Here is a 57,671-nt window from a genome sequence, read left to right as displayed (position 1 = left end):
TCCTACACATGCGATAAATAGCCAAGCCCCTATGTGGGAGAGCGCTTTAGCCGGTGTAGGAGCGTGCTTCAGCCGCGAAGCTTTTGGCCGTATTTGTACCCCCATTCCCGGCTAAAGCCGGTCCTACACATGTGATAAATAGCCAAGCCCCTCAGTGGGAGAGCGCCTTAGCCGTTGTAGGAGCGTGCTTCAGCCGCGAGTTTTTTGTTATCGATGTGCCTTATTTTTTTCTAGGCCTAAGCCGGTTCTACACGGTATCGAAATAGACCATAGCCGTTTTTGTAGGAGCGTGCTTTAGCCGCGAAGCTTGCATAACCAAGTGTGCCGTTCCCGGCTGAAGCCGGTCTTACAATATCAGCGACGATTTAACGCCATCTTTGCTGATCCGCATCTTTTGAATGTGTCCCATGGCGAACTGACCCATATTCTCACACACCTTATAGAGTGAGGAGGGGAGCAGCCAGAGCAGATAGGCGGCGGTTAAGGTGACACAGGTTCTGCCTGTCTCATCGATCATTATTGACGGCGATACACTTAGCGCCTTGTTAATCAGCTTTATTGCTGCCTTACCCTGTCCGTTTCGAATAGATTGACGAGCCAGATATCTAAGTTGATAGGCCCTGGCACTCTGCTCGTTTTTCTTGAGCAATTTAGGGGCGAAGAGTCTGGCTTTGTCGATCATCTGCTCCCATGAGGCGAGCTGCTTCATGATGTTAGAGGAGAGTCCCTCTTGGTTAAGACGGTAGAAGGTTAGTGGTGCCGGGATCCCCTCCATCTTCCAGTTGGTCGTCGCGACTATGCGTAACCAGCATTCGATATCTTCAGATTGACGAAATTTTTCATCGAAGTAACAGCTATAGTTTTCTGTGTGATCCAGGGGCTGGAAACGAATGTCGTTGAGTGTTTCCCGGCGGATCACAGGCGCTGAGCCGTTGCCAACTGGGTTTCTGCACAGTAAATGCGCTGCTGTGATCCCTTTCAATTGTGGCATCTGAAAGAAGTGGATCGGCTTGCCCTTATGATTCATAAAGCTTGAGCGAGAGAAGCTAATTCCCACTTGTGGTGATTTGTTCAGGTGTTCGACATGCATCATCAACTTATCTGCATGCCACATATCATCGGAGTCGATGAAGGCGACGTATCGCCCGATGGCATGACGAATTCCTGTGTTACGTGCCGCAGCGAGCCCTTTGTTGGTGATGTGATTGACGACACGGATCCTGTGGTCGAGTATGGTGCGACTGATCTCAAGGCTTTTATCTGTTGAGCAATCATTGACGAGAATGAGTTCAAAATCTGTGAAGGTTTGAGCTAACACAGAGTTAATTGCTTGTTTAACAAAATGCTGAACATTATAGATAGGCATGACTACAGATACTTTAGGCGTCATGGTGAACCTCCTGGCTAAAGCCCTTGAGTTGGTCTTGTTTAGCTCCTTTACGAGAGCTCAGAATGAAGTGATGGATATAGAGATTAAATGTCGGCATTGCAATCAGGTGGATCACTAAGATCCCCAGGGCTACAGCCGTTAAGCCCCACTGGCTACATATGCTGATAGTGATAGCCAATAGCAGAGTAAAACCTAGGTTAAATGAGAGGTTCAATTTATTCTCACCTATGCTGATGAGCAGTTGGCTTGTTGCCTCTCCGATAGGTCTGACGAGCCCGCTTAAGCAAAGTAAAATAAATACAGGAAGTGCGCCTGCCTCTATCCAATGGCTTCCGTAGACGAAAGGAAGATAGATGGGGGCGAGTATCGATTGCAGCGCGATAACGGGAATCGTGATCTTCAGGATAAGCTTAAGTGAATGGGCATAGCGTTTCTGTAGCTCAGCTTCATTTTTATCCCGTGCTTGACCGCTTCTCTTATTACTTTTGTTATTGCAAAGGTGCGAATACAGCGCCGTACCATAACTTTGTATGATCCCTAAACTGATCCCCAGACTGGTATTGAAGGCGAAGAAGTATATTCCTAATGCCTCGATACCAAGGAAGTAACCGACGAGCAGATAATCGATATTTTGTCTCAGTGCGATGCTCAAATCGCTTAATCCGACCTGAGAGCCGAAGCGCAGCATCCGTGTGATACTCCATGCTAAGCGGGATTTAGTGGGGGCTGGTTTGGCAAGTGATTCGGTTTGAAAGAGCGGATTGTGATACCTGTGTATGGCAATCCAGACAAAAATAACCAACACCTTAGGCAGGATAATGGCCCAAATTCCAAGCCCCGATAGCGCAAGGATAGCGGTAAGAATGCCATCTGTGATGGTTTGCCACAAAATTGCGCGACCAACGCGTCGCATGTTGTTGGCTCTGAGATTTATAGCGGCGTAGAGCATCCCGAAGGGGAGTAAAAGATAGCTTGTTGCCATGAGTATCATAGGCGCGATGAGTGTCGAATCTTGGTTAAAGAAGGCGAGGGGCCAACTGAGTAAGCTCATGGCAACGAAGGCGGTTATAGCGGCAATCCAATTTGTTCTGTTCGCATTGGGGAGTGAAGCGAATAACGAATCATCGTCCATCTTTATCAATGCGGCAGAAGTGATTCGTCTTGTCGGGGTACAGATAAGCTCGAAACAGGCGAGAATAATAGCGACTTGCCCGAAGACCTCTGGCGTCAGCAGGCGCGCTAAAATGATGCTGGAAGCTAATCTTACTATGCGCCCAAGCACCTGAGCCGAACCCAGCCAGAAAAGACTTTTTGAGAAAGTACTTTTAGCTGGTTGTTCAACATCTGTAGCTAGCTTGGACGCATTATTCATTAAAGAAACCTTTTGTGGCGTAAGAATGAATGATTAAAAACGTGTTTATGGTGTTTTTTTAATATCTTCTTAGATCTTCTTAAGGTAGGTATTACAGATTTCATGCCAACTAATAGCTAGGTTTTAGTATGCTGATTTTATTATTTATTTTTCTTTTCTGTTTCGTGTAGAGGTGAGAGTTAAGCTTGCTTGTTTCTGTTCTGCGATTGATTTGTTGCATGCTGGAGTGAGGTATTTGCAAAATGCGAATTGAAAATGGCCCTTTGTAGGAGCGTGCTTTAGCCGCGACGCTTCTGGCTGTGTTTGTACCATCCTTCCCGGCTAAAGCCGGTCCTACACAATATCGAAATAGGCCATCGCTTCTTTGTAGGAGTGTGCTTCAGCCAGGAATCTTTCAGTAACGGGGTGAGCAGTTCCCGGCTGAAGCCGGTCTTACATCAAAGCCAGTCTTACCCGGTACCGTGATAGGCCGTAACCTCTTTTGTAGGAGTGTGCTTTAGCCACGAATCTTTAATATTGGGGAGGAGTGAGCCGTTCCCGGCTGAAGCCGGTCTTACATTAAAGCAGCCCTACACAATACGCCCACTCTTATGCGCTATGCCTACCACGATTAGTCCCGGCCAGAACAGGTAGGCGAGGATCTCCAGGTTTTCCCCAAAGGTGTACAGAAACAGCTGTAGCAAGACAGCCACCGCGGATGCCGCTATGGGGGATCTTAAAATTGAACCTATCAAGGTGATAAAACTGACAAGTAAAGGTAAAGCGAGTGAGATAGCGCCAACCAAGCCTTTCACGAACAGGAGCCCGTACCAGGTGTGATGTGAGCCTATTGGCATATATTCCACCAAGTGCGGCCCTCGCTCCACTATGCCATGCCCCCATACCAAGGCTTCGTTGGCCCACCGCTCCAGTGCGATATTGGCCAGATGATTACGTACTCTGGTGGAGCCGGCTCTGGCGGCCTTGATGGCCGTGATACTCATCTCTACCTTTTCGATCGCCTGTGTACCAAATATGCCGGCTAAGAGGGTAACCGGCGTGGCGACAAAATAGAGCCAAGGCGCTCTGTGGTGGCGAATAAAGGCAAAGTATCCGAGTAGAGTGAAGTAACAAACTAAGGCTAACCGAGATTGTGAGATCAGAACCAGCAGCAGACTGCCCAGGATCCCGTAGGTTTTAAAGCGCTTATCTTTTTCCTGTATGGCGAAGTTTAAGAACAGGTTCCCCATCATGCCCAGTGCTGGTGCCCAGGGGGTAAACAGTCGCCACCTCGGTGTACCGCTGCCAGGGTCGATCTCATACAGACTGACACTGAAAAACTCCGGACCGGGTCCACCTATGATACTCAGTGGTGAGACATACAAGGTGCCGGGTAATCCAACCAACCAGGCGATGATGCAAAAAGGAAACAGGATGAAGGTATGCTTACATACAATACAGGTGGCGCGATAGATGATTTCAGGTCGGATATTTAGTGAACCAATTAATGGGAAGATCGCGAGTAGCGCCCAGCCCTTTGCCCAGCCTATGCTCGACTTTATCAGTTTAGGCAGGCCTAATTCATGTTCAAAGTGAGCGATGACTAAGGCTATCAGCATGATAAACATGCCAACTATCCAGCATAATTGAGCTGTTGTGATGATGAAGTCTTGTCTGTCAAAAATAAAACGTTTGAGCATGCGAAGAAGCAAGATCCAACCTATGACTGGGGCGACAAGATACATGGCACCAAGTAGCCAAAACAGGTAGGTGTAGGTAATGCTATACCAGATGAGCTTTTCATCACTGTTTTCTGGTTTGAGAGTCTCTCTGCTCATTTGAAATACCCTTTTTTAGAACCTAGAACCTAGAACCTGGAATCTTCAAGCATTCGCGGCTAAAGCCGCCCCTACAATGAAAAGCGGCCCCCGGGCTGAATATGTTCAAGTCGTTAAGATCTTCTGCAGTATCGGCTTTCTGATCCACATGATGCTTAATCCGGCTAATGAAAAAATTGATGCGACTGTCCCACCGAGCAAGGTCAAAACTGTTGTCATCTTGTTGGCTTTTAATGGCAAGCTTGGTGGAGCAAGTAGTTGAACCAGAGGGTAGGCTGAGTAGATATCGGCTTTTCCGACATCCATTTTTGCCAGTGCCGAGGTAAATACGGCCGTGGCGACCTGATGTTCCCGATGCAGGTCTTCAAGTTTTGCGGCGTCATCATTGCTGTCCTCCAGGCGTGTGTCCCAGGCGTTTATCTGTTCTGTAAGGGAGCTGATCTCGTGGCTTAGCCCTTCGGCCTCTGTCGTTAGAGAGAGCAGTTGCTTCATTAATTGCGCCCTGCCATCGATATCATCGGCAGACAGCATCAACATTAAGGTGTCGTCCTGATAACCTAAGAGAATTTTGCATCGTTTTCTTAATGCGCTGAAAAGGGCTTGTTGTTGCTGAGTCTGGGTCATTATCTGCGGGTGCTTCTTACCGTAACGACCTGAAAATTCGGCGAGATCCGTGGTCGATTCGGTGTAAATGACCAGTAGCTGTTGGTACAACTGGTCATTTTTCAGCTTAAGCAGATCGGCAGCCTGTCTGGCGTTAAGGGATAGGTGCAGTTCCAGCATCTTCTGGCTTGCTATCACGCCCTGTAACTTGGATACCATATTGACCTTGTTATGTCTGAGTCTCTCAATTGTGAGCGCAAGCTCCTTAAATTGATCCAGTGATACCAGTCCTATCTGAGATTGAAAGTTGAGTATCTTTGCCTGGCTTTGACTCACCTTAGTGGCAAAGCCATCGATACCCATCTTGATCCCGTTCTCTCTTTGATTTATCTCATCTTCTCTGAGTTGCGACAGCAGTGCCTGTAAGCTGTGATAGTGTGCCCACGCCTTGTTTTGTGCCTCTTGTGCCGTCGTGCTGCTGATATTGAACTGCATCAATCCCGTCTGATTTGGCAGCTTTAACTTGGGCTTTCCCATAGCCTGAGGTGTAAGCTGGACGGTTTTGGCGGCGGCATCGATTAAGATTTGACTCATAGATAGTGCCTTATAGTTCTCTCTGGGATCGATGGCCGAGCTTAAGTAGGGAGAGCTACTTGTGCTGGTGGCCTGGCCGATACTGTCTAAGCTGACTAACGCGCCTGCTCCCGCGCCCGGCAAAATAAGTGTCCACTTACTGACAAAACGTGTGGGAGTATTCACTAGCGCTAGGATCACCAGCGTCCAGATGAGGGCGAGTGCCGCTAACGCTGTTTTTATATACACCCAGCGACGCGCATTAACGGGCAAACTGCTGCCTTTAATCGCAGCTCTTTTTAACCAGAGAAGCTGGCTTGGGTGATGTTTATTTTCCATCTTCTTCATCCTTGGGAGCGCTACATCAAGAGTTAAAGTAAGCCGAGCAAGGTTGCGGGCAGTAATATTTCGGTGACGGTTTTGGCAATCTCCCGAATATTGGTGACGCCGGAGTCGTAACAGGCGATACCATCACCGGGCAGTAAGATAGGATTCATGTTGGGCTTCCACGAATGAACCATTAAGTTATCCAGTGAACGCTCAACCACATCTATCTGCTTGGTAATAGGATTCTTGGTGATCAAGACTATGTGCCGACTTGCGTTGGTGCTTTGCGCCCCTCCGATGCAGTTTGCACCTATTGCGCCGCTGAGCAATCGAGTACCGTAGGGAAAGCGGGTGGCTTCTGTATCCACTGCCGATTGTGAGTTGCTGCTGGCGGGCTGAGTCAGGTTAGAGATAAATACCCTAATTCCCGGGGCCGTAATTTGCGAGGGCCTGGCCAGCTCATCATTAAACTGATTCAGCTGAGGAACATGAATGTGATCACCTGCCATTAGCATCAGATATGGAGTAGATGAGCCATCGATGACTCCCGATAGGTCGAGCGTTAGCGTCTGTTCGCCACGAGTGACGGCTATGGCGCTGATATCTGCATCCGGGCTAATCCCACCCGATGACCTTAGGGCGGCAGCGATACTTCGTCCGGAGGCCTGATCTCCCGTATGACCGCCATTATCATCTGTGATCTCTGTATCTGATTTATGGTTGATAAAGTGAGTGCCGGGTTCAAATACCGCACCGGAGACACTAACTTCAATCGGTGCCCATTTTCGGGGAGTGATGCTTATCCTGATAGCGCCGGCAAGCATTAACTGCTCATCGATCAGCAGTTGTCTGATACTGACTTTCAGTGATTCAATCTTTAATCCCCGAGCCTTGATGGCTGGAATAAAGGGGAGGTAGATAAAACCATCGGCATTGACTTCGACTTCACTGCTAAACTCCTCACCGTTTAATATTTCGATATTGAGCCTGTCACCACTGGACAATTTAGGGACATTGAATTGAGTGATTAACTCAGTTGGCAGAGCCGTGTTCTCATGCTCTAAGGCATCTGAATGGGAAGAGATATCTTCCGCATTGCCTAGACTTTCCGAGTCTGCTTGCCATCTTTTTCTCACGTAAGGCGTTGAACTATCGTAATAGTGACAGGGCTCAGCCTCTAGCTTCGCCTTATTTTCTGGAGAACGTTTTTCAGCTGCACTCGCTTTCACTGCACTGCTTTTATTAACATCGTTTTTCTGATGACATAAATTCTTTTCTTGAGTCAAGGTCGGTGTTACACAGCCTGAAAGAGTCAAGCAAAGGCTAATCATTATCGGTAACAAACTTGCCTGTATGGGCTGATAAAAAGAATAAGTCATTAAGGTCACTCCTTGTAACAACTTTAATTTTTCAAAATCATTAAGTTAAGGGCTAATCGGTTCAGTCTTTAAGTCTATAAAGTTTCGAGTCGGTTGCATCACAACTCACAGATATGTTCAATTGCGGCCGTTTGATCTTCATAGATGGTAAATATCTGATGCAGTCGCGTGAGCTCGATTAATGCCCGTACTCCGGCAGATGGAGAGAGGAGAATGATCTCTCCGGCTTTTTTCTGTGTGAGTTTCAGTGCAGAGACTAAGATGGACAACCCACTGGAGTCGATATATTCAACCTGATGCAGATCCAATATGAGTTTATTGCTACCCGCTTCAATCTGACGCGTAATAGCAGCCCTGAGGGTGGGAGTCTGTGACATCACCATCTCTTTCGGGAGTGTAATTAAACAGGCATTATCGAGCGCTAATGGTGAAAATTTCATATTGAGCTCCTTAGGGAATTGCTGATATTTATCGTGTTAACTCTTTACCTGCATATAAGATTGCACAACTCAGGCCAACATTTAAGGTGCTGATTTTAAATGCTTAATACAGGGTTTTGCTAAGTTTGATAGTGAAGCTTTAAGGTGGAGATGAAAATTGCGAAGCAGAATGCAAAGGTTAGATTCTCCGTAGGAGCGTGCTTTAGCTGCGAAGTTATTAATAATGGGGGAGCAGTTCCCGGATGGCTGGCAGCGGGTTATGTTCTTCCGTAGGAGCGTGCTTTAGCCGCGAAGCATTAATAATGGGGAGAACGGTTCCCGGCTGAAGCCGGTCTTACATCAAAGCTTACATCAAAGCCCACTCTACATGGCTGACTGCGGGTTATGTTCTTCCGTAGGAGCGTGCTTTAGCCGCGAAGCTTTAATAATGGGGGGAACGGTTCCCGGCTGAAGCCGGTCTTACATCAAAGCTTACATCAAAGCTTACATCAAAGCTTACATCAAAGCCCACTCTATATGGCTGACTACGGGTTATGTTCTTCCGTAGGAGCGTGCTTTAGCCGCTGTAGGAGTGTGCTTCAGCCACGAATCTTTCAGTAACGGGGGAAGCGGTTCCCGGCTGAAGCCGGTCCCACACTAAGAGCCTAACTCCTCAACAAACTTAGCCTCAGGTGTGTGCCGGCCACGGATGCCTGAAACCTTACCTGATCCATCCAGTTTTGAATGATCCACAATCCCCGACCTGAGATAGAGAAGGGAGATGGGCATTCGATTTGATCGCCAATTGGTATGTAGGGGGCATTGTCTAATAGATCTATGGTTATGCGGTCAGGGTTACAATGCATGATGATGACGATGTCTTCGCATTGGTTGTCTGTATGTTCGAGGACATTTGATAATGCTTCGAGTACACAGGTGATAACCTTAAATCTCTGCTGTATTTGAACACTGTTTTGCTGCAGAAATTGCTCCAACTCTTGGCAAAGTAGATTACTGTTCCAGACACTTTGAGATAGATTTAATTGAATACTGTTCATATATCCTCCGGGTACCCATTTAACGTCATGTTTTATCTGTTTTTCTACAAAACTCGTTGATTTTCAGACTGTTTACTTTCTAACAATTCACTTTCAATCAATTCACTTTCAATCAATTCACTTTCAATCAATTCACTGTCAATAAGCGCTTCATACTTCAACGCCTGCCAGTCACCCATTGAAACGATTTCATCAGCGCTCCTATTATTTTCGTTAGGCAGAATATCTTTATTGCTGCCTTCCGTTGTGGTGGAGCATGATGTGGGTCGCTGGCTGTAATTATTTGAGGGAAAGCTATCCGGCGCAGATAAGATCATCATTGAGATGTCGTCTTGTGGTTCTTTTTGCTGCCAGAGGTCGATGGCGTGAGCCAGGTAATGAAGTAATGATTCCGGCTCAAGTTGATTTGCATTGGCGCAAGTGTTGATTAGCCTTTGTTGTCCAAACTCGCCAAAGCTAGGATGTCGGCATTCGTATAAGCCATCAGAATATAAAATTAAGTGTTGCTGCGAACTCACGAAGAAGGTGTCGTAATGGTATTGATATGTGTTGTCGATGCCCAAGGGGATGCCGGAATTTAGCTCCATCATCGCTGTCCCTTGTTCTTTAAGTAAAATTGGAAGCGGATGGCCGGCAACGGTTAACTTCACTCTACCGCTGATCGTATTAACAATCCCTAGAACTAGCGTGGCAAACCTGCCTGTATGCTCAGGATCTTCAAAGTCAGCATTGAGTTGAGAGACAATGAGCGCGGGATCCAGGCTCGCCCAGTCACAGCTGTTACTGCTTAACCTTTGAGCTAGGGTAAAGCTCTGCATTGAGGCTGCGATCCCATGGCCTGTCACATCCAAGAGGTAAAATCCCAGATGAGAATCGTCGATCTCCAGACATTGAAATATGTCACCGGCAAGTTCTTGTGCCGGCTGGAATTGAGTGGCGAGTCTCCACTCGTTTTGTAGTGTGCTTGAAGTTGGCAGCAGTGAGCCTTGCAGCTTTGCCGCACTATTTAGATCTTCCTGTATCTGTTGCAGGTAAGCATGTTCTTTTATCAGTGAAGCATTGAGTTCGCTATTTTTATTTTCCAGTTGATGCTGCATGTTAACTATACGGGCGCCAGCTAATACTCTGGCTTTGAGAATGCTTGGAATAAAAGGCTTAGTCAGGAAGTCATCTGCACCGGATTCAATGCCTGTCACAGTGTGCGAAGTTAGATTATTCCCTGTAAGCAGTAGCATATATGGGGGAAAGGGGAGTTTTTTGAAGTATTGACAGAGTTCCGGTCCACTCATTCCCGGCATCCTCCAATCACTAATGACAATGTCAGCCTTTTGCTGTCGGTAAGACTCGATTGCCTCCTCTGCGCTACTGCAGCTTGTGACTTTCAATCCCATTTTTTCTAATAAATGTGTGATAAAGCAGCGCTCACTGTGAGTATCTTCAACCACGAGAACCCTAAGGCCTGCCGTTTGCCGTTGAAATGACGTTACCGATCCTTCCATACCCCTTGCCATAATTTTCACTCATCAAATAGAGACCGTAGAAGATATAGGCAATAAATATGCCTCTAACGGCTATTTATTAATATGCCACTGTATTTAAAGGTAAAGCTTCGATTGGTTATATTTTGGCAAGCACTTTAAAGAGGAACATTTCTTGCCTCATTGCAAAATGCAAATCAGTCATTCATATTCTGTTAAAGGTGCTAAGGTGCAGTCGGTAATATTTTGTGCTGGCATAACCTTTGCTCTTGTATAGGAATGGGTACTGCTAAGGATATGCAAAATGAAAATTTCACGGGCGAGCGTCAAGGTTCTGTTTCTATCATGTGCGTTGAGTGTCACAGGAAGTGCTTTTGGTGAAAGTAATGAAAAAGCACGTGAAAATAACCAGTTAGATTCTCATCACACGATAACTAGAATAAAAACCAGTACGATAACCTTTGGTGTTGTTCCTCAGCAAGCCGCCAGTACGCTTGCTCGCTTGTGGTCTCCGGTACTCTCTGAGTTATCGCAAAATGCAAATTTTCAATTGCGTTTTGCAACGGCGCCGGATATTCCCACCTTCGAGAAAAGGCTCGCGTCAGGCGAGTATGATGTCGCTTATATGAACCCTTATCACTACACGGTATTTCATGAAGCCCCCGGTTACCAAGCCTTAGTCAAACAGAAGGGGAAGCAGATAAAGGGGATTATTGTGGTCAGACAGGACTCTTCGATTCAATCTCTGGATGAGCTCAAAGATAAGAAAATTGCATTTCCAGCACCAGCTGCATTTGCTGCCAGTGTCCTCCCAAGAGCAAATTTAAACCTGAAGGGGTTAGAGAATGAGGTTAAATACGTAGGTTCTCATGATTCTGTTTATCTTGCGGTAGCACAAGGGCTGGTGGATGCCGGAGGAGGAGTAAAAAGAACCTTCAAGACGATGGACAGGACGACGACAGACCAACTTCGGGTGTTATGGGAAACCCCGGGATATACCCCTCATGCTGTTGCCGTTCATCCAAGGGTTCCGACGAACATTGTTGAGGAACTTAGGCAAGGTTTTATCGAATTATCATCATCTTCTCAAGGTGCTGAAGTGTTAAATGTCTTGGGCTTTAAAAGTTTTGAGACCGCTAAAAACAGCGATTGGGATGATATACGGGCGCTTGGGTTAGGTACGTTTACAAAACCTTTAGAAATTCGTAGTGAAACGGCTCATAAGCCGTTAGTTAAAGGAGAGCAATAGTGTCTTTCAGATTAAAAACAGTACTCGGTATTGCGCTAATCGAGGGCATTTTACTGCTGCTATTGGTCTACACCAGTGTGGATTACTTAAGAAGTTCCAATGAGGCTGAGATCGAGAAACGAGCTGACTCTATGGTGACACTTTTTGCAGCAGCGACCAAAGATGCGGTGATCAGCACTGATGTCTCTACCTTGCAGGTGTTAGCCAATGAGTTACTCGAACATACTCAGGTTTTGTATGTGAATATCTATGATAAAAACTCGCTTCTGGTTCGGGTAGAAGAGAGTCCATCGGGGGAGCCATTTACTCAGGTATCGAGAGGTGCATCGAGTCGGGATCAAGGTTTATCCAGCGTCGATGATGGAGTATTAGATGTCGAAGCTAATATTATGGAGTCTGGCTATATATTCGGACGGGTAGAGCTGGGCGTGGGAGTGAATGAATTTGATCAATTCTTAGCGAGTGCGACGACCCGTTTTTTTTCCATTGCCGGGCTAGAGATGTTGTTGGTTGCCCTGTTCTCTTGGCTGTTAGGGCACTATTTGACTCGTAACCTCAGTGAGCTTAAAACGGCTTCCAAGCGTATATTAAGTGGCGAAACAGGCATACAGATCCCGGTTACTGCAACGGATGAGATAGGTCAAACTACTCGTGCATTTAACCGGATGATTGAGAAGGTAGAAAAAAACAGGAGTGAACTTGAAAGTGCTAACACACGTTTAGGGACGATTTTAGAGACGGCGGTAGATGGCTTTATCATCGTCGACACCTCTGGGGTCATCACTCAGGTTAACAGCGCGGTATGCCGTCTGTTTGAGTATGAGCTTGAAGAGCTGATTGGTGAAAATGTCTCGATTTTTATGCCTATTCATGAAAGACATATGCATGATGGTTTCATGTCCAGGTTTATTCAGTCTGGCCGTGATGCCAAAAAAGGGAGAGAGCTTACGGCGCAAAACAGGAGTGGTAAAACATTTCCTATCGAATTGTCGATTTCTAAGATGACCATCGAAAATGAAATTATGTTATTGGGGCTGGTAAAAGATCTCAGTGATATAAAGCGAAAAGAGGTGGCTGCGCTTCGCACCGAGACCATCTTGTTGGCAACGCTGGAAGCCAGTCAGGATGCGTTGATCACTATCGATATCACCGGAAGAATTCAAGAGTTTAACGACGCTGCCTGTAAGTTATTCTGTCATGACCGTGAGCAGGTTTTAGGTGAACTCCTCGAAGATCTTATTTTTGTCGATATTGACAAGAAAAGTTTTAAGCAAGGCATGGAGCTATTCAGGAAAACGGGTGAGGGGCCGGCCATAAAGAAAAGTATCGAGATGATGTCGATCAAGCGTGATGGCAGCCCACTTCCTGTTGAGATGAAGATGATCCCAGTACAGCTTGGAGATGAGATCTTACTTACAGCCTTCATGCACGATATTTCTAAGAGAATCGAATATGAAACTCAGCTAAAGCAAGCAAGAGATCAAGCCGAATCGGGCAGTAAGGCCAAGTCGCGATTTTTGGCAACCATGAGCCATGAGATCCGCTCTCCACTTAATGCGGTGTTGGGGAGCGTAGAGCTTATGCTGGACTCAAAGCTGAACAAGGAGCAACGTATCTATGCCCATACTGCTAAGGAGGCCGGGACTGCTCTACTCAGTACCATTAATGACATCTTAGACTTTTCGAAAATTGAAGCCGGTCAGATGGTGTTAGAGAGTATGAGTTTCTCACCCGCCAAACTCGTGGCCCAGGTGATGCGGATATTAGCGCCTAAGGCTCACGAGAAAGGCATTAATCTCGCCTGTTTTATCAATCGAAATGTGCCTGATTTTGTCAAAGGAGACGCACAACGTTTACGACAGGTGATACATAACCTTGTTGATAATGCGATAAAATTTTCAAGTGGAGGTTGTGTTTCAGTCGAGATGTGGATCCCCGATAGCCATCACGAAGAGGTGCAGCTGTACTGCGCCGTCACCGATGAAGGGATTGGGGTAAGCGTAGCGGCCCAAAAGAAACTGTTTAAAGAGTTCAGCCAGGTTCATGATCAGCATAATACTAACTATAAGGGAACCGGGCTTGGCTTAGCTATCTGCGCCGAGTTAATTGAGATGATGGGCGGACGAATTGAGTTGAGCAGCCGACTGGGACATGGAAGCTGCTTCAGGTTTGATGTGTTGTTAAAGCTTGAAGAGCGACAATTAAACCCTCTTTCTCACCTGCCGGTACATGCAAGAGTGTTATTAGTCCATCCCGATAAGACTTTTTCACACCTGGTGAGTAAGCAGTATAGCCAGTATGGAGTAAGTAGCGTTAATGTCAGTAGGGTTAGCGATATATTGAGCACCCAAGAGGTTAAGGGGCGATTTAATCTTATATTGATCGATGACACCGGCTTATCTGAGTTAAGTTTGAAGTTAACCCGCCTTCTAAAGCGAGACTTTCTGTTCGAAGGAGGGGCAATTGCAGTGCTAATGTCAGAGTTAAGGCCTGAAATGTCTGGCTTAGTGTCAGAGATTGGACTGGAGCAGGTGATAAATAAGCCATTGAGCCGTGAGATGATGCTAGGTTTATTAAATGGCGATGACATTAATCAAGAAGATAAGACGGAAACGGAAGTTTTGCTTCCGGAGTTGGCACCCAAGAACAGATTACTTCTTCTGGCCGAGGATAGCCCATCGAATCAAGTCGTTGCCGGTGCTATGCTGACTAAATCAGGTTTCGAAGTTGAATATGCAAACAATGGGATTGAGGCCGTGAATATGGCCGCGCAAAAAAATTATGGTTTGATATTGATGGACATGCGGATGCCGGAGATGGACGGTGTTGAAGCGACTAAGCATATTCTGTTACATCAACCGGATACCATTATATTAGCCATGACGGCCAATGTTCAGCCTGAGGATGTAGACAACTGCTTATCGGCAGGAATGAAAGACTTTGTGCCTAAGCCGGTTAATAAAATTGATCTAGTGCGAATTATCAATAAGTGGTTGCCGGAAGTTCGTAGTGTCGGAGGTGAGTCCCTTGACGCTCCGGCTAAAATTAGCCCGGAAAGTTGTGAAGCTGGAGGGCTCGAATTACACTTGAATAACGACACTTCCAGTGGGGTGGTAATGGATCTTAAAACAGAAAGTGATAAGCGTGATAAAAGCGCAAATTCCGATGAGCTAAGCTTTCAGACACTATTTGATGAATCTGTACTTGCTGAATTAACTGATGCTTTAGGGGTAGAGCCCTTGAGAGGGATGTTCAGTGTATATCTTCAAGAAACCCACGAAAGGCTGGATACACTTAAATCACTAATGCAGACGATGGATTTTACCGAAATAGACAATCAGGCCCATACCTTAAAAAGCAGTTCCGGCAGTTTTGGCGCCCAGGCCTTGTATGACGTTGCAAAAAGCCTTGAGCAAAGTGCCCGAGAGCAAGATAAAAAAGAAGTTGAGTCATATATGACTGAAGTTCAACAAGTAGGGCAACAAACTATTAAGGCCTTCAAAGCGCGCTTTGCGGCTTGAAATAGCAGGCAGGCTCAGAACCTGAACATTCGATTATTTATTTAAGGATAGCGTTAAATATGGAAATTAATCAGTCTTTTTCCGCTTTACTCGTTGAAGACAGCATGTCATTAGGCGCCCTATATACCGAATATCTACGTTCAGAGGGCGCTAAGGTCACCCATGTCAATCATGGAGAGGATGCGCTCACTGAGTTAGCACAATGGCAGCCCGATCTATTAGTGTTGGACATCAAGTTACCCGATATGTCGGGGATGGATATTTTGCAAAAAGTCCAAACCAGCTACCCTGGTATCACGGTTATCATGATAACGGCCCACGGCACGATAGACTTGGCCGTCGAGTCGATGAAGTCCGGGGCGTTCGATTTCTTGGTCAAACCTTTCGATGCTAAGCGGCTCTCTATTACGGTTCGAAATGCGCTAAAACAACGTCAGCTTGTTAATCTTGTAGAGAAGTATGAACAAAGCTTGCCTAAAGAAAATTATATGGGGTTTGTGGGTGAGTCACTCGCCATGCAGACCGTATATAAGACCATCGATTGTGTCGCTAACAGTAGGGCTTCAGTGTTTATCGTCGGGGAAAGCGGGACGGGTAAAGAGGTTTGCGCTCAAGCTATTCATCACGCTGGGAATCGAAGCGAGAAACCTTTCGTTGCTCTTAACTGTGCCTCAATTCCAAAAGATCTCATCGAAAGTGAAATATTTGGCCACACTAAAGGTGCGTTTACCGGTGCCGTGGCAAATAGGGAGGGAGCGGCGAGTCGCGCCCACAAAGGAACGTTGTTCCTCGATGAAATTTGTGAGATGGACCTTGAGTTACAAAGTAAGTTACTGCGCTTTATTCAGACCGGCGTCTTTCAAAAAGTAGGGGGGACGAAAGAGGAGAAGGTCGACGTGCGCTTCGTCAGTGCGACAAACAGAGTCCCTTGGGAGGAGGTAAAACATGGACGGTTCAGAGAGGATCTCTTCTACCGGCTTCATGTTATTCCTATCGAGCTCCCGCCTCTGCGAATGAGAGGGAAAGATGTACTTTTATTGGCCAATAAATTACTGAAGGAGTACAACCGTGAGGAGGGGAAACAGTTTAAAAGTTTCACTGCAGAGGCTAAGAGATTACTTCAAAGCTATGATTGGCCCGGGAATGTACGCCAATTACAAAATGTGATTAGACAGGTGGTCGTGCTTAACTCCTCCGATATTGTTGATGAGTCGATGTTACCTTCTCTATTCAACTCAGAGTCGGGTAACGGTCAGGCTCAACTTAAGCCCGTTATCTCTATCGAGAGTGCTAATCAGTCTTCGGCACTCAATAACCATGAGTCCCCTTCAATCGATGAGCTGGGCAGAAGCAATAAACTGCAATCAGCATCCTCAGGAGCAGATAAGCCTGAAGCCATCATTCCACTCTGGCTGTCAGAGAAACAGACCATTGAGGCGGCTATCGAGCAATGTGACGGCAATGTGCCCAAAGCCGCAGCACTGTTAGATATCAGCGCCTCGACGATTTATCGAAAGCGTCAGGGGTGGGATGAACTACAAGGCGTAGCTTCTGAAAACTAGGCTAAGTAGATAGAAAGGCGTAGAATCTCAGACTCTGATATTTTCTCTGTAAATACAAAAAGAAGAGTCATTATGAAGTATCTTGTAGACACTCACGCCCACACCATTGCCTCCACCCATGCCTATAGTACGGTTCATGATTACATTGCTGTGGCTAAAGAGAAAGGTATGCGGTTATTTGCTATAACCGATCATGGCCCGGATATGGCCGATGCTCCCCATTTTTGGCACTTCGTTAATTTAAGGGTGTTGCCCAGAATCGTAGATGGTGTTGGTATCCTAAGAGGCATCGAGGCAAATATTAAGAATGATGCGGGAGAGATTGACTACTTTGGTGATTACCTGCAAGAGTTAGATATCGTGTTGGCAGGTTTTCATGAACCCGTTTTTCCCCCATCAGATAAACAGACCCACACTAAGGCACTGATCAATACTATCGAGAGTGGTAATGTCGATATCATTACTCATCCGGGCAATCCGGCTTACCCTATCGATATTAAGGCTGTGGCGGCGGCTGCAGCCAGGTGTCATGTGGCACTCGAAATCAATAACTCCTCGTTTGAGATGTCCCGAAAAGGCAGTGAGGCTAACTGTGTAGCGATAGCGAAAGCCGTCCGCGATGCAGGAGGCTTGTTAGTGATGGGCTCAGACTCTCATGTAGCCTTCAGTTTAGGTGAGTTCTCACAAGCCTTAGCTATCATTGAGGAAGCGGAATTTCCTAAGGAACGTTTACTGAATAGAAGCCCGGAGGCACTGCTCGAATTTCTCTCTAAAAGAGGGCACAAAACGCTGGATGATTTTGCTGAGTTATAGTCAAGAAAGTCTCTAGGATTGAGGTCCTAGGTTTTTAAAGCGAAGAAGATGGCATTCGCGGCTGAAGCACGTTCCTACAACGAAGGTTGGCGAATAGTTTGATTGTGTAGGACCGGCTTTAGCCGGGAATGATGATAACCATACAGGTAAACGCTCGCGGCTGAAGCACGCTCCTACAGAGGGCTGGTGGATTTGTCTCTGGTGTAGGACCGGCTTTAGCCGGGAAAGATGATAAGAGCACACCTATAACACGAACTTTCGCTTTGCGGATGGCAATGCCTATTAGCTGCGCTCTATCAGGAAAATAAAAAGAGACTGGCATCGAGCTCAGTCTCTATTTTTTACCAGCGATGCTGGTGTCAGTTAACTCACGTAGTAAGTGTCGTCTTAGCTTATGCAGTCAGCAACGCTGGCGTCGATTAGCTCACGTGGTGAGCGTCTCAGTGCTTAGGTTCTTATTGAGATTAAAAACTTCTTTCCCAGCCGGCGTATACCGTGCCATCCCAATCGTTGCCACCTGATGTCTTATATTGACTATAGCCCAGAGTGCCACCCAGTTTTAAGGTTCCCTGATAGAAAGGACGGTGGTAGCTGGTGTCAAATTGATACATTTGCTCATACTCGCCATGTGACACCGGATTTCCGCCGGGAGCGGCTACATCGCTACCGTCAATGTTAAGTTTTAGCCATCTAAGTTTGTTGGTGATGTTCTGACCACCCCCAAGTTGAGTGATCCCACCGACAACCAACGTACGTGAGTCATTGTCATAGGTGCTGCCCAGACTCTTACCGTAGTAACGATAACCATCTTTGTAGAAGCCATGCTCATACATGCAGTTATATACCTTGTCATCAGTACCACATGAGGCTGTGGTATCGGCATATTCGATAAAGACACGGGTATTGATGTCACTCAACACAAAATCGATACCGCCCATATTGGATGCGTTAATGAGTTTGTGCTTTTCGGTATGGTAATCTTCATGAATACGCTCAAAGTAGATGCCGTAAGGGATCCCGAAAGCGGTATCTGACCAGCGGAAATCATAACCGGCTAACATGTTTTCCTGGCCGTTTTCGAGATCGCCTTCGACTCCACCGCCATTAAACAGTCCATCCCACCAGTCGCCTAAACTATTACCGTAGCCTTCGCCGCCCCACTGCATGGTCCATGAGAAACCGACCTCGAGTTTAGATATTGGGCGTAGGGTACCGCGTGCGCCCCAATGCTTGGCCTCGGGCACATAGCGGTCACTTTCCATCTGACTGAAGCTGGTGGTAAAGGTCCATGGACCGGCCCAGCTAAGCCAAGGTGTTTCGAAGGCTTCACTATTATTTCGGCTTAGGGTGATGCCCGGCATGGGACGGGCGTTGGTAGTCTGAATTAATCCTGTATCCCAGCCCGGTCCCCAATACTTTTGTTGTGCACCTGCGCTGACAATCCAGTTACCTAGCATGACGGCGGCAAAACTATTATCTAATCTTGTGCTATTACCATCGATAGGATCATAGTGGTAACTGGCTGAGACGCGTCCGCTAAACCAGTCTTTAGTGACTTCAGCATTGACTGTCGTTTCAGCCTTGTCGCGGTAGTCCTGGCCAAAACCAGTAAAGCGTGCAGTGTCTGTAGCGGCTGCGAGCTCTACTTTGCTGTTAAAGCTTTGATGATCATGCTTATAGGCGTCCATGACTCTGTTAAATGCCATCGCCTGATTCTTCGATAATTGGGCGATATCAGCTTTGTCCATGTCCTGCTTTAATCCGGCCCACATCAGCGGGTATGTTGTGATAGGTTGCACTATCACGCCCGTATCTGAAAGCAGCTGAATATCGGCTCTCAGCGCTAAGTCATCGGGCTCAACCCACCATGCAGCTTGCGCCGAGCTGCAACCTAATAGTAATAATCCGGATAGTATCTTGAATTTCATTGTGATCCCTTATGTCACTGTGATCCCTTATCTCATTGCCCGGCATAGTAAGTGATTTGAGCGGGCGGTAAAAGAGGGTGTGAGTAAATTAACCAAGCAGCATGGTTTTCGTCACTAAATGAATCTGTAGGTATCAGGATTGTGGCTAAGGAGTTGTATTTTAGTAGTGCTGGTGTGTCGGCTTGTTATCCTTACAATGAGTCGATGAAAGTACACATTTTTGGCGTAGCTAAAATTTACCATATCAACAATTAATATACCTCCAGATATACTCTTCCCCTTCGCTAGGGAGCTTGGAGCTGAGAAAAGTGTCGTTTTATCGGGATAGCTTTTAATAGAGAGTGTACTGACTTAATATTCCAGCATTGTGAACGGGTAACATATTTGATTGGGAGTTGAGTGTCGAAATACCATCAATTTTAAGCCTGATGGTAACAAGTTCTTTCTCGAACTGGAATATGTCACACTTTATGTATGAGAATTCATACTACTCTGTAGTGGGATTAATGAGTAAAGACCTTTAAAAATTATTAGAAATGAGTGGAGTAGAGCCGATGTTACGAATAGGCGTAGATCTTGGCGGAACTAAAATAGAAGTGGTTGCGTTAGAGAGTGGAGGTAAAGAGCTTTTTCGTAAGCGGATCCCGACTCCAAGAGAGTATAACGCCACGCTGGATGCCATTGAAAGTTTAGTGAATGAAGCCGAGTCGACATTAGGGCTGACAGGGAGTGTTGGTGTGGGGATCCCGGGTGTTGTTTCCCCCTTTTCCGGACTGGTTAAAAACGCAAACTCGACCTGGCTCAATGGTCATCCACTCGATATCGATCTCGGTGAGCGGTTAAAGCGAGAGGTCAGGGTTGCTAACGATGCAAATTGCTTTGCCGTGTCCGAAGCAATCGATGGTGCTGCGGCGGGAAAAGGTGTGGTATTTGGCGTGATCATAGGTACAGGTTGTGGCGCCGGTGTTGCCATTAATGGTAAGGCACATGGTGGCGGTAATGGCATAGGCGGTGAGTGGGGTCATAATCCGCTGCCATGGATGACGAAAGATGAATTCAACACGACCTCCTGTTTTTGCGGTAACCAAGACTGTATCGAAACCTTTATCTCAGGAACGGGCTTCGTAAGAGACTTTAAGGTAGCGGGCGGAGATGCGGTCAGCGTTATTGAAATTGTTGCATTATTGAAGAATGGTGACATGTTGGCAAAGGCTGCATTCGAGCGATATATGGACAGGCTGGCACGATCCTTGGCTCACGTGATTAATATCATCGATCCGGACGTCATCGTGCTGGGTGGCGGGGTATCTAATATCGAAGCCATCTATCCTAAACTTCCGGCACTGCTGACAAAATATGTGTTGGGTAATGAGTGTCGCACGCCGGTAGTGCAAAATAGGTATGGCAGTTCATCGGGTGTGCGTGGCGCGGCTTGGTTGTGGTGATCATTATTCCTGCAGGCTCTTAAGGTATGAGTATAAAGGGCCTAAGTAATGATGATTATTGGTCGTATGGTTGTGCTAGACTAGCCGGCGATAATCTTAAAATGGACTTTGGTTACGATGTTTTGGCTTAAAAAAATAGTTTCTCAGCTCTTTATGCCGGTGCCTCTAGTGGTGCTATTACTGTTATTTGCGCTCGTGATATTACGGAACAGGAAGTTAGTTCGCTCAATACTATCAATTGCTGTTTTGTTACTGGTATTTCTCAGTAGCACACCGGGTAGTAATTTATTGAGTTCTCAACTGGAGAGTCAATACCCGGTTAATAGTGGTCCTATTGCCGATGGCTGTTTGGTCATGGTACTGGGTAGTGGTCATGATGAGTCGATATCGGGAACGGCCATTCAGCAGCTTTCATCTACGGCTCTTGCAAGATTAAGTGAAGGGATACGCCAGTTTAATCTCGGTAGAGACTGTAAATTGGTGTTTAGTGGCTGGAGCGGGGGAACCGGTTCTCGCGCCCATGCTGAGGTGATGGCTGATGCTGCAATTGAGCTGGGTATTCCCAAGAAGCGTATAATCACCTTTCCGCTGGCAAAGGACACCATCGAAGAGGCGCAATTTATGAAGTGGGAAGTTGGGACTGCACCCTTTAGACTCGTCACTTCTGCTAGTCATATGCCCAGATCTATGTCGACATTTGCAAATATCGGACTGAGTCCACAAGCGGCTCCGACAGATTTTATTACCAGACAAGGCTATTGGTGGCGATTGGATGCACATAACTTGTGGTCTTCTCAAAGAGCTATACATGAATATGTTGGTCAGCTTTGGTTTCAGATAAAGCATGAAAGAGATATTCTACTGCCCAATGAGAATGCTCAGATAGTTGATAGATAGAAGCTAAGATTTAGGATCTCCTTTGAATATAGAAGTAGTACAAATTCGCACGCATACTAAGAGAAACGCCTTAACCTTAACCTTTCTGGGAGTGTTTGGACTGGCTCTCGGCTTGGGAATGTTTCTGTCTGCGTCCGGACTATTTGCTCCCGGTATGCTCTGTTTTGCTCTCGGCGCGATATCTGCCGTACTCGGTATCTCTAAGCTGATTGAGCCCGAGGTAAGTGTTGAACTGAATCAAGAGGGGCTTCTTTACCATCATCGTAGAGGTAGTCTTTTTATCGCCTGGAATAATGTTCAGCGCTTCGATATTCCTAAAGGCGTAGATGGTATCGACATGATTGAATTACCCTTTATAGGCATAAAACTTAAACAGATCAATCCGGTTTTAGATGTTATTCCCGGGCGGCTCGCAACTGGTTTACTGACGGAGCAAAGGCCTTTACTCATGTCTGCTGTCACCTTAGATGAGAACCTGGAAGAGTTGGAGTCCTATATGAACTCTGAGTTTACTCCCTTAGTCGTAAACGAAGAGCGTTATCGAGGCGTGCTGGCTATGTTCGGTCATCGCTGTGAAATGCTCAGCAAAAATTTAGGCTACCATATCTATATTCCTTTCGATTGTTTAGACAGAACATCTGACGAGTTCATCAGCCTGCTGAGGAGTTATCTGTTGCAGGTTAGAGAGATAAGGGAATAGCTTGAGCTGAATGTTTTAGCTGCATGGTTCGGGTGACTGGTTTGGGCGGACTAGTTTGGAGTGAAATGATTGAACGTCCTTGTTCACAGGTTCTGTTCTCTGGACACCTTCTATAAAGTCAGAATAAAGCACCTGGTTAGCCAGCTTGCAACTTACCTTCAATCTCTGCCTGTTGTGTATCAAAGCTGTTGAGTAGTGCAACTTCCTCTTTAACCCGCATTCCGATAAATTGTCCGCCTTCGAAGATCTCCATTGATTCGCAAGCCAATTCACCTTCGACAGTGCCTGTACTGGTGATGTTGAGCTTGCCGCACTTCAGTTTTCCTTTGAAGTGTCCCGCAACCTTTAATTCATCGCAGTTGAGTTCACCATCCACATAACCATCAATTTCGATAGTTATCTTATCCGATGAGCTTATTTTTCCGAAGACCTCACCACCGATTAGCGCCTCTCCGGCGAAATGGCTTTCACCGGATAACTTGGTACCCGGAGCGACGAAGGTGAGCCCTGTTACTTTCTTTTTTCCGAACATATGTTTTTTTCCGAATAAAAATAGTCAGTCGCTGACTTCGAGATATTCAGATAGTAACCTTAAATTAACAATAAAAAAACCACTAATATTTGGCACTCCAATGTCATTATTTTGGCTCTGTTTTTGGCATGATTTTACTTAGGATTCCACATTTTTGTTATCGAGCAGGGTAATAGAATGGCTTGGACAGGGGGCGACACAGGCACCGCAACCGTTGCATATATCGGTATCTATCTGCGGTTGAGGAGCTTTACCTATAGCCGGGGTAAAGCTGATGGCCCGTGAGTCACAGGCATCTTTGCAACTCTGACACCAGATCCCCTGACGGGCAAGGCAGGTATCATTAATTGTGGCAGCTATTTGCCAAGGGGACTCGTCTGTAGCTGTAAACAGCGACTCGGGGCATGCCTCGACACATTTCTTGCAAAAGGTGCATTCATCGATAGTGAAATTGACTTCGGGAAACCCGCCATCACCTTTGATAATAATCTTGGTTTCACAGGCCTCAACGCATTTGTCGCAGCGGGTACAGATATCGGTGAAATCGATATCCTGTCTGCTCCATGGGGGCCTGATCACGTTTGACTTTCTTCGACTGAAAAGGCGGCGACGACTCTGGTTTATATTACTCATTTAGCTTGAATACCCATCAGGGTTCGTCGATTGCCATTTCCAGCTACTATTTGCCATATCTTCCAGCGTATGAGTCGCTTGCCAGCCTAACTCAGTTTTCGCTTTTTGAGGCGCAGCATAACAGGCGGCAATATCTCCGGGACGGCGCTCTACAATCTGATAGGGGATCGATTTCCCGCAAGCTTTCTCGAAGGCTTTAATCATATCGAGAACACTATACCCTTGACCCGTTCCTAAGTTATAGGTGACCAAACCTGGTTTTGTACTGAGTTTTTCAAGCGCTTTGAGATGGCCCATAGCGAGATCGACAACATGAATATAATCACGTACACCCGTGCCGTCATGAGTAGGGTAATCTCCACCAAACACACTCAATTTTTCTCTTTTCCCCACGGCTACTTGAGCAATAAAGGGCATCAGATTATTGGGGATATCGTTCGGATCTTCGCCGATAAGGCCACTAACATGGGCGCCTACCGGGTTAAAGTAACGCAAGCGTGCAATATTCCAACTGGGATCTGAGTGATTGAGATCGTGTAAGATCTGTTCAACCATGAGTTTAGACTGGCCATATGGGTTAGTTGCGCCCGTAGGGAAATCTTCAGTAATAGGCAGACTTGCGGGATCGCCATATACGGTAGCCGATGAGCTGAATACTAAATTTTTTATGTCGTGCTCGGCCATGACTTCACAGAGGACCAGAGTACCGGTGACATTATTTTCATAATATTTCAGAGGCTGGGCGACGGATTCACCGACGGCTTTAAGGCCTGCAAAATGGATAACCGAGTGGATCTGATGATCGCTGAATACTTTTTGAAGCAGGGCCTTGTTAAGTACATCTCCTTGATAGAAGGTCACCGACTTGCCGGTGATGCTCTCTACTCTCTGCAGAGCTTCAATACTCGAATTGACAAGGTTATCGACAATGACAACCTTCTGGCCAGCGTTTAAAAGCTCAACCACTGTATGGCTGCCGATATATCCAGCACCACCTGTGACTAATATGGTCATTAATTTATATCCTTGTCGAAGTCTTCAACCAGCTTTTTCAGGTAATTTTTAAAATCAGTTCCAATCTCTTTATGACGCAGGGCATGCTCGACATTGGCCTGCATATAACCTTGCTTATTACCGCAGTCGTGGCTTTTACCTTTCATGTAGTAGGCATTAACCGTCTTTCTTTCCATCATCATGGCGATGGCATCGGTTAACTGTATCTCATCGCCTGCTCCGGCGGGGGTTTTGGCTAATAGTGGCCAAATATCTGCTGGCAGTATATATCGGCCTACAACGGAAAGGTTCGACGGTGCTTCATCTATGCTGGGTTTTTCTACCAGCTGAGCCAAAGGCTTAGATTCTCCGGGTTGAAGCTCTTGCCCGTTAACATCGGCGATACCATATTGGTTAACCTGATCTTCCGGCACGCCTTCCACCATTATCTGCCCGGTATCAGTTTGCTCAAATAGTTTGACCATCTCTGCCAGATTGTCTCTATTGAGGTTGCAACTGGCTTCATCGACTATTACATCGGGCAGTAACACTGCAAACGGTGCCTCACCCACTACGGATTTGGCACATAAAATAGCGTGTCCTAAGCCTTTAGCCTGAGATTGACGTACGCTGATAACCGTCACCCCTTTGGGGCAGATGGATTGAACCTCTGAGAGAAGCTGACGCTTAACACGGCGCTCCAGCTGAGCTTCCAGTTCGAAACTCGTGTCGAAATGGTTTTCAATGGGGTTTTTACTGGCATGGGTAACTAATACTATCTCATTGATACCGGCCGCAATGGCTTCATTAACAACATATTGTATCAATGGTTTATCGACGACTGGCAGCATCTCTTTGGGAATCGCTTTAGTGGCCGGAAGCATCCTTGTTCCCAGTCCCGCGACGGGGATAACGGCTTTACGAATTCTATGTGGTTTCATTCTTTTCCCTTTCATACACTTAAAGCTCAATAGAGATATTTTAATAAATTGACACGGAAAAGCCATGTTAATAGTGAACTAACAGAGCAATCTAATAATAATTTTGTTTTTGTCAATAAATGGTGACGAACTAATCTATTGTTTTTTAATGTTATTGCGGTCTTTCGGAAACTGGTTGTAACTAATTTGTTACGCGGAAAGGGCTTGGGAGACCAGAAAATAAACTGTGATGGAGTTAACAAAAACCTCGGTTTGGTCAACTATGAATATGGGATCCATAAATGATTAGAACATACTATGAGCAAAATCACTGAGTATGTGGCCAGACTGCCTGATGCAAATGGCCACATTCATTATCCACAAATTGAGCATGATATTTGGCAAGAGTTGTATGCAAGGCAAGTGGGTAATTTGTCTAAATATGCCTGCTCTGAATATCAACAAGGCTTGAAAGATTTGGGCTTATCGGGTGATAAGATCCCACAGCTGACCGAAATTGATAAGGTGCTCTTAGATACAAGTGGCTGGAAAACCTCAGCAGTGCCGGCATTGATCTCTTTCGAGCGTTTCTTTGAGCTGTTGGCTAACAGGGAGTTCCCCGTTGCAACCTTCATACGCAGCAAAGAGGAGTTCGATTATCTGAGAGAGCCCGATATATTTCATGAAGTCTTTGGTCATTGCCCCTTGCTGACCAATGCCTCTTTTGCTCGATTCTCTCACGCTTATGGCAAGTTAGGGTTAGCGGCCAGTAAAGAGGATAGGGTTTTCCTGGCAAGGTTGTATTGGTTTACCGTAGAGTTTGGCCTGCTTCAAGCCAAAGATAGCTCACTGCAGATCTACGGTGGAGGCATTTTAAGCTCACCGGGCGAGACACAATATGCCATGGGTGATAAGCCGCTGATTAAGCCGTTTAATTTAGTGGATGTGCTGAGGACGCCTTATCGTATCGATATTATGCAGCCTGTCTATTACGCTATTGATAGCATAGCCTTCCTCGATGAAATCGTTAATATGGATATCATGGCTGGCGTGCGTGAGGCGAAGAAACTCGGATTATTTGAACCGCTTTTTGAACCTAAGTCGAAAGCGAGTTAGTACCTTTAATCGCTATCTTCAACAGATGTATTCAACTAGTACATTTAAGATTAACGAAAACAATAACTAAAACTAAAATTAAAACAAATGAGTAAAGGAATTAAGATGACTAAATTAGCAGATATGAAGTGTGAAGCCTGTCAGGCTGACGCCCCTAAGGTGACCGACAGTGAACTTGCCGAATTGATCCGTATGATACCCGATTGGGGTGTCGAAGTGCGTGATGGAATTATGCAGCTTGAACGGGTATATAAGTTTAAAAATTTCAAATTGGCGATGGAGTTTACCAATAAACTTGCCGATCTCGCCGAAGCCGACTTTCACCACCCGGGGATCCTAACCGAGTGGGGCAAAGTCACGGTGACATGGTGGTCTCATTCAGTTAAAGGACTTCACCGTAACGACTTCATTATGGCGGCCAAGACCGACCAGTTGTAAATTTGAAGCTTAGTCTATTATTATCAGCAGGTTACCTTTGGTTGGCCTGCTGATTTCTTCAACTAAAAACCATTCTACTGTAAACAAGACTTGCCACAATAATCATAACCTTCTAGGGTATAGGCGCCTGAGTCGCTCTCTTTTCTCATTGCCGTATTCATTCTCCGCATTGAGAATTTTGCACCAAGGATAAAAACAATACTCTTAATAAAGGGAAATATTACAGTATGCGTCTTGAAGTTTGTTGCTTGGACCGTGTTGGTCTGGCGAAAGATATTTTGATGGTCCTGGAAGGTTATGGCATTAACCTGATTGCTATCGATGCCAGTAATCAGGGGTTTCTTTATTTACAATTTGCTGAAGTTAATTTCGATACGCTCAGCGAATTGTTGCCCTTGATCAGAAAGGTTGAAGGTGTTCATGATGTCCGTACCGTCTCCTTTATGCCATCGGAGCAAGAGCACTACGCCTTGAAAACACTCTTAAAGACACTGCCTGACTCGGTGTTTTCTATCGATGTGAAAGGGCGCGTCCGTATCGTTAATGAATCGGCTCTTATGACCGTAGGCATGAGTGAGCACGAAATACTCGATGAGCCGCTCAATCATTGGGTTCAGGGCTTCAATTTTAGTCGTTGGTTGAGTGAAACCTTAGTGCTTGCTCAGGCGACGCGAGTCAACATAGGTCAAAATGAATACCTGGCCGAGATGCTACCAATTTATCTACCGGATGAGAGTGATAAATCCATTCTTGCCGGCGCCGTCGTATCTCTCAAATCCCCCGCCAGGGTCGGTAAGCAATTCAATGCTCTGCAGAGCCAAACTACTGGCTTTGAAAGCGTACTTGCCACCAGTGACAAGATGAAAGAAGTTCTGGTTCAGGCCAGACGTATGGCTCAACTCGATGCACCTTTGCTTATTACCGGTGAAACAGGGACGGGCAAAGAGTTGATGGCACGCGCATGTCATGATGCGAGTATGCGTAGAGAACACCCCTTTATTGCGATTAATTGCGCAGCATTACCGGACAGCGCCGCTGAGGAGGAGCTCTTTGGTTTTGTAAGCAACGGAGAGATAGTCAAGAGAGGCTTCTTCGAAGAAGGAAAAGGCGGCACGGTTTTTCTCGATGAGATTGCCGAGATGTCAAAATCTGCCCAGGTAAAATTACTGCGTCTATTGCAAGATGGCACTTTCAGACGCTTGGGAGAGGATAGAGAGGTCAGGGCCGATGTAAGGATCATCTGTTCGACTCAGAAAAATCTCGCCGAACTGTGTCAAACGGGAGAGTTCAGAGAAGATCTCTACTATCGGATCCATGTGTTGAGCTTTCATATGCCTTCGCTTCGAGAGCGCAAAGTTGACGTCATCCCCTTAACCGAAATGTTTCTAGAGCATTACAGTCAGCAATTATCGATTCCAATCAGACGTATTTCGGCTCAGTGTCGTGAGCATCTACTCAACTACGCATGGCCCGGTAATGTCAGGCAGCTTAAAAATGCTATCTTCCGGGCGGTATCTATGTGGGACGGGTCAGCTGAGCTATCGGTTGAGCAGTTGAAGCTTCCCTCCTACGCCGAAGGTTTCGGTTATTTCGATCATCAATTCGAAGGGAGCCTGGATCAAGCAATGAAGCAGTTCGAATCGAGTCTGCTGAGAAGGCTGTATCCGGCTTACCCAAGCACACGTCAGTTAGCCAAGAAGCTAGGTGTATCCCATACTGCGATTGCCAATAAATTAAGAGAATATAAGATCAGCAAGCAAAAATAGATGTAAAAGCTTGTTGCCACAATAATGCCGGGTTTTTCATCACTTGTGGTTTGAGAAGCCCAAGCTTGAGCCGCATAGATAGAGTGTAATTATTTGTTTACGTTTGAGTGCTTTATTGAGCTCGGCGTGATTCATGTCACACTATTCCTATCTGTCTATGCTTAATGTATTTCTATACCGATAGCACCAGCACAGAGATAACAATTATTGACTGGTGAGGTTTTGACAGGAGCAGGTATGAAGTTAGCCAGTTATAACAATGGTCGTCGTGACGGTCAGTTGATGTTAGTGAGTAAAGACCTATCTAAAGCGGTGGCCGTCCCCGCCATTGCCCATACTATGCAGCAGTTACTCGATGCGTGGGATCTGCTTCAGCCACAACTGCAAGAGCTATATGAAGCGTTAAATGATGGTTTGATAGACAGTGCGATCGATTTTGATGAGGCCCAGTGTTTGTCTCCTCTGCCGCGTGCCTATCAATGGGCCGATGGTAGTGCCTATGTTAATCACGTTGAATTGGTACGTAAGGCTCGAGGCGCACAGATGCCAGAGACATTCTGGACCGATCCTCTGGTTTATCAAGGTGGCTCAGATTGCTTTATTGCGCCTAAAGCAGATATTCCATTAGCCAGTGAAGAGTGGGGCATTGACTTTGAATCTGAAATTGCGGTGATAACAGATGATGTGCCGATGGGCGTTACAACGCAGAATGCCGAGAAGCACATAAAGCTGTTAATGCTGGTCAATGACGTGTCGCTTCGTAACCTAATACCCGGTGAGCTGGCGAAAGGTTTTGGTTTCTATCAAGCTAAACCATCAAGCAGTTTCTCTCCTGTCGCGGTGACACCGGAAGAGTTAGGTGCACGCTGGGAAGATTCTAAGGTACACCTGCCCTTGATTACTCATCTGAATGAGTCGCTCTTCGGCCGTCCTAATGCGGGGGTCGATATGACATTTAACTTCAGTCAATTAGTCTCTCATGTGGCTAAGACTCGCCCTCTGGGTGCCGGTGCCATCATAGGTTCGGGTACTATCTCGAATTATGACCGTAGTGCCGGTTCCAGCTGTTTAGCCGAGACGCGGATGCTGGAAACGATTGCCGAAGGCAAGCCGTCCACTTCATTTATGAAGTTTGGCGACCGCGTGCGTATTGAGATGTTGGATGATGACCAAAAGACTATTTTTGGCTCCATCGATCAGCAAGTTGTCGAATATAAAGGGTAATTCACATCCCGTATGAAAAAGGCCAATTCATTGAATTGGCCTTTTTTATAATAATAGATTTTTAAGGAGTCACCATGTTGAAGCTCTATGGATATTGGCGTTCGAGTGCGGCTTATCGGGTGAGAGTTGCCCTCAACTATAAAGGGCTCGACGCCGAGCTATTGTCTGTTCACTTAGTTAAGGATGGCGGCGAACAACATCAAGCCGAGTATGCAATCTTAAATCCTCAGGAGTTGGTGCCGGCGCTTATCGATAGTGACTCAAAGGGGGAGCTGCAGGGTGAGGAGCAGGAGGCTTTCGTGCTGTCTCAATCCCTTGCCATTATCGAATACCTTGATGAAAAGTACCCCGAAAATGCACTACTCCCTCAAGATCTCCATGACAGGGCGATTGTTCGCGCTATGGCGATGTCTATAGCCTGTGAAGTGCACCCGCTCAATAACCTCAAGGTACTGCAGTACCTGTCGAAAGATCTCGCCCTCGATGATGGAGCTAAGTCGGCTTGGTATCATCACTGGATAAATGAAGGCTTCAGTGCATTTGAAAAACAGTTGGTTAAATACTCGGGTCGTTACTGCTTCGGTGACAATATTACTCTGGCGGATCTGTGCTTGATCCCCCAAGTGTATAACGCCAACCGCTTTAACGTCGACCTGTCGCCATACCCTAATATTGTGCGCATTGTCGAGAACTGTAATCGACTCGATGCGTTTATCGATGCCGCTCCTGAGAATCAGGCCGACGCCGGCTAACGACTTATCAAGCTGGCTGGTCCGCTGGGGGGACGCATGTCCTCCCACCCATCTTATTTCATATTTTGTCTTTTCGCGGCAATGAGTGACGCAATAGGCTAGCCCGATACCTGCTTTTGTTGTTGTGGAATGTCCCCCATTGATTTGGCATACAAGAAACCCAACGACTCCTTGTTATAAGCTTGGCTCTTCTCCCCAAAGCGCTGAGACTTCTACTTCATATTTCTGATCCAATCACTCTGGTAACGACTCGGCCCGCTGCATCAGAGCACCAGAGGCAGTCTATTTTATAAATAAAAAAACAAACCTTTAATTTAAACTGTTTCGGATAGACCTTTAGTTTGGATTAATTCTTTAACAATCCAGAGTTGAAGAATTAATTTCAGTATGTTGAGTTTTGTTTTGGTTATTTGGCTGTTCATTGTTTCTCTGTGCGTTGGTGTTGCAATTCTTTTCTTTGTTGATCTTGTAGAATAATATTGCCTGTCTGGTTTATTTGAGTGGTCACTTTGTTCAAGATTATAAATTATGTATTCAGTTTAACTTTTTAGTTTATTGGTTTTAACCTTTGAGTTTGTTGGTTTTATTGTATTGAATAACGTGCGCGTCGAGTGGTCGTGGCGGCAGTTCATGACCTTCTTTGTAAGCTGCTGTTTATATTGGTAAAGCCTGTCTTTCCTGGTTTAAACTTTAATTCTGAAGATTTTTATTTGTTTGTGAGTTAATTATTCTTTAATTTCTCGTTTTTGTGTAATTAAATGGTTTTGGTTTTTTGTTCTGCATGTTTTTTATATTTAACTTTCTTTGTTTTTACATTTAATTTGCATTTTTAACTGATGTGGATCACGTTTATGTTTGGTTTTCATTGTTTCCTTTTAAATTGATTAATATATTCGCTATCGAAGTTTTACTGGTATTTATACTAGTTTATAAGTTTTGTTTGATATCTGCGGTTAATAAATAAAAATATCATAAGGTCGGGATGATGATGCGAATTCGTGTAAGCAATATAGTTTATGGGATAGCAACCTTGGTGCTGTTCTCTTTTTCAATACAGGCGGTCCCTTGGGAGCAATTACCTGCAGAGCAGCTAACAAAGAAGCTGGAGACTAAATTTTCTAAAGGGAAATACTCTAAAAAAGGTGCCGATTCCTGTCTCATGTGCCATAAGAAAAATAACACTGTGATGGCGCTATTCGATGGCGTACACGGACAAGATAGCCCGGCAAACTCGCCGATGGCTGGCCTGCAATGTGAAGCCTGTCATGGCCCTCAGGGGAAACACAACAAAGGCGGAAAAGAGCCGATGATTGCTTTCGGTAAAGAGAGCAAACTCGATGCTGCCAGCCAAAACAGTACTTGCCTTGGTTGTCATAACGACCCGAAACAGATGGCATGGCACAGCAGTAGTCACAACCTTGATGAAGTGGCCTGCGTCGATTGTCATCAAATCCATACTGCCAAAGACCCTGTGATGGACAAACTGAGCGTCAATGACACTTGTACCAGCTGTCATCTTGAGGCCAAAGCGGCGATGAACAAGCGCTCATCTCACCCCATGCAGTGGGACCAGATGACCTGTATCGATTGTCATAACCCCCATGGCTCTATGGGTGAAAGTGCCCTCAATCAGTTAACCGTTAACGATACTTGCTATCGCTGTCATGCCGAGAAGCGTGGCCCATTTTTATGGGAGCACGAGCCTGTTGTTGAGAATTGTAGTACCTGCCACAACCCTCACGGCAGTATAAATTCAACCCTGCTTAAGTCTCGTGCTCCTCTTTTATGTCAGCAATGTCATATGGACGATGGTCATGCCAGCCGAGTGGTACCACAAGATGGTCAGGACGCCTTCGGTGGTGGCAAGAGTTGCCTTAACTGTCATAGCCAAATTCATGGCTCTAACCATCCCGACGGCAGCAAGCTGCAGCGCTAATTGAGGAGTAATAACATGAAATATCCATTAAACCTCATCACCCTGGCGCTTATCACGGCTTCTGGCTCGATGATGCCAAGTTCAGCACCGGCAGCAGATTTTAGTGTCAACAAGGCCAATACCAATAGCGTGAACATGGATAAGTTCCAGTGCAAGCGCTGCCCAGATAACACAGGTTATCGCGGCAGTGTTGAGCCAGGGGTGGCTTATAACGACAGTGATGATATTCACAGTGCTAATGCATTTAACAGCGAAGACGGCGTGCATGGTTTATTGAACGCGGATCTGCAGTATCGCGGTAAAACCGGTTATCGAGCCAAAGCTCAGGCGACTAACCTGGGGCTTGCTAACAGCAGTGCACACCTTGAAGCGGGCAAAACAGGCAGTTATCAAGCCGAGTTAGATTATCGTCAGCTAAGCCAATATCAACACGATAATGCCAAGAGTAACCTTTGGTATGCCGATGGAATGTTAACACCGAGTGACCAAGTACAAACCCAAGAGCTATCGCTTAAGCGTAAACAGATAGGGATGGGCTTGTCTGCCGGGGAGCAATGGGGCGGGCAAGACTACCAAATCTTTGCCCGCTATAGCCAGGAAGAGAAGACAGGCTATCAGGCATCGAGCCTTGTGAGCCCACGCCCAACTAACTTTGGTCTTCCCGTCGATGCAACAACTGACAAAATTAGCTCAGGTTTAAGTATCGGAGGTCAACAATGGCTAACCTCACTGAATTATCAGTACAGCGAATACGATAATCAAATCGAGTCACTCAGCCTGCCTTACCTTTCTGATGTATACGCCCCCGCACCGGATAACAGTGCCTATCAACTCAGCCTGGCAGGCCAATATCTGTTTAACCGAACCGCCATCAGTGCACAGCTTGCGACGGGACGCATGATGCAAGATGAGGCGGTTATTCAAACCTCTGGTAACCCTATCCAAAACTGGGACGGCCAAGTCGATACTACCGACGGCAAGCTGACTATCACCTCGGTTCTGGATAATCGCCTCCGCCTTGGCGGCAGCGTCAGCTATTCCAAGCGTGATAACAAGAGCTCAACTTGGGAGTTTGCTCAACTGGAGTCCGATGGTATCAGCGGCGCCTTCAAAGAAAACGTGCTGCTGGATACGGAACAGCTGAATTACAAGGTCAATGTCAGTTATCGCATCAACAGTGACTATCGCCTGCAAGCAGGCTTTGATCGCGAAGAGATGGATCGTAGCCACGGTGCCCGTGAGCAGACCGATGAAAGCACCGTCTGGACCAAGCTCGATATCCGCAGCTTTGCCAATAGCAAACTCAAGCTTAAAGCCAGCTTCAGCCAGCGTGACGGTAGCCAATATCAAGCCAGCGGACTGACATCGAGTATTGAAAACCCACTGCTGCGCAAGTTTTATCTGGCAGATCGTGACCGAACCGCTTTTGAAGCAAAGTTCAATCACGCCCCGGTAGATTGGATTAACGTGAGCCTTATCGGCCGCTACGCCGACGATGATTACACAGATACCACCCTAGGCCTCACCTCCAGTGAGGACTACAGCTATAACCTCAATGCTGATATGCAGTTTGATAAGCGGCTATCGGGCTATGCCTTTGCCGGTCAGCAGTGGATCGAGTCTACGCAAAATGGCAGTCAGAGCTTTAGCACCGCCGATTGGTCGGCCAACGTTGAGGATGAGTTTATCAATCTTGGCGTGGGCATGAACTACAGCGGTCTGCTGCAGGACAAGCTGAGTATAGGCCTGGATTACCTGTTCGCTAACTCAAGCAGTGACAAGCAGGTGGTTTACATCGCTACTCATCCACAAGGTGATTACTACTCTTATAGCCACAGTGCGGAGCTGTATGCGAACTACAGGGTGAGTGAGCTGCTGGATGCAAAGCTGGGTTACCTGTACGAACGTTATTACGACACCGACAATGCGCAGGTCGATGTCAATGCCATCGATGGGTTAACCACACTTGGCAAACTTAACCATAACTATAACGCGCACCAAGTGATGTTGTCGTTTAGCTATCAGCTGCGCTAATGCCAGCGGCTAATCATAACTGTAATGAGGAAATGATAATGGAACGTAGAAGTTTCTTAAAAATGAGTGCAGCTATGGGCTGCGCCGCGACGGTGGCAGGCTGTAACTCCAGCTCAAGCGATGTTGATGTCGTGCCACCAACGCCTCCGGTCACCGAAGGTGAAACCATGAACTGGTCAGCTTGTATGGTTAACTGTGGCTCTAACTGCCCGGTCAAAGTCTTTTCAAAAGATGGGGTGATCACCCGTATTGAATCCGAGTTCACCACCAGTGATGAGTATGGCAATCACGATGTGCGTGCCTGTCTGCGGGGACGTTCGCTGAGAAAGCGTGTGTACGCACCTGAGCGTTTAAAATACCCGATGAAGCGTGTCGGTCCTCGTGGCAGTGGTCAATTTGAGCGGATCAGTTGGGATGAGGCATTAGATACCGTCGCCGAAAGACTGCAGGGTATTATCGACCGGTACGGTAATGAGTCCCTCTTTAACATGACTGGAACGGGGAGTTTTGCTTACTTCAAAGGGGTGTTTACTATGCCGCAGCGTCTGATGAATTCCATCGGCGGCTGCCTCGATAAGTACGGTGTATATAGCTATGCCCAACTATTAGAAGCCGCAACGTATACCTTCGGCACTCCATATGTTGGTCTGCAGGGCAGTTGTATTACTCAAATAGAAAACTCAGATCTGGCGGTATTCATCGGCTATAACCCATCGGAGATCCGCATGAGTGGCTCCGGGATCAGTTATGATTTTTTAAATATTAAGCAAAAAAACAATTTAAGAACCATCATCATAGATCCCAGATATACCGATACCGCCGTGGGTAAGGAAGATCAGTGGCTCCCCATTCGTCCCGGGACCGATGCGGCGCTGTTCGAGGCGCTCGCTTATGAGTGGATCACCCAAGATAAGGTCGATCAGACCTTCCTGGATAAATACTGTGTCGGTTATGACGAGAAGACCCTGCCTGAAGGTGTTGGCTACGAGGAGAGCTATAAATCTTATATTTTGGATAACGCCACTGTTGACGATCTGACTCCCGGAGTGAATGCTAAGACCCCCGCCAGAGCTGCGAGCATCACGGGCATACCTGAACATACCATTATCGAATTGGCCAGAGAAATTGCTGTGGCCAAAGCACCATTTATTCATTTAGGGTCGGCATTGAATCGACAGGCGGCGGGTGAAAACAATATGCGCGCCGGTTATATGTTATCTATCCTGCTGGGCAAGATTGGCTTACCCGGCACCACTAACGGTGGTCAGAGTAAGGGGGGCTTCTTTTATGTGCCTCCTCTTTCTGCAGGTACCAATCCGGTTACTAAACAAATATCTTTCTTCACTTATCTTCAGGCCGTCGAAGATGGTAAGAACATGTCGGTGCTCAAAGATGGTGTACGGGGCGTCGAGCTGGATGAAAATGGCGATGGCAAATTGGGTACCGATATCAAGGCGATCGTCAACTGGTTCAGCAACTCTATGGTGAATCAACACTCCGATGTCAATAAAACCAGAGAGATCCTCAAGGATGAGTCCAAGTGTGAATTTATCCTGATGGTCGATAATCTGATGACGGAGAGCGCCAAGTTCGCTGACATCATATTGCCGGATACTACCTGGCTGGAAGATGAAGAGCTGGTGAATCAGAATAATGTTGCAGGTGGTACGGCGACATTAATCCAGATGAGTTCGGCTATCGAACCTCTGTTTGAGAGTCGTCACTCCTACGATATCTGCACCGAGATAGCCAAGAGAATGGGGGTTGAGCAGGCGTTCACCGAAGGTAAGACTAAGCAGCAATGGCTGAATGAGATGTACGTCGGCGCACAAGCTGCCAACCCGGGTTTGCCCGATAGAGAGGTGATGCTTGAGCAAGGCATTTATCGTAAGTATTTGCCCCACGGCAGCTATATTGCTCTGAAGGGATTCCGTGACGATCCTGAAACAAACCGACTTTATACGCCATCGGGTAAGCTTGAGATCTATTCATCACGCTTGGCACACAAGGCGAGAACATGGGAGCTCAGAGAAGGGGATGTTATCTCGGCGCTGCCCAAGTATACCCCCACATGGGATGGTTTCGACGATGGTGAAACCCGGGAAAAATATCCGCTGCAGTTAACAGGTTATCACACTAAGGGGCGGGTTCACTCCAGTTACCATAATATCCCCTGGCTAAGGGAGGTGGTGCAGGATGCCGTGTGGATGAACCCTATCGATGCTCAGGCGCGAAACTTGAAAACCGGTGATCTGGTACACGTTTTTAACGATCGCGGCACCCTGGAGGTCGAAGTTAAGGTGACACCCAGAATCATGATAGGTGTCACCGCACTGGGCCAAGGTGCCTGGTCGAGGTTCGAGGATGGCATCGATAAGGGAGGCAATATCAATACCATCACCTCTCAGCGGCCAACGCCTTTGTCAAAGGGAAATCCACAGCATACTAACCGGGTCGAGATCCGCAGAGCCTGATAGGAGTTAACAATGAGTACTAATGTTCAATACGGCTTTTATGTCGATTCAAGTAAGTGTACGGGGTGTAAGACCTGCCAGGTAGCGTGTAAGGATCGTAAGGATCTGCCCGTAGGCATCAACTGGCGCCGTGTGTATGAGTATGGTGGCGGTCTGTGGACCGAGAATGCCGATGGCACTATCAACCAGAATGTGTTCGCCTACTATACCTCTATTGGGTGCAACCACTGTAGCGAGCCCGCCTGTGTCAAGGCTTGCCCGGTGGGTGCCATGCATAAGCGTAAGCAAGATGGTCTGGTGCATGTGGCTTCTGAGTTATGTATCGGCTGCGAGAGTTGCGCCCGTGCCTGCCCCTATGATGCGCCGCAGATAGATAAGGCCCGCAAGGTGATGACCAAGTGTGATGGCTGTTATGAGAGGCTGGCCGAAGGTAAAAAACCGACCTGTGTTGAGTCATGTCCGATGCGCGCCATCGACTTTGGCACTATGGATGCACTCAAGGAGAAGTATCCCAACGCAGTCAAGCCTAACTTCGCTCCTTTGCCAAGCAGCAGTATTACATCACCTAATCTGCTGATGAACCCCAATCGTCATGCCCGCGCCAGTGGCAGCATAGATGGTGTCGTGTTAAATCATTCAGAGGTCTGATCCGTTAGCGGCGTCCTTTGGGGCGTCGCTTGTTTAAATCAGCAATTAAATCAGAGGGGCCTATGGCAACTTTAACCAGAGACATTTACCTGGAGTATCAGGGGATCGCTCGTATATTACACAATGTACTGTTTTACGATCCCAGCGTGGAGCTTATCGGTAGTTTTATTGCACATAAGAGCATAGATAGTTGGCCCGACTATTCACAGGATAACAGTGAGTTGCAGGCTAAGCAGTTAATAAATAACTACCTGAAACATTGGAGTCAGGAGCAGAGTCTGTCCCTGAAGCTGGATTACGGGCAGCTTTTCTATGGACCAGGTGATCCCACTGCCGCTCCCTGGGGCTCAGTCTATTTAAGTGAGAAGCAACTACTCAATGGTGAATCGACTCAGGCCTTAATGAGCTTCTACCAAGAGAGGGGTATTAGATTTGAGCTGGATTCGAATCAGCCTATCGACCATCTTGGACTATTTTTTGCCGTACTGGATCAGATTTTCGGTCAGCTGTCCGAGGAGAATAGCCATGAACTAACTGGCACTTGCATCATCTTGCTACAGCAACACCTACTTCCTTGGTCAGGTCGTTGTCTGGAGTTAATGCATCATCACGCCGAGAGTGATTTTTATCGGGGGATTGCACTGCTCACTAAATGCTACTTGGATGAACTGACCAGGTCACTGCAAATTGTGCCGATATCAACTCAGTTGTTTCGTTAATCTATGTGAGTGGTTAACCATGAATTTTATAAGGTCTGTCGGTGAGCAGTGGAAGAAATCTGAGTTTGCTGAAAAAATCGCCTTGGTGCTCGAAACGGAGGTGGGTCACCTGTTCTGCGGAGCGACCAATATAGCTGCGGTGGCAAACCTTATTTCAGCCATGAGCTACTATGGCCTGGATGACGATTTCCTTGAGGAGAGTATCGATGATGCTCACATGCTTATCATCTTATTTGACTGCTTCAGGCTGCTCATTGTCAAACAGATTGAGCATGACAAGCTCAATCAGGCCGAACACCTGATCATTCAAATTGCAAAACACTATGCCTCCAAAACGTATGCCTCCAAAACGTATGACTCTAAAAATGAGTTTGGATATACGGCGGAACTCAAGTTGTTTCAGCAGCAAATTTTCACTCTATGTCTGAAGCTTGAAAAGCTGCAAAGCCTGCGACGTAGCCAATATCTAAGTATGGGGAGAAACGTTTAAAGGCTGAATATGATGCGCCGCAAGCTAGTTTTGAAATTCGTGGGGCTCCCTCAGACTCTGACCCCATTTATTACCATTTATTATTAAGATGAACAGATAAAATTAATATCAAATGACTAATTCAGCAATCAAAAAAATCAGTGAACTCGATGTATTTTGTTTACAGGTATTTAAAATCATTTTTCAAACCGGTCATGCGAATGCAGCAGCAAAAGAGCTGAATGTATCTGCGCCTAAAATCAGTCGTTGCCTAAACATTTTACGGGCGACGTTTGATGATCAGCTTTTCTATCGTCGTCAGTTTGGGTTGAAACCAACGCCGTTAGCCGAGCATCTTTTTGAGCCCATATGTCGGTTTTGCTACTCGGTGACTAAAATCGAACAAGCGGTGTTTGAAGTAAACCATCAAGACTCAACTCCCATGCTTAATATCGCTGTGACGCCGGGCATCATGGCTAGTCTCTCTCTGATTTTATCCAATAATAATACTCTTAATCGCATTGGTAAGATTCGGCTCCATCCTTGGAAAGATGACTCTGCCGAGTTAATTCACAGTGGGGAATTAGACTTAGGGGTGACCTTAGATACCTCTTGTCACCATGATCTTAATTTTGAACATTTAGGTACCTTAGACTCCGTTTATCTGGCCGGAAATGTGAGACATCCCATATGGGCAAAGCTTCCTCATTTTACCTTATATGAGATTTGTAAATACCCCTTTCTTTTTCAGGAGTGCAAGGGGTTCAATGACAAGATGGCCCCCCTGGAGATCTATAGCCACCAATCGGGAATAAAGCTTGTAAGTGTTGAAAAGGTCAAAGGTAAGGAGCAGTGGTACAGCAACTTATTGACCATGGGGAGTCTGGCATTTATTCCAGCGGTAGAGGCTGAAATTTATAAAAATATGCCAGGGATCCATGTCGAGCGGTTACCCGAAATCGAGGTAAAGAAGCTTCATGGTAATATGCTACCCCCAAAATACTATTTAATTGAAAAACCAGTTTCTCATCGCCGATACACAGTTGAAAACAGGGAAATAATAATCAATGTCATTATAGAATTGCTGGCTTCTTCATGATTATTGATATTGATTCTTCTTATTGAAATAACCTTTTGAATATATTGAAATTAAGATATCTGAATCTTCAATTATCAGTCACAATTTAACCACCTAATTACATCATTTATCTTGGGTTCTTTTATATTGGTTCTACTGCGAATGCAGGAAAAACTTATTTAGGGACTGATGATGAACTTAATACATTTTAGAACAACACGTAAGGCGCTGGTGTTTGCCAGTATGCTAGTAATGCTGTCAGCTTGTGGAGATGATGACACTGAGGTGATTATTGTAGAGGTTCCAGTTGAGACACCAATTGAAACACCTGTTGAAACGCCCGTTGATACACCACCAGTTGAGACAGTGCCCGAAGAGGTTGTATTAGAGTATATCGGAACTGAGAAATGCCTTGCTTGTCATTCAGATAAGAAATCATTCTTAGAAACAGGCCATAGCATGATGCTAACAGAGGTTGTTAATGGTGAAGAGCCTCAATACCCGTTCACTTCTGTAACTGGGGTTCCTGATGCTATTAGTGGTCTTTTAAATACACTTGGCGACCCTAACGGATGGGAGGATATAGCCTATGTTCTTGGTGGAACTAAAATGGCTAATATCTTTATTGATAATAATGGCTACATTATGAATGGTCAAAAAGCGGGGCTGATTCTACGACCAAAGGGAACTCAAATCACCTCTGAAATGATGGTCCCGTACATAAGAAACCCTAACCCAGATGGTCACCCATATGCGCCTTGTGGCAAATGTCATACTACAGGCTGGAAGGCTTACACATCGGCGGCGGGTGATGAACGTAATTTACACATGCAGAATGACATGGAGGGCATGCAAGGAACATTCGCCATGGGTGGTATTCAGTGCGAAGGTTGTCACGGTGCAGGTAGTGAGCATATCAAAGGACCTTCAAAGCACAACATCGTTAAGATAGCGGAAGGACGTACAGCAGAGGATTTTCTTGCTGATGATATGGGCTATGGTAAGCCTATTACATGTATTGAATGTCATACAACAGAGGATGCACTAAGAGAATATCCTGAATACGAAACCCATTTCGAACACACTTTCGGTGTTGATTCTAATTATTCGCGTCTACCTGTTGTAGGTGAGTTTGGTCAGCCTGAAGGGCGTAAAGATGATATTAGTGTCAGTGGTGGCAGAAATGCGGCGGCGACAATGGTTGGTATTGACCCTAATACAGGGATTGCAATGGGTAAGAAGAAAGGGTTTACCTGTTCAACCTGCCATAACCCTCACCAATCTGAAAAGAACCAAGACAAGGCAGGTCATGAGAACGCGATGGTTAGACAGTGTAAAGACTGTCACACCAAAGGGTTTGCGGATGTTCAGGGTAGTGATATTGCATCGGCAGCACATGAGTTTGTAGCTACGTGTATTGATTGCCATATGCCTACAGAATCACACCTGTTTAAGATTGACCTTGAGGGCGCAAAAGATGACCCAAGACACTTCTCAGCAGATGGTGAGTTCCAAATGCCTTGGCTTAGAGCTTGGGATAGTTGTTCTGGTTGTCATGCGGAAGACTATGACATCAGAGCGCAGAAGATCGGTAAGATCCATAAGGATGTAGGCTTCTGATAAGTGTATAATGTAATGCCAGCTAATCAGCTGGCATTACTATCTGTGCAATAAGTGGGGTCATAATAAGTGGGGCATGATGACCGCAGAGAATGCGCTCAGAAAGTCTGACATCATCTATAGAAATCTTGGGCCGAACACCTGAACATCCAAACTGCAAAACATTATGCCTCTAAAGCGTATGCCTCTAAAATGAGCTGGGTTATACGCCGGAGTTCAAGCTGTTTCAGCAGCAAATTTCGATTTATTCAGAGATTTGAGAAACTTTAAAGTCTGCGATGTCGCCAATATCGCAGTATGGGGAGAAACGTTTAGTGGCAGATATGGTCTTCTGCCAGAAGCTCAATATTTAAAAGCCACAAATTATAAGACAAAGGCTCTAAAGTACCTCCCAAATCACCTCCCTTTCAAACATAAAGCGCTATACTCATGGTGTTATGAATATTTTCTTTATGTTTTACAAGTTGTTAATCCTTGTATTCTTCGCTATCGCTGGTTTTGTGGAATTATTTCGCTGCCAATTATTTTGTTCTGCTTTTAAAATAATTCTTTAACTGAGGAATAGTGTATGCCTGATAGCAAGAATAAAGTGGGACGTCCCTGTGGAGAGACTCAAAATCGCGATAAACTTGTTCAGGCTGCGAGAGAACTTTTCGTCGAGCGGGACTATTCTCAGGTCACCATTCGTGATGTCGCGGCGCTTGCAGGTACCGATCCCGGGCTTATTCGCTACTATTTTGGCTCTAAAGAAAACCTGTTTACCGCTATGCTTCGAGAGACTGCGGCACCTGTGAAGCAGCAGCTTTACAAGGTGATTAAAGAGAAACAGGCGAGTGGCCCGGCTAGCTTTATGCAAACCTACTATCAAGTCATGTCAGCTTACCCCCATTTTCCAAGGTTAATCTTCCGCCTGGCAGGTCTGGATCAGAGCATTCCTGAAAATAAAGAGATAACCAAGGTGTTCAACGAAATCGTCGATCTGGATGACATCATGATGTTCGATAAGCTTAAAGCAAAGGGACTGCTCCGGGACGGTGTCGATAGCCAATGTGCTCAACTGAGTTTTTTTTCGATGATGATATTCCCATTTCTTGTGCCCGATGCGCTATTAAACAGGCTCGGTATAGAGATCACACCCGAATTTTTAACTAAACTCGCAGAGCAAAATTCGAATCTGCTTGCAAGGGGCTTGATGCCCGCAAAGGATAAAAGTAATGACCAGTAACAAGAAACGTTTCCTGCTCCCCGGTATTCTGGCTGGAATATTGGTTCTGGTCTTAGCTATAGTCCTGAAACCATCCCCTCCGGTTGTCGAAGGTTATGATAAAGCCAGAATGGTTGATCTTCTCACCCTGGAAAAAAAAGAATTGCCCCCAATAATAAAGGGATTCGGCCGGGTAACGCCTAAACATATTTGGCAGGCCGTTGCCGAAGTTGGGGGAAAAGTTATCTATCGTCATCCCCAGCTTGAAACAGGTCGGATGTTGCCTGAGGGGACCTTAGTACTTGAGATAGATCCTCTGGAGTATGAACTAAAGTTGGCTCAGGCTCAGGCGAGTCTCAATTCTACTCAGGCGCAGCTGACCAGACTCGATCAACAGGAGCGGAACTTTAACAGCAGCCTGAAGATTGAGAAGCAGAAGCTGATCCTGGCTGAGCAGGAGTATCAGCGTAAGCTCACCCTCAAAAAGCGCAACCTGGTATCGAGCTCTGAGCTTGAAAGCCAAAATCAGTCCCTGTTGGTACAAACCAAGCTGGTGGAAGATCTACAAAACTCAATCAAGCTGCTTCCCGATGACAGAAAGGTGACTCAGGCTCAGCAGAGTGTGGATATTGCGCAACTAGAAGATGCCCGCAGAAGACTTAAACAGACTAAGGTGGTGCTGCCTTTCGATGCCCGAGTTTCCGATATTAATATCGAACAAGATCAGGTAGTAGCTTTAGGCTCTACTATGTTGGTTGCCCACCAGCTTGGCACCGCCGAGATTAAGGCTGAGATATCACTGCAAGATATGCGCACTTTAGTCAGCAGCATTAAACGGATCCCGGAGGAACATAGCCTACCTTCTTTTGAGCTTCTGGCACTGCAAGCTAATGTTGAGTTTCAGATCGGAAGCAATCGTTTTACCTGGCCCGCTAAGGTCACAAGGGTGGCAGAGACTGTTAATCCCAATCAGGCAACCATTGGGATCTATCTGGAGGTCGAACAGGATTTTCGTCAGCTGAAACCATTCAGCAGGCCGCCTCTGACTAAAGGCATGTTTGTCTCTGCGCTGATATATGGTCAGGCAAGGCCTCACTTCATCGTTCCTGAAAAGGCAATTCATGGTGATAAGATATATCTGATGAACCCGGAGAATAAGTTGGTGATCAAGCCGGTGACTATTTTATTTCGCAATGGGGAGGATGTAGCGATTCAAGCCGAGTTGACCCTTGGTGATAAAGTTGTGCTGACAGATCTTATTCCTGCTATTGAGGGGATGTCTTTAAAGGATATCTCATCTGATGCAAGCCCCGGTGGTGCTGATAAAACTCAGGTGAACCAACAGGAGGCTGGTCAGTGATAGCTTACATCACCCGTCATCCGACATTAGCCAACCTGTTAATGCTAACGCTGCTCTTGCTTGGATTAATAAATCTAGGCTCGATAAAGCGTGAGACATTTCCGGAGTTTGCACCTCCCTATGTGACCGCGACCGTTGTCTATCCCGGTGCATCGCCGATAGAGGTGGAAGAGAGCCTCTGTTTACGTATGGAAGATGCCGTCGATGGCCTAGGCAATGTCGAAGAGGTGAAATGTGACGCCCAGGAGGGGGTCGCATCCATGACCATTAAGCTGGACGCCAAAGCCGATATCGGGCGTTCTCTGGTAGATGTGCAAACGCAGATCAATGCGATTAAAAACTTTCCATCACAAATAGAGCCGCCGGTCGTTAAAGAGCTGGACTGGGCTGAGCCAGTCGTCGATATCGCTATCTCGGCAGATGCCAGCTGGCCGCACCTTAAGAGTTACGCGGAAGATCTCAAGCGTCGCCTGAAAATCGATGCCGGTGTGAGTCTGGTGTCGGTGGCTGGTTTTTCAGACCATCAGTTGCGCATTGAACTTAATCAAGTCGATATGCGTCGACTTGGGCTGACCGCGGCTGACATAGCCGATAAGGTGGGGCGACAAAATGTAAAAATTCCGGCCGGGACAATAGAGCTTAAAGATAAGAATCTACTGATTAGGTTTGATGAGCGAAAGGTGACTCCGCAAGAGTTGGCACGCACCGTCATCTCTTCGGTGAGTGATGGTAGTGTTGTCAGATTGGGGGATGTCGCTACTATCAGTGATCGTTTTGAACTCGATGAGGAGCATATTTTATTTAATGGCCAGCATGCAGCCATAATCAAGGTTCAAAAGAATAAAGCCGATGATGCGTTAAGGATAAAAGAGAAGGTCAGCAGTTTTATTGACCAAGAGCGTCTACGTGTGCCAGATGGCGTGAGTTTGACGCTGACGAACGATCTCTCTTCACTGCTTAAAGATCGTCTGGATATGATGTTAACCAATGGCTGGCAGGGGATCATATTGGTCTTCTTCAGCATGTGGCTATTCTTCTCTTTACGTTACTCTTTTTGGGTCTCGGCAGGTCTTCCCGTCGCCTTCTTGGGCGGCATCTATTTGATGAGTCTCTTTGGCGTCTCCATCAACATCATGAGCTTAGTGGGTTTGCTTATGGCAATCGGTATCATGATGGATGATGCTATCGTTATCGCCGAGTCGATTGCCTCCCACGTGGATAGAGGCTTTGCCCCCCATGACGCAGTGGTTAAAGGGGTGAAAAAGGTCGCTCCGGGAGTCGTCTCCTCATTTTTGACCACCATCTTGATCTTCAGTAGCCTGCTTGGGCTCGATGGTCAGATGGGGGCTGTACTCTCGGCGATTCCGACCGTACTTATTATGGTGCTCAGTATCAGTTTGATAGAGGCATTTCTCATCTTGCCTAACCATTTGAATCACTCGCTGAGTCATGCTCCCAAGAAAGCGGCGAGACCTGAGCTTAAGTTCAAGCGGGATTTCTTGGCTAAATTTGAAGAGTTTCGTAATACCAAACTCGTCGATGCCGTTAGGTTTGTGGTGCATTGGCGCTATGCCAGCGTCGGTATAACCTTAGGTATTCTCCTTTGCTCTGTAGCGCTCGTCGCTGGTGGTGTGCTGAAGTTTGTTCCCTTTCCGGAGCTCGACGGTGATATCGCGGAGGTCAGAATTATCCTGCCGCCGGGCACCCCGCTGAGTAAGACACAAGAGGTTGTCGAGCAAGTGATCCTCAGCGCAAAAGAGACCGGCTCACGCTATAGCGAAGAGATAGAGGAGGGCGTGGAGCTTATTCAGGATATTACGGCTCAGTTTAATTTCAATGCCGATGCGGGTGAGAAGGGGCCTCATGTGGCGACGGTCAGGTTAGATCTCCTGTCTGCGGAAATCCGTAACACCTTGATAGAAGATTTTATTCAGGATTGGCGTGACAATACGGCAGAGATGGCATCGCCCCTCTCTATGGTATTTAAGCAGCCGACAATGGGGCCGGCCGGTCGTGATATCGAGGTTCGCCTGCAGGGAGACGATCTGGATATGCTTAAGCAGGCGTCTGTCTCGCTTCAATTTTATATTGCTAAGTTCGATGGTATCAACGGTATTCTTGATGATATGCGCCCGGGAAAAGAGGAGATAAAGGTGAGCCTCAGACCCGGAGCCGAAGCCTTCGGTATCGATGGTCAATTAGTTGCCAATCAACTGCGCAGTGCTTTTTTCGGCCAGCGTGCCGATGAGATCCAGATAGGCCCGGAGAATATCGAAATTGAGGTAAGGTTGAATAAGGCCCAAGCGGGCGATCTTCACGCTTTGGCGAACTTCCCCATTATCTTACCCGATGGTAATCAGTTGCCCCTGTCGGCGATTGCAAAACTGGAGAACCAGCGATCCTATGTCCGTATTCAGCGGATCGATAGCCAGCGTTCGGTTACCGTGATGGCTGATGTGGACAACCGCAAGGGGAATGCCGGTGAAACCTTGGCTAAGATAAAGTCCGATTGGCTGCCGCAGGCCATGCAGGAATACCCGGGGGTTAAGGTCGACTTCGAAGGTTCGGCAAAAGAAACGGCTAAGACGGGAGCCTCGCTCGGAAAGGGGTTCATCATAGGGATATTCGGGCTCTTCGCTATCCTCAGCTTTCAATTCAGGAGTTATCTTGAACCTGTGGTGGTCATGTTAGCGATACCGCTGGCATTGATAGGCGTACTTTGGGGACATCTGTTACTCGGCTATAACCTGTCTATGCCATCGATTATGGGCTTCATCTCTCTGGCCGGTATCGTGGTGAATGATTCCATCTTGCTGGTGCAGTATATACGTCATCATGTCGATGAAGGTGATAGTGTCCATGAAGCGGTTGTGAGTGCCAGTCGGGAGCGGTTCAGGGCGGTATTTTTGACTTCGCTGACGACAGCTGCGGGTCTGTTACCCCTGTTACTGGAATCCAGCCTTCAGGCGCAGGTCGTTCAGCCTCTGGTAGTCTCAATCGTATTCGGGATCTTCGCCTCTACCTTGATGGTGTTATTTATCATCCCTTGTGCCTATGCGATTTTGGCTGATTTCGGGGTTGTGAGGAAACATCAGAAAATTTAGTGCATAGAAGATAGTGACAGGTAGGCTCAGATCTGAGCCTACCTGTTCTTCATAAGAAAATCGACGAAAGCCCTGTCGGCCTGACTTATCGGTCTCTCTTTCTTCCATGCGATATGAAGGTCGAGGTAGACCTCAGGTTTAAATGGTTTCGCTAAGATGTCATCTCTTTCACTTATCACCATCTCCAGCACGCTGGTGATGGCAAAGCCTTGTGAGACCACTTGTTTGATAAGGTTGATAAGATTGGTTTCGAAGGCGATATTTGCGTTCAGGCCTAATGATTTAGCTTGAGATAGCATCCACTCCCGGTGAAAGTAGCCAGGTTTAAACATCACCAACTCATGTTCGAAAAATTGTTCCAGGCTGATAGCCGTTTCATCAGCCAGAGGATGTTCGGTTCCCAGAGCGACGACCATCTGCTCAGTGAGCAGCAGGTGGCTCTCAAACTCAGGGCTGAGATCCTGAGCTGTGATGATAGCGATGTCGACCTCTTCACGGGATAACATTTTCAGCGAATCCCGTGTCCCCCCTTCGAACAGGGATAACTTCAGATCAGGGTATTGATGGCGAAAGGCCATCAGTCTGGAGGGGAGGTAGAATGATCCCAGCATACCCGGTACGCCTATGCGGACTTCCCCCTTAGTTAAGTTTGCCATAGATTTGATATGGGCTTCGGCTTGTTTTAGTTGCTTGATTATCAATAAGGCGTGTTGGTGCAGAGCCGCACCTTCTGCCGTCAGGCTGAGTCTTTTATCCCGTTTATTGGTCGCGCCACCTCGGTTAACCAGAGTGACTCCCAGTGAGAGCTCTAACCGTTTAATGCTTTGACTTAGCGCGGGTTGAGCCATGTTGAGGCTCTCGGCGGCTTTAGTGAAACTGCCATTTTTAGCCAATGCATCTAAATGTTTTAATTGACGAATGTCCATAACTACAACTCATAACAAAAATCAATAACTATGATTGCTTTAATCTATTATTGTTATGTTATTACCGATGCTAACCTATGTCTATCGAGTGTAGATAATTAAATTGCAGAGACAGATGTCGGCTCAACAAAACATAAGCTTTAACGATACTGACATGGGGAATGAATTTTCTTGCGATGACTCCTACTGTGTCGAAACATTAGCAGAGCAGAGCAGGGAGATCCGTCTTATATGGGGCCTTTCAATCGCCTCTGTGGTTATCTATATCAACCTCTATTTGGTGCAGGGGATCTTACCCTTAATCGCTGAAACGTTTGCCGTTGCAACCAGCCATGCGACCTTACTTTTATCTGTAACCAGCTTCGCGATGGCATTTTCATTGCTGTTTTATGCCATCTTGTCCGACAGGGTGGGGCGTAAGGCTCCATTACTTATTAGCTTATACCTGTTACTACTCTCTGACCTTATGATGCTTTTCGTGGCCGAATTTAGTCATTTAGTGGTGCTGCGATTGGTTCAGGGGGGATTACTTGCGGCTGTTCCGGCCATTGCTATGGCTTACTTTAAAGATGAACTGAGCCAAGGGGCGATGCTTAAGGCCGGGGCCATCTATATTGCAGCTAACAGTGTGGGGGGAATTGCCGGCAGATTGATTGGCGGAGGCTTATCACTTTACATGAGTTGGCAGGAGTTGATGACGGTGATTTTACTGCTCTCGCTTTTTGGTGTGATCATCGTTCACTACCTGTTGCCGAGCCGGGTAAAGCCGCTTGTATCAGAGTCTGATATGGAGAGTGTTGAAGTCGCAATTAAAGCCCGAAAACTGTTTAGGATGTCGGATTTTAAGGGCTTCAGGCTTCACCTTGGGGATCCTAAGTTACGTAACATCTACCTGATAGGAGGTCTGGCCTTCCTGGTGATGGTGAATCAATTCAGCTTTATTCAGTTACACCTGATGTCATCTCCGTTCAATTGGGGGCGTTTTGAAGTGACGCTCATCTTCCTCTGTTATTTGAGTGGCACATTAGCATCCTATTACTCAGTACATTGGATCAAGCGCTTCGGACGTGAGCGGCTGTTCAAGCTGGCTCTGTTACTGATGATCTCGGGCAGTGTCGTGACACTGTTTGATACCGTTGGCGCCATCAGTATCGGCTTCTTAATGACGGCGTTTGGCTTTTTCTTCATTCACAGCAGCTGTAATGCATGGGTCGCGCAGAGAGCTAAGTTGCATAGAGCAAAGGCTACAGCTCTATATTTATGTAGTTACTATCTTGGCGCCGCATTGGGTGGGCCATATCTGATGCGATTTTGGCAGCATTGGGGTTGGAGCGGGGTCGTACTGGGCTCAGTTATTGCGCTGGCTGTGTTAGCGTTAGCCATAATTAAAGTCACCAGAGTAGAGCGACTCAATATCAGCCAGCTGAGTGCATCCTAAGTGGCAGTCTTGTTACATGCTGATGCCGGTATCGAGTCAAATGACGCGGTAACTATTGAATGAACCGCTTACGGTCCAGCTCATATTTCTGCATCTTGTCATAGAGTGTCTTACGAGGGACTTCCAGTTGCTCCATGGTGAGTTTGATGCTGCCCTTGTTGTGACTCAACGCCTCTTCAATCAAGAGGCGTTCAAAAAACTCCACTCTTTGTTGTAGTGACATACCACAATTGAGGTTTACCGAGCTGTTTATTGACGTGGCAAACGCAGCCTCTCCTCCGAGGAGCACATATCGTTCTGCCAGGTTTCTGAGCTCTCTGACGTTCCCAGGCCAATCATGTGAGGCCAGTTGAGTCATCTGCTCTGCGTTGAGAGCGATCAGAGCCTTATGGTAACGAGATGACGCGACACGAGCGAAATGCAAAAAAAGCAGGCCGACATCTTCACGCCTCTCTCTCAGTGCGGGAATAGGCACTGTGACAAGATTTAATCGATAGAGTAGATCCTGCCTGAACTCGCCGGTTTTACACAATTGGTCCAAATCGACCTTAGTGGCTGCAATTACCCGAATATCGAGGCTAATACTCTTATTTGAACCGAGTCGTTCGACTTTTCTATCTTCCAGAACCCTAAGCAACTTTACCTGCAATGACAGTGGCGTACTTTCAATCTCATCGAGAAAGATAGTTCCGCCATTGGCATATTCGAACTTACCTATGCGGGTTTTATCGGCACCCGTAAAGGCCCCGGATTCAGCACCGAATAACTCACTTTCTATGATTGTCTCCGGTATCGCACCGCAGTTAATTGCCACAAAGTTAGCCTGATGACGAACGCTGTGATCGTGAAGGTAGCGTGCGACTAATTCTTTCCCCGTTCCGGTTTCCCCCTCGATGAGCACATCGGCTGGCATATCTATAACCTGATGTATGATGTGCTTCATCTGTTCAATGCCGGGACTGCGACCCAATATTCTGGGGCCGGGTAGACTCTGTGACTCCAGCTCTCTCTTAAGTTTGCGATTTTCTAGGGTTAACTCTCTTTTTTCCAGGGCCCGTTTAACCACATCCAGAATATGTTCATTGTTGAATGGTTTTTCCAGAAAATCGTAGGCACCTTGCTTTAGTGCTTGTACTGCCATGGCGATATCGCCGAAGCCTGTGAGTAGTATGATGGGCAGATCGTTATCTTTTGCCAGCAGGTTACGCATCAGCGAGATGCCATCAAGCTGAGGCATGTTGACATCTGTGATGACGACGCCGGGCCAGTTTAGATGGATCTGTTCCGGTAAACTCTTAGGTGTCGAAGTGGCCTGGGCTGGAATGCCTTCTAATTCAAATAGCTGCTTTAGGGCTGAACCGATTAATGGCTCATCATCGACGATGAGTACTTTGATGTTATCTAAATTGGTGGTATTCATCGGAAAATGCCTCTTGCTGACCATTAGCTGATTTTAGTGATGTCCCATGAAGATAAATGGGTAAGGTGATTTCAAATATGGCACCACTAAGATGGGCATTGGAAACCGTAATATTGCCTTGCATCGATTCGATAATGCGTCTGGAAATGGATAAACCCAGGCCTAAACCTTGGCGTTCACTGGTGGTATAGTAGGGCTCGAATATCTTTTCCATCTGGCTTTCTCGTACGCCGGGGCCGCTGTCTTGAATGCGAATGCACAGCATGGTGTCTTGCTCTGTAGTCACTATCAGTTTTTTATGTATGCAGTGCTTCATTGCGACGATGGCATTGCTCATCAGGTTAACGAGTACTTGTTGTAGCCTGATATTATCTCCCCAGACCTCACATTTAATTTCATTGGCACAGAGGATAAGTTCAATACCTTGTTTATCTATTTCTGGTTGAATAATGGTGAGCGAGTCTTGAATGCATTGATTGATGTTTGTTGCACTGTCGTCTCCCTGACTTTTTCTGGTGAAGTTTTTAAATTGTCCGACGATTGCAGCGAGTCTGTCGGTCAGCGAAATGATGGTATTTATATTGTCGGACACATGGTCGAGTTGGTTTCTGCTTACTAATGTCTGAGTATTTTGTGCATAGCTTCTTATTGCGGCCAGGGGCTGATTTATCTCATGGTTTATGCTCGCGGACAAACTACCGATGACGGTGAGCTTTGCGGCCTGTATTAACTCATCTTGTGTTTCATTTAGCTTTTGATTACTGGCTTGCAGGGCTTGTGTTCTGGCCTGAACACGTTGCTCGAGCTGATCATTAGCCTGCTGTATTCGTAATGAACTCTTACGTTTCTCAAAGGCGAACAAGGCCCCTAACGCCAATAAAAGATATACCGTGGCATATAACATCATAAAAGCGGGGAGGGTGCTGTAGGTAGGGGAGAGTGGCGCCATAATATGTATATTCCATCCGGCCTTTATCATCGACTGATGAATTTCCATATAATCGAATACCCCTTTGCCGGAGTTTATGGCATATATTCTCTGCTTTTTTGAAGCACTGTTATCGTAAGAGGGCTTGATAGCTAATTCATTAATGACTCTGTTAGCGTATCGTTTTGATTCACCAATCGCATACTGCCGGGTTTGCCCTATAGGCGATAATGAATTTAACCGCCAGCTATTGATGCTGGAGAGAAAAATGATGTTATCTGGATCGGAAATGGCAAACTCATAACCACCGGCTCTGGCTATGCCGGTACTTTGCTGCTCAATTTCAGTGATATCCACTTTGACCACGATTGCGCCTAAAATAATCGATTGATTATAGATAGGGTATGAGAAGTAAAATCCGCGCTTATTAGATGAGGTACCTACGGCATAGTATCGACCGAGTCTTCCAGAAATGGCTTCTTGGTAATAAGGACGAAAAGAGAAATCTTTACCAATGAAAGAGTAATTTTTCTGCCAGTTACTGGCGGATATTGCAACGCCTGAAGTATCAATTAAGTAGATGTCCAGAGACTCTGTTATATGTTGTACCTCCTCTAAATAGAGGTTGAGTGCTTGAATGCTATCTGAATTGTTTTGATTTAATAGTGCATTTTTCAATAATGGATTGGTCGATAATACGTGTGGAATACTTTCATATCGTGACAGAGAACCATCGAGGAAATTGATGAGTTCAGTCATCTGCTGCTTCGATTTTTGCGCCGTCTGAGTGTACCCCTTGTTGAGGTGTAACCAATGAGTTGCCTTTAAAGTAAAGGCAAGACCAGTGAGTAAAATGACAGAGGTGAGAAGATATTTTTTTGTTTTTATTGTAAATGCCATAAAGCTATACACATCCCGGTGAAAACATAGCGTGCCTAACAGTTCAATAACTATACTACTGGTTCGGCACGCTTGAAACTCTTAATTTATTGTCAGCTTAATGGGTTAGCGGGTAATTAATATCCATTCAATTTATCTATGTACTCAGGCAAAAACAGTGATATTTGCGGGACATAAGTGATAAGGATCAGGAAGAAGAGTAAGAGTAATAACCAGGGAACGCATGACTGTATCACCCAGCCCATACTCTTTCCTGTGATCCCCGCGGTGACAAACAGATTAAGCCCTACTGGCGGCGTCAACATGCCAATCTCCATATTGACCACCATGATAATACCCAGATGGATCGGGTCTATGCCCAGTTGGGTCGCAATGGGAAATAAGATCGGGGCCATGATGAGTAAAATGGCCGACGGCTCCATGAAATTGCCGGCAGCAAGGAGTAACAGGTTAACGATAACCAGAAAACCCCATGCTGGCAGACCCATGCCGACAATGGCTTCGGCGATGATATGAGGTATACGCTCAGTTGTAAGAACATGGGCGAATAACATGGCGTTGGCAATAATGAAAAGCAGCATGATACTGACTTTTGCCCCATCCCTGACCACGTGACGTATCTCTTTATCGATAGGGGTCTTAACTACTGCGAGTAACATATATCCAATATTTCGGATTGCGGCACCAATCAAAGATTCCTGTTTATTTTTCCAGGCTACCTCTTTTAGGGGGCCAATGTCCCGATAACCAAACACGGCGATAAAATAAGCGTATACACAAGCCACCGCTGCCGCTTCGGTTGGACTCGCCACACCACCATAGATTGAACCCAGGACAATTAGGATGAGTGCTAAACCACCCATCGCCTTTGAACTGGATATTGCCAGCGCCTTGACTCCAGGAAAAGGCCTGGAGGGTAATTTCTTTACTCTGGCAACTATGTATATGGCTAACATAAGCAAAAAGCCCATCATCAAGCCGGGGATCAGGCCTGCCATAAACATACGTGCCGCCGACACCTCGGTCGCTGCTGCGTAAACAAGCATGACAATCGATGGCGGAATTAATATTCCTAAGGTGCCTGATGTTGTTATGACACCAGCTGCAAATTTTTCAGGGTAGCCAGCGCGAACCATACCGACAATAACGATAGAGCCAATGGCGGCGACGGTAGCGGGTGATGAACCGGATACGGCTGCGAATAACATACAGGCCATTACAGAGGCCATAGCAAGCCCGCCTCGAATGTGCCCGACTGTATCCATGGCAAAATCGATTATTCTTCTGGCTACACCACCGGTAGATAAAAATGCAGAGGACAAAATAAAGAAAGGGATGGCGAGCAAGGTGTAATGCTCAGATGTCGCTTCGTAGAGTTTCAGGGCGACAGAAGCTAGTGAATCATCTGAAAATAGTAGTATGGTCAGCATGCTTGAAAAGCCTAGCGCTATGGCGATCGGCATGCCTAATATCATGCAAACGAGTAGGGTGATGAATAGGGTGGCTATCGTCATTATCGGTCATCCTTTTCATTTTTGTTTTTAGATGAAACATCCATATTTGTGTCATGGTCTGTTGGGCTAACGGAAGTCTCACTGTTTTGCGGTATTGCATCTTTGACGGCTTCGGCTAAGTGCATGCTCTCTTCAGCCTCATCGGCTAATGTAAATCCGAGTTTCTGGTTTCTTAGAACGGCAATTAATAGCTCAATAAAGCGCATAATGAGTAGTCCAAACCCAATTATCAGAATACTTTGTGATATCCAAAGGGGAACAGCAGGCTCCTCTACATCGATACGTAAAGTTTCCCATACCAGATCCGGGTCCATATTACTGAAAAGCTTATGAGGGAAGTCTATATCTTCCATCGGCAATCCGATCTCATACATCTTGTTGAGGTAATCCCAACTTCCTTTCAAAAACATCACGCAATAAGCGATACATATCGTTATAGCCAGCAGCGCCGCGATCTTTCTGGCTTGCTTTGGCAGTTTAATGACGAAAGCATCCACACCAATATGAGCGCCGACTTTGACTCCGTAGGACATGCCAAAAAGCACAAACCAGGCACATAAGGTCAGAGTCAGCTCCTGTATCCATAGAAAACCGGTATTAAAGAAAAATCGTGCAATCACTTCGATAAAGACCAAAAAAGTCATAGAGGTGATCAACAGATTGAGAAATCCCTCCTCTAGATGAGAAAATATTCGTTTTATCATCAGCCTTCTCCCCCTGAGTATCTTGAGGGCTGAGTGATTTACCTCAGCCCTATTTATTATTGTTATTCTCTTTGTTACAGCTTATTTGAAGCGACTGCAGCGTCGATGAGATCTTTCCCTATCTTGGCTTCAAATTGGCGCCAAACAGGCTTCATCGAAGACACCCACTCCTGACGTTGATCTGTGGTTAACTGGATGATGTCTGAGCGTTTTGAGGCTGCAATTGTTGCTTTGTCTTTATCGACCTTAGCGGCAGCGATTTGGTTACCGTGGGCCAGGGCTTCGTCCAGAGATGATTTGATCACAGTGCGCTTGTCTGCTGGCAGGCTTTTCCAGAACTCTGCCGATGTGACGACCATATAATCGAGTACACCATGATTACTTTCTGTTATGTGACTTTGAACTTCGAAGAATTTTTTTGAATATATATTTGACCAGGTGTTCTCTTGGCCATCGATTGCGCGGGTTTGCAGCAAGGTAAATACTTCTGAAAATGGCTTTTTGACCGGGATAGCATCGACAGCTTGAAATTGTGCGGCTAAGACATCAGATGCCATAATTCGGAACTTCTTGCCGTTGGCGTCGGTGGGTAAAATTAACGGACTACTGGCAGAAAGTTGCTTCATGCCATTGTGCAGATATCCAAGTCCTACAATACCTTTACGTTTCATAGAGTTTAAAAGTTTTTGTCCCGAGTCACTCTGTTGAAATCTGTCTACAGACTCCATATTTTCAAATAGAAAGGGTAGGTCGAAGATCTGTAGTTTTTTGGTATAGCGTTCAAATTTTGAAAGTGAGGGAGCGACAAACTGTACATCGTTAAGCAGAAGTGCTGCGACTTCATTATTATCACCAAATAACTGGGAGTTGGGGAAAACATTCACTTGGTATTCACCAGGTAAACGTTGCTCGACAAGCTCTTTGAATTTTAGCGCCATCTGCCCTTTGGGCGTGTTCTCTGCTACGACATGAGAAAATTTAATCTGTATTGGTTCGGCGTAAGCCTGGATGCTGCTGGTGAGAAAGCCTGCGAGTACAGTCATTTTCAAAAGCACTTTCAGTGGACGTGTCAGTGTACAAAAATTTGTAGGTATAAGTTTAGTATTCATCTTTTTTCCCTTTATTTTCATCTTATTATCTCCTGAGTAAATCAGTGAACATTACCCGGAGTTGGGTTTATCATCGTTGGGATACGACCTGGCTTCCCTTAGCGAATTTAAAGTGGTTTTATGCTTTACTCCATAAATCGCTTCATAGGGACATCAGCAAAGAGTAAGCCAAGTTTATAAATTCACGGGAATGTTGAGTGTTATCGCGATGTTAGGGGTATGTTGCTTTGGAGGGGGTTCTCGTCGATGAGTGGGAAGTGACCAAGGGGGAAATGCTCTATGGGTGGAAAACCACCCATTTAATAACAGTGAACAGTCAAGTGTTTTATCTCAGGGGAATATCTTATCCAGTGATAAACAGACCTTTCATCTTGGGTGAAAGGTCTGTTTATGCAACTACTTCTCTGGTGTCACATGTTTGATTAATGAGTCACTTGGTAGAAGCTCTAAGTGACCATACTCGTCGAAATACCAACCCGTAATAAACCCTTTCTGTCTCATAGTCACAAGGTTATGCATGACTTCTTTTGCTTCTTTCAAAGCCGCCTGTTCATCACAGTTGTGAGTTAGCTTCAAATAAGCTGCTATGCTGCTCAAAGAGGCGGACTGACTGACATCTGCCATAATATGATTCCAATGTGCATTATTATTGAAGAATAGTTGAAATTAGCGCTATTAGGGGAGTCAACTGGTCAATATTGAGAAATATTATAGAGAGTAGGGATGTTATTCGATTAAGTAAGATCATCGAAGTCGAGTTGTTTTAGTAAGGATAGGGGAAGATGGGAGTGAAACGGATAACATATTGTGAACCATAAACGCGTTTATACGAGTTTACTGTGTAATCTGTTCAGAATAGATAGATATTTGATATTTATGAGTAAGTGAGGTTAATTTTATAATGGAAATTAAGATGAGAATTGGGGCTGATATTGAGGGATTAGAGAAATGGTGGTCGATACTGGGCTCGAACCAGTGACCCCCTCCTTGTAAGGGAGGTGCTCTCCCAGCTGAGCTAATCGACCTGGGATTTCATAATGTTTTAATTCTTTATGAAAAGAATGGTGGTCGATACTGGGCTCGAACCAGTGACCCCCTCCTTGTAAGGGAGGTGCTCTCCCAGCTGAGCTAATCGACCTGGGATTTCATAATGTTTTAATTCTTTATGAAAAGAATGGTGG

At 46.1% G+C, this 57,671-nt stretch carries 44 protein-coding genes and 2 tRNA genes; 24 read left to right on the top strand and 22 right to left on the bottom strand.

Features of this window, described 5'->3' with window-relative positions:
* Nucleotides 1-346 precede the first annotated feature (346 nt).
* The 8 genes from EKG39_RS09020 to EKG39_RS08985 all read right to left on the bottom strand — a co-directional run bounded on the left by EKG39_RS09020 (nucleotide 347) and on the right by EKG39_RS08985 (nucleotide 10,437).
* Nucleotides 347-1,390 (bottom strand): glycosyltransferase family 2 protein, encoded by a 1,044-nt coding sequence (locus EKG39_RS09020; RefSeq protein ID WP_126505402.1) that lies wholly within the window; start codon nucleotides 1,388-1,390, stop codon nucleotides 347-349.
* Nucleotides 1,380-2,762 carry an oligosaccharide flippase family protein gene (locus EKG39_RS09015; protein ID WP_126505401.1) on the bottom strand — a complete coding sequence of 461 codons (1,383 nt, stop codon included), beginning with the start codon at nucleotides 2,760-2,762 and terminating at the stop codon, nucleotides 1,380-1,382. The genes EKG39_RS09020 and EKG39_RS09015 overlap by 11 nt, the downstream gene beginning before the upstream one ends.
* A gap of 569 nt (nucleotides 2,763-3,331) precedes the next feature.
* Nucleotides 3,332-4,579, bottom strand: coding sequence for an O-antigen ligase domain-containing protein (locus EKG39_RS09010; protein ID WP_126505400.1), 1,248 nt, complete (start codon nucleotides 4,577-4,579; stop codon nucleotides 3,332-3,334).
* Nucleotides 4,580-4,684: 105 nt separating this feature from the next.
* On the bottom strand, nucleotides 4,685-6,094 hold the full coding sequence (locus EKG39_RS09005) for a GumC domain-containing protein (RefSeq protein ID WP_126505399.1): 1,410 nt from the start codon (nucleotides 6,092-6,094) through the stop codon (nucleotides 4,685-4,687).
* A 32-nt stretch (nucleotides 6,095-6,126) separates the two neighbouring features.
* Entirely contained in the window at nucleotides 6,127-7,461 is a 1,335-nt protein-coding gene (locus tag EKG39_RS09000) for a polysaccharide biosynthesis/export family protein (RefSeq protein ID WP_126505398.1), read from the bottom strand.
* Between the two features lie 98 nt (nucleotides 7,462-7,559).
* Complete coding sequence (locus EKG39_RS08995) at nucleotides 7,560-7,901, bottom strand: STAS domain-containing protein (RefSeq protein ID WP_126505397.1); 342 nt, start codon at nucleotides 7,899-7,901, stop codon at nucleotides 7,560-7,562.
* 644 nt (nucleotides 7,902-8,545) lie between these two features.
* Complete coding sequence (locus EKG39_RS08990) at nucleotides 8,546-8,938, bottom strand: ATP-binding protein (RefSeq protein ID WP_126505396.1); 393 nt, start codon at nucleotides 8,936-8,938, stop codon at nucleotides 8,546-8,548.
* 44 nt (nucleotides 8,939-8,982) lie between these two features.
* Nucleotides 8,983-10,437, bottom strand: a complete 1,455-nt coding sequence (locus tag EKG39_RS08985; protein ID WP_246028463.1) for a SpoIIE family protein phosphatase — start codon at nucleotides 10,435-10,437, stop codon at nucleotides 8,983-8,985.
* A 283-nt stretch (nucleotides 10,438-10,720) separates the two neighbouring features.
* On the opposite strand from EKG39_RS08985, the gene EKG39_RS08980 reads away from it, so the two are divergent.
* The 4 genes from EKG39_RS08980 to EKG39_RS08965 all read left to right on the top strand — a co-directional run bounded on the left by EKG39_RS08980 (nucleotide 10,721) and on the right by EKG39_RS08965 (nucleotide 17,561).
* Nucleotides 10,721-11,665: a phosphate/phosphite/phosphonate ABC transporter substrate-binding protein gene (locus tag EKG39_RS08980; protein ID WP_126505394.1), complete on the top strand. Its 945-nt coding sequence runs from the start codon at nucleotides 10,721-10,723 to the stop codon at nucleotides 11,663-11,665.
* On the top strand, nucleotides 11,665-15,186 hold the full coding sequence (locus EKG39_RS08975) for a PAS domain S-box protein (protein WP_126505393.1): 3,522 nt from the start codon (nucleotides 11,665-11,667) through the stop codon (nucleotides 15,184-15,186). The genes EKG39_RS08980 and EKG39_RS08975 overlap by 1 nt, the downstream gene beginning before the upstream one ends.
* Nucleotides 15,187-15,245: 59 nt before the next feature.
* Nucleotides 15,246-16,748 carry a sigma-54-dependent transcriptional regulator gene (locus tag EKG39_RS08970; RefSeq protein ID WP_126505392.1) on the top strand — a complete coding sequence of 501 codons (1,503 nt, stop codon included), beginning with the start codon at nucleotides 15,246-15,248 and terminating at the stop codon, nucleotides 16,746-16,748.
* A gap of 72 nt (nucleotides 16,749-16,820) precedes the next feature.
* Complete coding sequence (locus EKG39_RS08965) at nucleotides 16,821-17,561, top strand: phosphatase (protein WP_126505391.1); 741 nt, start codon at nucleotides 16,821-16,823, stop codon at nucleotides 17,559-17,561.
* A 464-nt stretch (nucleotides 17,562-18,025) separates the two neighbouring features.
* Here EKG39_RS08965 and EKG39_RS08955 read toward each other — a convergent pair whose 3' ends face one another.
* Nucleotides 18,026-19,489, bottom strand: coding sequence for a capsule assembly Wzi family protein (locus EKG39_RS08955; protein ID WP_126505389.1), 1,464 nt, complete (start codon nucleotides 19,487-19,489; stop codon nucleotides 18,026-18,028).
* A 554-nt stretch (nucleotides 19,490-20,043) separates the two neighbouring features.
* Between EKG39_RS08955 and mak the strand changes: the two genes are divergently transcribed.
* The 3 genes from mak (at nucleotide 20,044) to EKG39_RS08940 (ending at nucleotide 22,531) form a co-directional block, all read left to right on the top strand.
* Entirely contained in the window at nucleotides 20,044-20,934 is an 891-nt protein-coding gene (mak, locus tag EKG39_RS08950) for a fructokinase (RefSeq protein ID WP_126505388.1), read from the top strand.
* 117 nt (nucleotides 20,935-21,051) lie between these two features.
* A complete protein-coding gene (locus EKG39_RS08945) occupies nucleotides 21,052-21,831 on the top strand; it encodes a YdcF family protein (protein WP_126505387.1) in 780 nt (259 codons plus the stop codon).
* Between the two features lie 22 nt (nucleotides 21,832-21,853).
* Nucleotides 21,854-22,531: a DUF2982 domain-containing protein gene (locus EKG39_RS08940; RefSeq protein ID WP_126505386.1), complete on the top strand. Its 678-nt coding sequence runs from the start codon at nucleotides 21,854-21,856 to the stop codon at nucleotides 22,529-22,531.
* A 136-nt stretch (nucleotides 22,532-22,667) separates the two neighbouring features.
* Here the strand turns inward: EKG39_RS08940 and EKG39_RS08935 are convergent, their stop codons facing one another.
* The 4 genes from EKG39_RS08935 to galU form a co-directional block, all read right to left on the bottom strand.
* The gene (locus EKG39_RS08935) at nucleotides 22,668-23,063 is read right to left on the bottom strand and encodes a bactofilin family protein (protein ID WP_126505385.1); all 396 of its coding nucleotides are present in this window, start codon (nucleotides 23,061-23,063) and stop codon (nucleotides 22,668-22,670) included.
* A gap of 138 nt (nucleotides 23,064-23,201) precedes the next feature.
* Nucleotides 23,202-23,696, bottom strand: coding sequence for a ferredoxin-type protein NapF (gene napF, locus EKG39_RS08930; protein WP_126505384.1), 495 nt, complete (start codon nucleotides 23,694-23,696; stop codon nucleotides 23,202-23,204).
* Entirely contained in the window at nucleotides 23,697-24,710 is a 1,014-nt protein-coding gene (galE, locus tag EKG39_RS08925; RefSeq protein WP_126505383.1) for a UDP-glucose 4-epimerase GalE, read from the bottom strand. It abuts the gene before it with no gap.
* The gene (galU, locus tag EKG39_RS08920) at nucleotides 24,710-25,630 is read right to left on the bottom strand and encodes a UTP--glucose-1-phosphate uridylyltransferase GalU (protein ID WP_126505382.1); all 921 of its coding nucleotides are present in this window, start codon (nucleotides 25,628-25,630) and stop codon (nucleotides 24,710-24,712) included. The genes galE and galU overlap by 1 nt, the downstream gene beginning before the upstream one ends.
* Nucleotides 25,631-25,927: 297 nt before the next feature.
* Between galU and phhA the strand changes: the two genes are divergently transcribed.
* The 16 genes from phhA to EKG39_RS08840 all read left to right on the top strand — a co-directional run bounded on the left by phhA (nucleotide 25,928) and on the right by EKG39_RS08840 (nucleotide 47,551).
* Entirely contained in the window at nucleotides 25,928-26,725 is a 798-nt protein-coding gene (gene phhA / locus EKG39_RS08915; RefSeq protein ID WP_126505381.1) for a phenylalanine 4-monooxygenase, read from the top strand.
* Between the two features lie 105 nt (nucleotides 26,726-26,830).
* Nucleotides 26,831-27,163: a 4a-hydroxytetrahydrobiopterin dehydratase gene (locus EKG39_RS08910; protein ID WP_126505380.1), complete on the top strand. Its 333-nt coding sequence runs from the start codon at nucleotides 26,831-26,833 to the stop codon at nucleotides 27,161-27,163.
* Between the two features lie 227 nt (nucleotides 27,164-27,390).
* The gene (gene tyrR / locus EKG39_RS08905; protein ID WP_126505379.1) at nucleotides 27,391-28,929 is read left to right on the top strand and encodes a transcriptional regulator TyrR; all 1,539 of its coding nucleotides are present in this window, start codon (nucleotides 27,391-27,393) and stop codon (nucleotides 28,927-28,929) included.
* Between the two features lie 237 nt (nucleotides 28,930-29,166).
* A complete protein-coding gene (locus EKG39_RS08900; RefSeq protein WP_126505378.1) occupies nucleotides 29,167-30,153 on the top strand; it encodes a fumarylacetoacetate hydrolase family protein in 987 nt (328 codons plus the stop codon).
* Between the two features lie 77 nt (nucleotides 30,154-30,230).
* Nucleotides 30,231-30,905 carry a maleylacetoacetate isomerase gene (gene maiA / locus EKG39_RS08895; protein ID WP_185817572.1) on the top strand — a complete coding sequence of 225 codons (675 nt, stop codon included), beginning with the start codon at nucleotides 30,231-30,233 and terminating at the stop codon, nucleotides 30,903-30,905.
* Between the two features lie 988 nt (nucleotides 30,906-31,893).
* Entirely contained in the window at nucleotides 31,894-32,841 is a 948-nt protein-coding gene (locus tag EKG39_RS08890; RefSeq protein WP_425470165.1) for a DmsE family decaheme c-type cytochrome, read from the top strand.
* Nucleotides 32,842-32,856: 15 nt separating this feature from the next.
* Nucleotides 32,857-34,875, top strand: a complete 2,019-nt coding sequence (locus EKG39_RS08885; RefSeq protein WP_126505375.1) for an MtrB/PioB family decaheme-associated outer membrane protein — start codon at nucleotides 32,857-32,859, stop codon at nucleotides 34,873-34,875.
* A gap of 38 nt (nucleotides 34,876-34,913) precedes the next feature.
* Entirely contained in the window at nucleotides 34,914-37,349 is a 2,436-nt protein-coding gene (locus tag EKG39_RS08880) for a DMSO/selenate family reductase complex A subunit (RefSeq protein WP_126505374.1), read from the top strand.
* Between the two features lie 12 nt (nucleotides 37,350-37,361).
* Nucleotides 37,362-37,997: a DMSO/selenate family reductase complex B subunit gene (locus tag EKG39_RS08875; protein ID WP_126505373.1), complete on the top strand. Its 636-nt coding sequence runs from the start codon at nucleotides 37,362-37,364 to the stop codon at nucleotides 37,995-37,997.
* Between the two features lie 62 nt (nucleotides 37,998-38,059).
* Complete coding sequence (locus EKG39_RS08870) at nucleotides 38,060-38,716, top strand: TorD/DmsD family molecular chaperone (RefSeq protein WP_126505372.1); 657 nt, start codon at nucleotides 38,060-38,062, stop codon at nucleotides 38,714-38,716.
* Between the two features lie 19 nt (nucleotides 38,717-38,735).
* Nucleotides 38,736-39,206 (top strand): hypothetical protein, encoded by a 471-nt coding sequence (locus EKG39_RS08865; RefSeq protein ID WP_126505371.1) that lies wholly within the window; start codon nucleotides 38,736-38,738, stop codon nucleotides 39,204-39,206.
* Nucleotides 39,207-39,318: 112 nt separating this feature from the next.
* Complete coding sequence (locus tag EKG39_RS08860) at nucleotides 39,319-40,284, top strand: LysR family transcriptional regulator (RefSeq protein ID WP_126505370.1); 966 nt, start codon at nucleotides 39,319-39,321, stop codon at nucleotides 40,282-40,284.
* A gap of 171 nt (nucleotides 40,285-40,455) precedes the next feature.
* Nucleotides 40,456-41,883, top strand: a complete 1,428-nt coding sequence (locus EKG39_RS08855) for a hypothetical protein (protein ID WP_126505369.1) — start codon at nucleotides 40,456-40,458, stop codon at nucleotides 41,881-41,883.
* Between the two features lie 568 nt (nucleotides 41,884-42,451).
* Nucleotides 42,452-43,108, top strand: coding sequence for a TetR/AcrR family transcriptional regulator (locus tag EKG39_RS08850; protein WP_126505368.1), 657 nt, complete (start codon nucleotides 42,452-42,454; stop codon nucleotides 43,106-43,108).
* Complete coding sequence (locus EKG39_RS08845; protein WP_126505367.1) at nucleotides 43,098-44,447, top strand: efflux RND transporter periplasmic adaptor subunit; 1,350 nt, start codon at nucleotides 43,098-43,100, stop codon at nucleotides 44,445-44,447. The genes EKG39_RS08850 and EKG39_RS08845 overlap by 11 nt, the downstream gene beginning before the upstream one ends.
* A complete protein-coding gene (locus tag EKG39_RS08840; RefSeq protein ID WP_126505366.1) occupies nucleotides 44,444-47,551 on the top strand; it encodes an efflux RND transporter permease subunit in 3,108 nt (1,035 codons plus the stop codon). Before EKG39_RS08845 ends, EKG39_RS08840 begins: the two co-directional genes overlap by 4 nt.
* A 38-nt stretch (nucleotides 47,552-47,589) precedes the next feature.
* On the opposite strand, the gene EKG39_RS08835 is transcribed toward EKG39_RS08840, so the two are convergent.
* Nucleotides 47,590-48,477 carry a LysR family transcriptional regulator gene (locus EKG39_RS08835; protein ID WP_126505365.1) on the bottom strand — a complete coding sequence of 296 codons (888 nt, stop codon included), beginning with the start codon at nucleotides 48,475-48,477 and terminating at the stop codon, nucleotides 47,590-47,592.
* A gap of 154 nt (nucleotides 48,478-48,631) precedes the next feature.
* Between EKG39_RS08835 and EKG39_RS08830 the strand changes: the two genes are divergently transcribed.
* Nucleotides 48,632-49,915, top strand: a complete 1,284-nt coding sequence (locus EKG39_RS08830; RefSeq protein WP_126505822.1) for an MFS transporter — start codon at nucleotides 48,632-48,634, stop codon at nucleotides 49,913-49,915.
* Nucleotides 49,916-49,967: 52 nt separating this feature from the next.
* Here EKG39_RS08830 and EKG39_RS08825 read toward each other — a convergent pair whose 3' ends face one another.
* The 8 genes from EKG39_RS08825 to EKG39_RS08790 form a co-directional block, all read right to left on the bottom strand.
* Nucleotides 49,968-51,335 (bottom strand): sigma-54-dependent transcriptional regulator, encoded by a 1,368-nt coding sequence (locus EKG39_RS08825; protein ID WP_126505364.1) that lies wholly within the window; start codon nucleotides 51,333-51,335, stop codon nucleotides 49,968-49,970.
* Complete coding sequence (locus tag EKG39_RS08820; RefSeq protein WP_126505363.1) at nucleotides 51,313-53,163, bottom strand: sensor histidine kinase; 1,851 nt, start codon at nucleotides 53,161-53,163, stop codon at nucleotides 51,313-51,315. The genes EKG39_RS08825 and EKG39_RS08820 overlap by 23 nt, the downstream gene beginning before the upstream one ends.
* Before the next feature lie 116 nt (nucleotides 53,164-53,279).
* Nucleotides 53,280-54,677, bottom strand: a complete 1,398-nt coding sequence (locus EKG39_RS08815) for a TRAP transporter large permease (RefSeq protein WP_126505362.1) — start codon at nucleotides 54,675-54,677, stop codon at nucleotides 53,280-53,282.
* Nucleotides 54,677-55,381 carry a TRAP transporter small permease gene (locus tag EKG39_RS08810; protein ID WP_126505361.1) on the bottom strand — a complete coding sequence of 235 codons (705 nt, stop codon included), beginning with the start codon at nucleotides 55,379-55,381 and terminating at the stop codon, nucleotides 54,677-54,679. Before EKG39_RS08810 ends, EKG39_RS08815 begins: the two co-directional genes overlap by 1 nt.
* Before the next feature lie 74 nt (nucleotides 55,382-55,455).
* The gene (locus EKG39_RS08805) at nucleotides 55,456-56,490 is read right to left on the bottom strand and encodes a TRAP transporter substrate-binding protein (protein ID WP_126505360.1); all 1,035 of its coding nucleotides are present in this window, start codon (nucleotides 56,488-56,490) and stop codon (nucleotides 55,456-55,458) included.
* A gap of 396 nt (nucleotides 56,491-56,886) precedes the next feature.
* Nucleotides 56,887-57,114, bottom strand: coding sequence for a hypothetical protein (locus EKG39_RS08800; RefSeq protein ID WP_126505359.1), 228 nt, complete (start codon nucleotides 57,112-57,114; stop codon nucleotides 56,887-56,889).
* Nucleotides 57,115-57,439: 325 nt separating this feature from the next.
* Nucleotides 57,440-57,515: transfer RNA gene (locus EKG39_RS08795), tRNA-Val, on the bottom strand.
* 37 nt (nucleotides 57,516-57,552) lie between these two features.
* A tRNA-Val gene (locus EKG39_RS08790) sits at nucleotides 57,553-57,628 on the bottom strand.
* Between the last annotated feature and the right edge of the window lie 43 nt (nucleotides 57,629-57,671).

It is taken from the genome of Shewanella atlantica (assembly GCF_003966265.1).
Lineage (GTDB): Bacteria > Pseudomonadota > Gammaproteobacteria > Enterobacterales > Shewanellaceae > Shewanella > Shewanella atlantica.
This window is presented reverse-complemented; position numbering and strand designations above follow the sequence as displayed.

What these genes read in the sequence shown, in the direction of transcription:
- EKG39_RS08810 (WP_126505361.1), bottom strand. Translation starts at nt 55,381, where the DNA reads ATGATAAAACGAATATTTTCTCATCTAGAGGAGGGATTTCTCAATCTG.
- EKG39_RS08990 (WP_126505396.1), bottom strand. Translation starts at nt 8,938, where the DNA reads ATGAACAGTATTCAATTAAATCTATCTCAAAGTGTCTGGAACAGTAAT.
- galE (WP_126505383.1), bottom strand. Translation starts at nt 24,710, where the DNA reads ATGACCATATTAGTCACAGGTGGTGCTGGATATATCGGCAGCCATACA.
- EKG39_RS08955 (WP_126505389.1), bottom strand. Translation starts at nt 19,489, where the DNA reads ATGAAATTCAAGATACTATCCGGATTATTACTATTAGGTTGCAGCTCG.
- EKG39_RS09015 (WP_126505401.1), bottom strand. Translation starts at nt 2,762, where the DNA reads ATGAATAATGCGTCCAAGCTAGCTACAGATGTTGAACAACCAGCTAAA.
- EKG39_RS08890 (WP_425470165.1), top strand. Translation starts at nt 31,894, where the DNA reads ATGCGAATTCGTGTAAGCAATATAGTTTATGGGATAGCAACCTTGGTG.
- EKG39_RS09010 (WP_126505400.1), bottom strand. Translation starts at nt 4,579, where the DNA reads ATGAGCAGAGAGACTCTCAAACCAGAAAACAGTGATGAAAAGCTCATC.
- EKG39_RS09020 (WP_126505402.1), bottom strand. Translation starts at nt 1,390, where the DNA reads ATGACGCCTAAAGTATCTGTAGTCATGCCTATCTATAATGTTCAGCAT.
- napF (WP_126505384.1), bottom strand. Translation starts at nt 23,696, where the DNA reads ATGAGTAATATAAACCAGAGTCGTCGCCGCCTTTTCAGTCGAAGAAAG.
- EKG39_RS08860 (WP_126505370.1), top strand. Translation starts at nt 39,319, where the DNA reads ATGACTAATTCAGCAATCAAAAAAATCAGTGAACTCGATGTATTTTGT.
- EKG39_RS08900 (WP_126505378.1), top strand. Translation starts at nt 29,167, where the DNA reads ATGAAGTTAGCCAGTTATAACAATGGTCGTCGTGACGGTCAGTTGATG.
- EKG39_RS08910 (WP_126505380.1), top strand. Translation starts at nt 26,831, where the DNA reads ATGACTAAATTAGCAGATATGAAGTGTGAAGCCTGTCAGGCTGACGCC.
- EKG39_RS08850 (WP_126505368.1), top strand. Translation starts at nt 42,452, where the DNA reads ATGCCTGATAGCAAGAATAAAGTGGGACGTCCCTGTGGAGAGACTCAA.
- EKG39_RS08935 (WP_126505385.1), bottom strand. Translation starts at nt 23,063, where the DNA reads ATGTTCGGAAAAAAGAAAGTAACAGGGCTCACCTTCGTCGCTCCGGGT.
- EKG39_RS08800 (WP_126505359.1), bottom strand. Translation starts at nt 57,114, where the DNA reads ATGGCAGATGTCAGTCAGTCCGCCTCTTTGAGCAGCATAGCAGCTTAT.
- phhA (WP_126505381.1), top strand. Translation starts at nt 25,928, where the DNA reads ATGAGCAAAATCACTGAGTATGTGGCCAGACTGCCTGATGCAAATGGC.
- EKG39_RS08830 (WP_126505822.1), top strand. Translation starts at nt 48,632, where the DNA reads ATGGGGAATGAATTTTCTTGCGATGACTCCTACTGTGTCGAAACATTA.
- EKG39_RS08870 (WP_126505372.1), top strand. Translation starts at nt 38,060, where the DNA reads ATGGCAACTTTAACCAGAGACATTTACCTGGAGTATCAGGGGATCGCT.
- EKG39_RS08945 (WP_126505387.1), top strand. Translation starts at nt 21,052, where the DNA reads ATGTTTTGGCTTAAAAAAATAGTTTCTCAGCTCTTTATGCCGGTGCCT.
- EKG39_RS08855 (WP_126505369.1), top strand. Translation starts at nt 40,456, where the DNA reads ATGAACTTAATACATTTTAGAACAACACGTAAGGCGCTGGTGTTTGCC.
- EKG39_RS08815 (WP_126505362.1), bottom strand. Translation starts at nt 54,677, where the DNA reads ATGACGATAGCCACCCTATTCATCACCCTACTCGTTTGCATGATATTA.
- EKG39_RS08885 (WP_126505375.1), top strand. Translation starts at nt 32,857, where the DNA reads ATGAAATATCCATTAAACCTCATCACCCTGGCGCTTATCACGGCTTCT.
- EKG39_RS08980 (WP_126505394.1), top strand. Translation starts at nt 10,721, where the DNA reads ATGAAAATTTCACGGGCGAGCGTCAAGGTTCTGTTTCTATCATGTGCG.
- EKG39_RS09005 (WP_126505399.1), bottom strand. Translation starts at nt 6,094, where the DNA reads ATGGAAAATAAACATCACCCAAGCCAGCTTCTCTGGTTAAAAAGAGCT.
- EKG39_RS08805 (WP_126505360.1), bottom strand. Translation starts at nt 56,490, where the DNA reads ATGAATACTAAACTTATACCTACAAATTTTTGTACACTGACACGTCCA.
- EKG39_RS08965 (WP_126505391.1), top strand. Translation starts at nt 16,821, where the DNA reads ATGAAGTATCTTGTAGACACTCACGCCCACACCATTGCCTCCACCCAT.
- EKG39_RS08865 (WP_126505371.1), top strand. Translation starts at nt 38,736, where the DNA reads ATGAATTTTATAAGGTCTGTCGGTGAGCAGTGGAAGAAATCTGAGTTT.
- EKG39_RS08875 (WP_126505373.1), top strand. Translation starts at nt 37,362, where the DNA reads ATGAGTACTAATGTTCAATACGGCTTTTATGTCGATTCAAGTAAGTGT.
- EKG39_RS08995 (WP_126505397.1), bottom strand. Translation starts at nt 7,901, where the DNA reads ATGAAATTTTCACCATTAGCGCTCGATAATGCCTGTTTAATTACACTC.
- tyrR (WP_126505379.1), top strand. Translation starts at nt 27,391, where the DNA reads ATGCGTCTTGAAGTTTGTTGCTTGGACCGTGTTGGTCTGGCGAAAGAT.
- EKG39_RS08880 (WP_126505374.1), top strand. Translation starts at nt 34,914, where the DNA reads ATGGAACGTAGAAGTTTCTTAAAAATGAGTGCAGCTATGGGCTGCGCC.
- EKG39_RS08985 (WP_246028463.1), bottom strand. Translation starts at nt 10,437, where the DNA reads ATGGAAGGATCGGTAACGTCATTTCAACGGCAAACGGCAGGCCTTAGG.
- EKG39_RS08835 (WP_126505365.1), bottom strand. Translation starts at nt 48,477, where the DNA reads ATGGACATTCGTCAATTAAAACATTTAGATGCATTGGCTAAAAATGGC.
- EKG39_RS08820 (WP_126505363.1), bottom strand. Translation starts at nt 53,163, where the DNA reads ATGGCATTTACAATAAAAACAAAAAAATATCTTCTCACCTCTGTCATT.
- mak (WP_126505388.1), top strand. Translation starts at nt 20,044, where the DNA reads ATGTTACGAATAGGCGTAGATCTTGGCGGAACTAAAATAGAAGTGGTT.
- EKG39_RS08845 (WP_126505367.1), top strand. Translation starts at nt 43,098, where the DNA reads ATGACCAGTAACAAGAAACGTTTCCTGCTCCCCGGTATTCTGGCTGGA.
- EKG39_RS09000 (WP_126505398.1), bottom strand. Translation starts at nt 7,461, where the DNA reads ATGACTTATTCTTTTTATCAGCCCATACAGGCAAGTTTGTTACCGATA.
- EKG39_RS08825 (WP_126505364.1), bottom strand. Translation starts at nt 51,335, where the DNA reads ATGAATACCACCAATTTAGATAACATCAAAGTACTCATCGTCGATGAT.
- EKG39_RS08970 (WP_126505392.1), top strand. Translation starts at nt 15,246, where the DNA reads ATGGAAATTAATCAGTCTTTTTCCGCTTTACTCGTTGAAGACAGCATG.
- galU (WP_126505382.1), bottom strand. Translation starts at nt 25,630, where the DNA reads ATGAAACCACATAGAATTCGTAAAGCCGTTATCCCCGTCGCGGGACTG.